48 protein-coding genes (1 of these 48 running past the window's edge) are annotated in these 57671 nt (G+C 66.9%); 24 read left to right on the top strand and 24 right to left on the bottom strand.

Features of this window, described 5'->3' with window-relative positions:
* A protein-coding gene (locus BLU38_RS00245; RefSeq protein WP_157683113.1) for a capsular polysaccharide synthesis protein crosses the window boundary here: on the top strand, positions 1-1556 show its 3' portion. Its footprint begins 229 nt before the window's first position; only the last 1556 of its 1785 coding nucleotides appear in the window; the start codon falls outside the window, past its left edge; its stop codon occupies positions 1554-1556.
* 17 nt (positions 1557-1573) lie between these two features.
* Here the strand turns inward: BLU38_RS00245 and BLU38_RS00240 are convergent, their stop codons facing one another.
* Both BLU38_RS00240 and BLU38_RS00235 read right to left on the bottom strand, forming a co-directional pair.
* Positions 1574-2437 (bottom strand): sulfotransferase family protein, encoded by an 864-nt coding sequence (locus BLU38_RS00240; protein WP_157683112.1) that lies wholly within the window; start codon positions 2435-2437, stop codon positions 1574-1576.
* Between the two features lie 166 nt (positions 2438-2603).
* Positions 2604-6239, bottom strand: a complete 3636-nt coding sequence (locus BLU38_RS00235; protein WP_091518022.1) for a bifunctional glycosyltransferase/CDP-glycerol:glycerophosphate glycerophosphotransferase — start codon at positions 6237-6239, stop codon at positions 2604-2606.
* 310 nt (positions 6240-6549) lie between these two features.
* On the opposite strand from BLU38_RS00235, the gene BLU38_RS00230 reads away from it, so the two are divergent.
* From BLU38_RS00230 to BLU38_RS00220, 3 genes are all read left to right on the top strand, one after another.
* Positions 6550-7911: a CDP-glycerol glycerophosphotransferase family protein gene (locus BLU38_RS00230; protein ID WP_157683110.1), complete on the top strand. Its 1362-nt coding sequence runs from the start codon at positions 6550-6552 to the stop codon at positions 7909-7911.
* Positions 7911-8732 (top strand): hypothetical protein, encoded by an 822-nt coding sequence (locus BLU38_RS00225; RefSeq protein WP_091518015.1) that lies wholly within the window; start codon positions 7911-7913, stop codon positions 8730-8732. Before BLU38_RS00230 ends, BLU38_RS00225 begins: the two co-directional genes overlap by 1 nt.
* Before the next feature lie 136 nt (positions 8733-8868).
* A complete protein-coding gene (locus BLU38_RS00220) occupies positions 8869-10002 on the top strand; it encodes a PrsW family intramembrane metalloprotease (RefSeq protein ID WP_157683109.1) in 1134 nt (377 codons plus the stop codon).
* Between the two features lie 89 nt (positions 10003-10091).
* Here BLU38_RS00220 and BLU38_RS00215 read toward each other — a convergent pair whose 3' ends face one another.
* The 3 genes from BLU38_RS00215 to BLU38_RS00205 all read right to left on the bottom strand — a co-directional run bounded on the left by BLU38_RS00215 (position 10092) and on the right by BLU38_RS00205 (position 16725).
* A complete protein-coding gene (locus tag BLU38_RS00215; protein ID WP_091518007.1) occupies positions 10092-12503 on the bottom strand; it encodes a glycoside hydrolase family 95 protein in 2412 nt (803 codons plus the stop codon).
* 63 nt (positions 12504-12566) lie between these two features.
* A complete protein-coding gene (locus tag BLU38_RS00210; RefSeq protein ID WP_091518003.1) occupies positions 12567-13598 on the bottom strand; it encodes an alcohol dehydrogenase catalytic domain-containing protein in 1032 nt (343 codons plus the stop codon).
* 76 nt (positions 13599-13674) lie between these two features.
* Complete coding sequence (locus BLU38_RS00205) at positions 13675-16725, bottom strand: alpha-mannosidase (protein ID WP_091517999.1); 3051 nt, start codon at positions 16723-16725, stop codon at positions 13675-13677.
* 282 nt (positions 16726-17007) lie between these two features.
* On the opposite strand from BLU38_RS00205, the gene BLU38_RS00200 reads away from it, so the two are divergent.
* From BLU38_RS00200 to BLU38_RS00190, 3 genes are all read left to right on the top strand, one after another.
* Positions 17008-18117, top strand: coding sequence for a ferrochelatase (locus tag BLU38_RS00200; protein ID WP_331715059.1), 1110 nt, complete (start codon positions 17008-17010; stop codon positions 18115-18117).
* A gap of 246 nt (positions 18118-18363) precedes the next feature.
* Positions 18364-18828 (top strand): NfeD family protein, encoded by a 465-nt coding sequence (locus tag BLU38_RS00195; RefSeq protein WP_091531485.1) that lies wholly within the window; start codon positions 18364-18366, stop codon positions 18826-18828.
* Positions 18816-19856 carry an SPFH domain-containing protein gene (locus BLU38_RS00190; RefSeq protein ID WP_091517993.1) on the top strand — a complete coding sequence of 347 codons (1041 nt, stop codon included), beginning with the start codon at positions 18816-18818 and terminating at the stop codon, positions 19854-19856. The genes BLU38_RS00195 and BLU38_RS00190 overlap by 13 nt, the downstream gene beginning before the upstream one ends.
* Positions 19857-19912: 56 nt before the next feature.
* Here the strand turns inward: BLU38_RS00190 and BLU38_RS00185 are convergent, their stop codons facing one another.
* Together BLU38_RS00185 and BLU38_RS00180 are read right to left on the bottom strand one after the other, a co-directional pair.
* The gene (locus tag BLU38_RS00185) at positions 19913-20887 is read right to left on the bottom strand and encodes a 3-hydroxyacyl-CoA dehydrogenase family protein (protein ID WP_091517989.1); all 975 of its coding nucleotides are present in this window, start codon (positions 20885-20887) and stop codon (positions 19913-19915) included.
* Between the two features lie 54 nt (positions 20888-20941).
* Positions 20942-22171, bottom strand: coding sequence for a glycerate kinase (locus BLU38_RS00180; protein ID WP_091517986.1), 1230 nt, complete (start codon positions 22169-22171; stop codon positions 20942-20944).
* A gap of 47 nt (positions 22172-22218) precedes the next feature.
* Between BLU38_RS00180 and BLU38_RS00175 the strand changes: the two genes are divergently transcribed.
* Both BLU38_RS00175 and BLU38_RS00170 read left to right on the top strand, forming a co-directional pair.
* Positions 22219-24324 carry a S9 family peptidase gene (locus BLU38_RS00175; protein ID WP_091517982.1) on the top strand — a complete coding sequence of 702 codons (2106 nt, stop codon included), beginning with the start codon at positions 22219-22221 and terminating at the stop codon, positions 24322-24324.
* 193 nt (positions 24325-24517) lie between these two features.
* Positions 24518-24817 carry a DUF4193 domain-containing protein gene (locus BLU38_RS00170; RefSeq protein WP_091517979.1) on the top strand — a complete coding sequence of 100 codons (300 nt, stop codon included), beginning with the start codon at positions 24518-24520 and terminating at the stop codon, positions 24815-24817.
* 118 nt (positions 24818-24935) lie between these two features.
* Here BLU38_RS00170 and BLU38_RS00165 read toward each other — a convergent pair whose 3' ends face one another.
* Together BLU38_RS00165 and BLU38_RS00160 are read right to left on the bottom strand one after the other, a co-directional pair.
* Complete coding sequence (locus tag BLU38_RS00165; protein ID WP_091517975.1) at positions 24936-25223, bottom strand: WhiB family transcriptional regulator; 288 nt, start codon at positions 25221-25223, stop codon at positions 24936-24938.
* Positions 25224-25428: 205 nt separating this feature from the next.
* Positions 25429-25944, bottom strand: a complete 516-nt coding sequence (locus BLU38_RS00160; RefSeq protein WP_091517970.1) for a nitroreductase/quinone reductase family protein — start codon at positions 25942-25944, stop codon at positions 25429-25431.
* Between the two features lie 107 nt (positions 25945-26051).
* On the opposite strand from BLU38_RS00160, the gene BLU38_RS00155 reads away from it, so the two are divergent.
* Positions 26052-26978, top strand: coding sequence for an NAD-dependent epimerase/dehydratase family protein (locus tag BLU38_RS00155; RefSeq protein WP_091517966.1), 927 nt, complete (start codon positions 26052-26054; stop codon positions 26976-26978).
* 58 nt (positions 26979-27036) lie between these two features.
* Positions 27037-27549, top strand: a complete 513-nt coding sequence (locus BLU38_RS00150; RefSeq protein WP_091517963.1) for a nucleoside deaminase — start codon at positions 27037-27039, stop codon at positions 27547-27549.
* Between the two features lie 18 nt (positions 27550-27567).
* On the opposite strand, the gene BLU38_RS00145 is transcribed toward BLU38_RS00150, so the two are convergent.
* Together BLU38_RS00145 and BLU38_RS00140 are read right to left on the bottom strand one after the other, a co-directional pair.
* The gene (locus BLU38_RS00145) at positions 27568-28209 is read right to left on the bottom strand and encodes a TetR/AcrR family transcriptional regulator (RefSeq protein ID WP_157683108.1); all 642 of its coding nucleotides are present in this window, start codon (positions 28207-28209) and stop codon (positions 27568-27570) included.
* A 53-nt stretch (positions 28210-28262) separates the two neighbouring features.
* Positions 28263-28556, bottom strand: coding sequence for a DUF4235 domain-containing protein (locus tag BLU38_RS00140; RefSeq protein WP_091517957.1), 294 nt, complete (start codon positions 28554-28556; stop codon positions 28263-28265).
* A gap of 273 nt (positions 28557-28829) precedes the next feature.
* On the opposite strand from BLU38_RS00140, the gene BLU38_RS00135 reads away from it, so the two are divergent.
* From BLU38_RS00135 to BLU38_RS00115, 5 genes are all read left to right on the top strand, one after another.
* Positions 28830-29375: a DUF3093 domain-containing protein gene (locus BLU38_RS00135; RefSeq protein ID WP_091517954.1), complete on the top strand. Its 546-nt coding sequence runs from the start codon at positions 28830-28832 to the stop codon at positions 29373-29375.
* 63 nt (positions 29376-29438) lie between these two features.
* Positions 29439-30014: a dUTP diphosphatase gene (gene dut / locus BLU38_RS00130; protein ID WP_091517951.1), complete on the top strand. Its 576-nt coding sequence runs from the start codon at positions 29439-29441 to the stop codon at positions 30012-30014.
* Positions 30011-30862 carry a DUF3710 domain-containing protein gene (locus BLU38_RS00125; RefSeq protein WP_091517948.1) on the top strand — a complete coding sequence of 284 codons (852 nt, stop codon included), beginning with the start codon at positions 30011-30013 and terminating at the stop codon, positions 30860-30862. Before dut ends, BLU38_RS00125 begins: the two co-directional genes overlap by 4 nt.
* A gap of 2 nt (positions 30863-30864) precedes the next feature.
* A complete protein-coding gene (locus tag BLU38_RS00120) occupies positions 30865-31269 on the top strand; it encodes an OB-fold nucleic acid binding domain-containing protein (RefSeq protein ID WP_091517945.1) in 405 nt (134 codons plus the stop codon).
* Between the two features lie 4 nt (positions 31270-31273).
* Entirely contained in the window at positions 31274-32002 is a 729-nt protein-coding gene (locus BLU38_RS00115; RefSeq protein WP_091517942.1) for a DUF3159 domain-containing protein, read from the top strand.
* 21 nt (positions 32003-32023) lie between these two features.
* Here the strand turns inward: BLU38_RS00115 and BLU38_RS00110 are convergent, their stop codons facing one another.
* Together BLU38_RS00110 and BLU38_RS00105 are read right to left on the bottom strand one after the other, a co-directional pair.
* A complete protein-coding gene (locus BLU38_RS00110) occupies positions 32024-32704 on the bottom strand; it encodes a potassium channel family protein (protein ID WP_091517939.1) in 681 nt (226 codons plus the stop codon).
* 69 nt (positions 32705-32773) lie between these two features.
* Complete coding sequence (locus tag BLU38_RS00105; RefSeq protein ID WP_197680138.1) at positions 32774-33421, bottom strand: potassium channel family protein; 648 nt, start codon at positions 33419-33421, stop codon at positions 32774-32776.
* 201 nt (positions 33422-33622) lie between these two features.
* Between BLU38_RS00105 and BLU38_RS00100 the strand changes: the two genes are divergently transcribed.
* The 4 genes from BLU38_RS00100 to acnA all read left to right on the top strand — a co-directional run bounded on the left by BLU38_RS00100 (position 33623) and on the right by acnA (position 40402).
* Entirely contained in the window at positions 33623-35614 is a 1992-nt protein-coding gene (locus BLU38_RS00100; protein ID WP_091517936.1) for an APC family permease, read from the top strand.
* On the top strand, positions 35611-37029 hold the full coding sequence (locus BLU38_RS00095) for a class I SAM-dependent RNA methyltransferase (RefSeq protein WP_091517932.1): 1419 nt from the start codon (positions 35611-35613) through the stop codon (positions 37027-37029). Before BLU38_RS00100 ends, BLU38_RS00095 begins: the two co-directional genes overlap by 4 nt.
* Positions 37030-37062: 33 nt before the next feature.
* Positions 37063-37377, top strand: coding sequence for a hypothetical protein (locus tag BLU38_RS00090; protein ID WP_091517928.1), 315 nt, complete (start codon positions 37063-37065; stop codon positions 37375-37377).
* A gap of 193 nt (positions 37378-37570) precedes the next feature.
* Positions 37571-40402, top strand: a complete 2832-nt coding sequence (acnA, locus tag BLU38_RS00085; protein ID WP_091517924.1) for an aconitate hydratase AcnA — start codon at positions 37571-37573, stop codon at positions 40400-40402.
* Between the two features lie 205 nt (positions 40403-40607).
* Here acnA and BLU38_RS00080 read toward each other — a convergent pair whose 3' ends face one another.
* Both BLU38_RS00080 and BLU38_RS00075 read right to left on the bottom strand, forming a co-directional pair.
* The gene (locus tag BLU38_RS00080; protein WP_091517920.1) at positions 40608-41699 is read right to left on the bottom strand and encodes an S-adenosylmethionine:tRNA ribosyltransferase-isomerase; all 1092 of its coding nucleotides are present in this window, start codon (positions 41697-41699) and stop codon (positions 40608-40610) included.
* The gene (locus tag BLU38_RS00075) at positions 41696-42394 is read right to left on the bottom strand and encodes an SDR family oxidoreductase (RefSeq protein ID WP_091517917.1); all 699 of its coding nucleotides are present in this window, start codon (positions 42392-42394) and stop codon (positions 41696-41698) included. Before BLU38_RS00075 ends, BLU38_RS00080 begins: the two co-directional genes overlap by 4 nt.
* A 346-nt stretch (positions 42395-42740) precedes the next feature.
* Here BLU38_RS00075 and BLU38_RS00070 point away from each other — a divergent pair, with 346 nt between their 5' ends.
* From BLU38_RS00070 to BLU38_RS00055, 4 genes are all read left to right on the top strand, one after another.
* Positions 42741-43991, top strand: coding sequence for a nucleoside permease (locus tag BLU38_RS00070; protein WP_091531478.1), 1251 nt, complete (start codon positions 42741-42743; stop codon positions 43989-43991).
* Between the two features lie 35 nt (positions 43992-44026).
* Complete coding sequence (cds1, locus tag BLU38_RS00065) at positions 44027-45106, top strand: L-cysteine desulfhydrase Cds1 (RefSeq protein WP_091517913.1); 1080 nt, start codon at positions 44027-44029, stop codon at positions 45104-45106.
* Entirely contained in the window at positions 45094-45534 is a 441-nt protein-coding gene (locus tag BLU38_RS00060) for an HAD family hydrolase (RefSeq protein ID WP_091517910.1), read from the top strand. The genes cds1 and BLU38_RS00060 overlap by 13 nt, the downstream gene beginning before the upstream one ends.
* A 165-nt stretch (positions 45535-45699) precedes the next feature.
* Positions 45700-45858 (top strand): hypothetical protein, encoded by a 159-nt coding sequence (locus tag BLU38_RS00055; RefSeq protein ID WP_157683107.1) that lies wholly within the window; start codon positions 45700-45702, stop codon positions 45856-45858.
* 95 nt (positions 45859-45953) lie between these two features.
* Here BLU38_RS00055 and BLU38_RS00050 read toward each other — a convergent pair whose 3' ends face one another.
* The 9 genes from BLU38_RS00050 to BLU38_RS00005 form a co-directional block, all read right to left on the bottom strand.
* Positions 45954-47015, bottom strand: a complete 1062-nt coding sequence (locus BLU38_RS00050; protein WP_091531474.1) for a Gfo/Idh/MocA family protein — start codon at positions 47013-47015, stop codon at positions 45954-45956.
* Positions 47016-47034: 19 nt separating this feature from the next.
* Positions 47035-47937 (bottom strand): sugar phosphate isomerase/epimerase family protein, encoded by a 903-nt coding sequence (locus BLU38_RS00045; protein ID WP_091517900.1) that lies wholly within the window; start codon positions 47935-47937, stop codon positions 47035-47037.
* On the bottom strand, positions 47934-49379 hold the full coding sequence (locus tag BLU38_RS00040) for an ROK family transcriptional regulator (RefSeq protein ID WP_172836031.1): 1446 nt from the start codon (positions 49377-49379) through the stop codon (positions 47934-47936). The genes BLU38_RS00045 and BLU38_RS00040 overlap by 4 nt, the downstream gene beginning before the upstream one ends.
* A gap of 201 nt (positions 49380-49580) precedes the next feature.
* Positions 49581-50012: an HIT family protein gene (locus tag BLU38_RS00035; protein ID WP_231920111.1), complete on the bottom strand. Its 432-nt coding sequence runs from the start codon at positions 50010-50012 to the stop codon at positions 49581-49583.
* 1192 nt (positions 50013-51204) lie between these two features.
* The gene (locus BLU38_RS00025) at positions 51205-53571 is read right to left on the bottom strand and encodes a hypothetical protein (RefSeq protein ID WP_157683106.1); all 2367 of its coding nucleotides are present in this window, start codon (positions 53569-53571) and stop codon (positions 51205-51207) included.
* 157 nt (positions 53572-53728) lie between these two features.
* On the bottom strand, positions 53729-54733 hold the full coding sequence (locus BLU38_RS00020) for a S1 family peptidase (RefSeq protein ID WP_231920110.1): 1005 nt from the start codon (positions 54731-54733) through the stop codon (positions 53729-53731).
* A gap of 197 nt (positions 54734-54930) precedes the next feature.
* A complete protein-coding gene (locus BLU38_RS00015) occupies positions 54931-55746 on the bottom strand; it encodes a class F sortase (protein ID WP_091517863.1) in 816 nt (271 codons plus the stop codon).
* On the bottom strand, positions 55743-56438 hold the full coding sequence (locus BLU38_RS00010; protein ID WP_157683104.1) for a sortase domain-containing protein: 696 nt from the start codon (positions 56436-56438) through the stop codon (positions 55743-55745). The genes BLU38_RS00015 and BLU38_RS00010 overlap by 4 nt, the downstream gene beginning before the upstream one ends.
* Positions 56435-57671 (bottom strand): hypothetical protein (locus BLU38_RS00005; protein WP_231920109.1); only part of this gene is annotated, 1237 nt, incomplete at its 5' end. The genes BLU38_RS00005 and BLU38_RS00010, both read right to left, overlap by 4 nt.

Below are 57671 nucleotides of genomic sequence, written 5' to 3'. Positions count from 1 at the left end.
TCTGTGGCATGACCGCGAACGGTGGTGCCGTCGGCTGGGATCGGTTCCAGTTGACTCAGACCGTCGGCGATATCGATTACTTCGATGGTGACGAATCGGACGACCGGTGGTACTCCTACCGATGGGCCGGCGAGCCCGGCGCCTCGGAGTCCGTTCGGACGATGATCGAACCGTCCAAGTCCTGGCCCGGGAGTGACAGTTGGGCCACCCCAGACCGCGCAGTGATTGCCGAGATCTTTGCACAGATCGTCGCTCGGGCGACCCATCTGGCCGTTGATGAGGCGATGGTCCTGGGGCAGTATCTGGATCAGGTGCGAGCCGGTGAGTACGCGGACCTGTCCGCGGCAGCGACGTTGTTGATCAGTGAGGCTGAACGGATGATCGCGACGCGGCGCGAAGCGGACGTCCGATCACCCGCGAGCAAGATCATCAGCAAGACGAACAATCAGCTTGTTCGCCTCCTGACCAAGCCGCATTCGCCGATTCTGGCCGAGCTCGTCGGCGGTCGCCTGTCCGATCAGGGTGCGTGGGCGGCGGCGGTCGACCCGCTGCGGGAGGCGGTTGACGGTGACGCCGGTTCCACGACCCGCTATCGACTGGCGTTCGCGCTGGAACGAACCGGTCAACGGGCGGAGATCGGCAAGCTGGTTCGATCGACGGCGGCGGCCGAGGCCGGCGCGCCGTTCGATGTCCGACGCGCGGCGGAGATCGATGTGAATCGGTTCGCCCCCCGACGGGAGGTCGGCGAATTCCTCGCCGAGCACCTGTCTGAGATCCGGTTGCGTGCCGATCACACCGCACGATCCGGTGCCGGAGGGCTCGGCGAATTCCCGATCTTCACCTACTGGGGGCAGGGCTACCACGATGCTCCGCCAGTTGTCCGGGCGTGCAGACGAGCCCTCGAACGCCACAACCCGCCCGATCAGCTGCATTTCATCGACGATGCGACATTGCCCTACTACGCCGACTTCCCCGATTCCCTGATGAGGGGGTCAGTGGGTCAGCGTGCGCTCTTCTCCGACGCGCTGCGGGTCGAGCTGCTGGCCCGGTACGGCGGGATCTGGGTCGATGCAACCTGTCTCACCACCGCGCCACTGACGGAGTCCGTGACCGAGTTGGCCGGCTCCGGCTTCTTCGCGTTCAACTATGTCGAGTCGCGGATCTCCAGCTGGTTCATGGTCAGCCGGCAGGGGTCTCGCATCGTTGCTCTGTTGCGCGCAGCGTTGCTGACCTGGTTCGAGCATCGGCAGGATCTGATCGACTACTACCTGATTCATCATCTGTTCGAGATGCTCTATCGTCTTGAGCCCGGATTCGCCGAGGAGTGGGACGGCGGGATCCGGCTGGGATCGCGGCCACCGCATGCGCTGCAGGTCATGATGTACGAGCCGCTCGACAGCAACGAGCTGGATCGGGTTCTGAGGTCATCGTTCATTCACAAGCTGACCCACAAGCTGAACCGGCAGCATCGGGACGGGTTCATCTCGTCCGACTCGTACTTGGCAGCTGTCATCCGCGGCGCCGGAGAATCCCCGGCTCGCAGTGAGCAACGGTGACATGCCGCGACGTGGACTCAATAGGAGTGCTTCCGCGCCATGACGGCGCTGATCGACTCATGGTCGAACGACTCGCCCAGCCAATCGTAGAGTCCTGTCAACACCGTGGGATCGGCGACATAGCTGTCATAGTGAACTCGATAGGCTGCCTCGCCCAGGTGCGCTGCCATGTCGTCCATTCGCGACTCGTACCGCTTGAGTTCGGCCCGCGGGTCGGGGGATGAACCCCACCACTTGCTGCGAGCCACGGCCTCGTGGGATCGCGTGTTGAAGACGAATCGAGCACCGGGAAACAAGTTGAGGAGGAAGTCGAGGTAGGACTCCCAGTCCTTGTGCCACCACCGGATCTCCTTGAAACCGACGACCCTGGTATGGGGGGCGGGACGCAGCATCCTGTCGATGACAGTGGCTCGGAGGTCGTCCATCGCGCGAGCATGGTCGTATCGATCGATGCCGTACCACGAACTGGTAGGGGTGAGCTCGTAGTCCCTGGTGTTCCGTTGGCGTTGAGCGTCCAGGGTCGAGTGGAACAGATAGAGATGGTGCAGGGCATCTCTGTTCTCTCCGTGGATGTCATAGCCGGGAATCGAGTTCAGGATGCCCTGCAGCAGGGTCGAGCCAGACCGCCCGTACGCGACGACGAACAGGTAGCCGAGATCGTGCTCGCTTGCCGGCGACGGCGTCTCGGCGCGCTGGTGCTGCAGCTCGTTGACCAGCGTTTGAGCTAGCGACAGGGCCGTCTCCAATCGGTGCGCCCCCGAGTCGTGCTCCGCAGCCGAGGCATCGACGACTTGCTGTTCGGGGTACCGCCGAGCTCCGGGACGCCCTTTCACAGCGAGCTGGCGGAGGGCGGACGAGAGTCGACGCTCGGGGCCGGGCAATGACACTCCTCAACGAGACCGGGGCTCTGCCATCAGAGCCCTTTGCGCCAAAACGATAGCGGGTGCATTGTTCCGTGACGGAAGGGACTCGAATCTGTACGTCGCAGAGCTTGCGGCGGCCGCCGCCGTGAGTAGAGCCCTACCGAGCGCCCGCGTGCGGGCTGTCTCAGCCGGAAACAGCCGGCCCCCAGATGGTGTCGACAACTCGGCGGGTCGCGTTGCCATCGTCTCGAGCTGTGAAGTCGGCGGCGAACCGTCGATAGCGCTCCCGGAAGGCCTCGGTCGTTCCCGGCAGGTCTCGTAGCGCTGCAATCAGATCGTCATTGGTCCGGCATAGGGGTCCGGGAGCGATCTTCTCGAAATCCAGATAGAACCCGCGCGTGACATTACGGTACTCGTCGATGTCGGGTGTCAGGAAGAGCATGGGTTTGCCGGTAACCGCATAGTCGAACATCACCGAGGAATAGTCGGTGATCAGGACATCGGATGCCAACAGAAGATCATTGATGTCCGGGTAACGGGTCACGTCCGTGACGCCCTCCGGGGCCGCGCTTGCTTGATGAGCCGTGTTGGCATGGCCACGGAGCAGGATGCTGGTCTGCTGACCGATCGCCTTGCGCATCTTCGCGAAGTCCAGGTGCGATACGAGCGCGTAGCCGGTGCTGACCGACACGTTGTCCCGCCACGTCGGTGCATACAGCACTACCGAGTTCTCGTCGGTGAGTCCCAGGTTCAAGCGAACCTGTTTGCGGCGCAGTTGGGCATCGGGCCCGGTCAACATGTCATTACGTGGGTAACCCTGAGTCACAACCGGCCCGGCGTAGCCGAATGCCCTTGGCAGCGTGGTGGCAGCGAAGTCGTTCTGGGCCAGGAGGGAATCCCAATAATGTGGCTCCCGGCGCATCAGTTGGCGATAGGACAGGGAGAGGTTCGCGCCGGGGACATCGTTTCCGATCTTCTTCAGCGGCGTACCGTGCCAGGTCTGGATGTAGGTTTGTCCCGGACGCTTGCGGTAATAGAATGGGAAGTTGCTGTTATTCACCAGATACCGTGCATTGTGCAAGACGTCCATCCACTCCTGGGTATGCACCAGGAGCGGCGTCGCTCCCTCTGGGACAGGCGTCGTCAGATCCGACACTGACCAGAAGAACTTCATCGTGGAGTTGCGGGAGAGCAATTCGTGATAGATCGCCAAGACGGAGTCGCCGACATTGCGCCCGTTGAAGCTCTCAAACAGAACGGCGTCGCGAAGTTCGGTGGTCAGCCCACCCCCGGCAGAGCTGGGAAGCCGATAATGCTCGTGCAATCGGCGCTGTGCCAGCCGGCCCCGTTCCGGTGTGGCGTACCGCGGCCGGAACCGTAGCCAGAGCCCGGCCGCCTTCTTCGTCCGGGTCATGGTGACACCGAACCGGCGACTGTCGGCGTCTGCGGGGAACCGGTGTTGGAGGCCGTCGGAGACCTTCAGCCACCGCTCCTGGCGGCGGCCGTCGAGCCAGACCGAGAGCCGCACACTGAATCCGTGCCTGGTGCTGGGGATGCGACCGTCGAGGTTGAACGGAAAGCGCACTGCGAAGCTCTCGGCAGAGCCGTCGAGCTTGATTTTGTCAGCCGCGATGATCTGGCTGTCGCCGACCATCCTGGCCTGCAGACCGCTAGCGCCCGGAGCGCCGATCCGCCCGGTGACCGTGACCGTCTCGTCCTCGACGCTGACGTCGTCTGCGACCGCCCACCAACGGTTCTGGGCGATGCGCAGCGTACCGGCCCGCGTCATCGTTGCGCGTAGCTGCCGGTGCTCTGGCGATGCCTGATGAAGCTGGTCGGCATTGCCGGGATATGTCAGGCGTCGTGGTTCCCGCTGTCCGCCGTGGGCGCGAATGGACCAAACATGCTCCACCGAGAGTTTGTCGCCGTCGACCAGCTCCGGCAACGAAACCGTGAAACGGACGTGGCCGCTCTTCTTGCCATCCACCTTCACCGGGCTGCCGGCGATCTCAACGGTCCGCCGCAGCGATCGGCAGGTCAGTCGCAGCGACCGAGCCTCGGCGTCGGCGACCGTGATCGTGACGCCGCGGGACCCGACGGTGAGCTCGGAGACCGGTGATTCGAGCTCGGTGGTGTGGCGAAGGGAGAAGAAGTTGTCGTCCTCGAACCCGGCCATCCAACGCACGTTGCCGTGGGCAGGTGCCACTGGACGCGTGCCGCCGATTCCCCGGATGTCGCAATCGCGCAACACGGCGGTCCGGCTGATCTTTCCTGCGGTGACCGTGATCTCGACCCGCCACGGGTCGGTGGCACCGATCGGCAGTTCGGTCGGGTCGATGTCAACGGCGAAGCCGCTCTCGGCGTGGCTGTTCCAGGAGTCCTTGGTCTCGAGGTCGAGTCGCTCGTCTCGTCGATTCCGAACCTTCAGCGGGACCCGTATTTCGTTCTCGGACACCAACTCCATCCTGGTCGTCATCACGTCGGGGTCATAGGCCAGATTGCTGAGGTAGGCGTGGCCCTCGACGCGCAAGAAGTGATCGTGCCACCAGACCGAGGTCGCCTTGGCCATCACCTTCACATCGGCATCGGCCAAGCGCAGCAAGGCGTCGTCCCGCTCGAGCTGCATCTCCTCCAGATAGCGTCGGCCGAGGTATGCGGCGCCGTCGCGGAGATCACCCGGGACGAACCAGCCATACTCTTCACGCTGCGTCACCGCTGTGATGGCGTCGTCGCGATTCCCGGCCAACACAGCTCGCGCGGGGATCCGATCGATGATCGGAACGAGTCGCCAGATGTCGGGCGTCATCCGACTGTTGAGGGCCCTCACGCCGTCTCTCAACTGCTGGAAGAACGCTTCATCTGTCCGCGGGATCTGCTCGAAGTAGGAGCGCAGGTCGAAGCCGATCGCCTTGGCCAACCACACGTCGTGGGTCTGCTTGCTGGCACCGTTGGAGATCACTTCCGATACCTGGTTCTTCACGATCAGTCGGTCGTGAAGGTCGGCCGGATCAGACTTCTGTTGGGTGATCGAGGTGCCGTCGCCGCGGAGGCGCCAGTAGTACACCGGTGCCGCCAGGACATCGAACGTGCCGGCGACGTAGGCCTTCGCCGTCGCTTCCTGGTCTTCGTACCGGATGTCCTCAGGGAACGCGCCGACGACGCGGTGGAAGAAGTCGGCGCGGAACAGCTTGTTCCAGGCAAAGACGTCCTTCAGGATCTCGGGGAATTCGTCGAGCGTGAGGCGCGGTCTGTCGACCGCGTGCACGTCCTTCACCCATCCTGAACTCCAGGTCCTCCCGTCGGCCATCCGGATCGGCGCTCCGACGGCAAAATCGGAACCTGTGCGGCCCAGTGACTCCACCATTCTGGCGATCGCATCCTGGGGGAGCGTGTCATCGGAATCGGCGAAACAGAGGTAGCGGCCGTGCGCGTCGGCGATGCCTGTGTTACGCGCCGCGCCCAGTCCGCGGTTCGGTTGCCGGATGATGCGGATCCGCGGGTCCCATCGGGTGTAGGACTTCGCGATCTCGTACGAGCCGTCCGGAGACCCGTCGTCGACGACGATGATCTCCAAATTGCGGTAGGTCTGTTCGATGACCGAGGTGAGGCATTCGTCGAGGTACTCCTCGACGTTGTAGATGGGGATGACGATGCTGACCAGCGCGCTCTGCTGCTCCGAACGCCGCGCCCGAGCTCGGCGGAGCGTTGCCCTCAACGCGGGATGGACGTGCTCGCGATACTTCCCGGCGAGGTGTCTGCGGACTGATGGCAACAACTGGCCCGGACTCCTTGAAGCTCGCGCGGTGATGCTACGTGTCACCGCTGATTTTCGTTGCGCTCGGCAGCCGATGGCTGCAGGGCCGACCCGCCACGATAACCCGGCTACGAGGTGCGGATCGACTCACGTGGAGTGCGGACCCGTGCCACCTGACGTAGATCGCCTGCACGACCCGGAGTTCGGTGGATAATACCGATCGTGATCGCGCCGAGGGGGTGGCGACTGTCCATCACAACCCAAAACGTGTGATCCTGGCATGAACTGTGGGCTAACTTTGGGTACGTCGGTTGTTTCGGTGTGCGGATCAAGCGCGCCCGGGGAGGCACGCGCAGCTCGCTGGAGGGGGTAGTACGTGGTCGACCGAGTATCGACGCCGGCGGCCGGCCGATCGGCTGCGACGTCGACGACCGAGCAGATCTCGGACCCGGAGACGGCGGTGACTCCTGCTTTCGGCCGCGGCGGTCACGACGCCCTTGAGCCTGCGCGTCGGGTCCGTAGATGGTGGAATCGTCGCCGTGCGCATCACCGCCTCGCTCGTTTGCCTGCCTACCGTCGGCACTCCCACCGCCAGTTCGATGTGTTGCTGCACTTCCCTGACCTACCGGTGAACCTCTACCAGGTGCGCCAGTGGTATGGGCCGCTGGAGTATCTGTCCAGGCAACGGTCGGTGGCGGTTCTGTGCTACGAGCCGGAGACGGCCGAGATTGTCCGTGCGGAGACGTCACTGCCGGTAGTGCTGATCCGTGGTGCGGCTGATCTGAACCACGTGCGGAAGGTACACCGGCCGAAAGTGATCCTGTATCCCAATCAGAATTACACCAACTTCGGCATCCTCGGTCTGAACAGTTGCCAGCATGCGTTCATCTGCCATGGCGAATCGGACAAGATCTACATGGCGTCGAATTGGATGAAGGTGTTCAACTACGATCTGGTCGCCGGTCCTGCGGCCAAGGACCGATTGCGACGGCGATTGTTCGACTATGACGTCGACGCCCGGACGATCGAGATCGGGCGTCCTCAGATCGATGTCGAGTACTCCGCGCCGATCATGCCGGACAGGCACCGCACGACGATCTTGTATGCCCCCACCTGGGAAGGGGGTCGCACGTCGATGCGCTATGGGTCGGTGGCAAGCCACGGCATCCCGATGGTTGAATCGTTGCTCGGTGATCCCAGCTTCCGGCTGATCTATCGCCCGCATCCGCGGACCGGAATCGCCGTCGCCGAGCACGGTGCATGCGACCTGAAGATCCGACAGATGATCGAAGCCGCCAATGCCGCGGATCCGCAGGCGGGGCATCTGATCGACAACACCGCCTTCGGGTGGCATCTGACCGGCGCGGACCTGATGATCACCGACGTCTCGGCGGTTGCTTACGATTGGCTGACCACCGCCAAACCGCTGGTCGTCACCCAGCCTGCGGAAGATTCGGCCGTCATCGACCCGACCACATTCCTGGCCGACCTGCCGCTGCTCAACGCCGATCAGGCGCACGACATCGTGGCGGTCGTGCGGCGTGCGTTGACCGATCCGGAACAGATCGCCAAGATGCGCAACTGGTCCGCCTACTACTACGGCGACACGACGCCGGGTGCCTCGCTGAATCGGTTTACGCAGGCCGTCGAACGGATGATCGCAGAGCGGGATGAGTGGGTACACCGCAAGCATCCGGTGCCGAAGGAACTGGCCCGGATCGGAAGGGTGGTCGCCTGATGGCCTCGGATCCCGCGCAGCTCATGCAGCGGACCCGACAACTGCACCGTGAGCCGATCAGCAACAGGCTTCGCCGTTGGACCGGGTATGTCCAGCGATATCGGCGCCTGCAACGCAATTTGCGTCATCAGCACGCGGTACTGCCCAACAGCAGGGCACGCGCAGCAGATCCCGCCAATCGCACCCACTTCCTGATCAATTTTCCAGGGTCGCCGAGCAGCATCGCCGGCTTGGTCGCCTGGCTCCCGGTGTTGGACCGCCTCAGCCGCGAAGCTCCGGTCGCGATCCTGGTCGGCGACGTGTCGGCGTACCGCGCGGTCCAGGCAGCCACCCGATTGCCGTGCTACTTCGGACGGATCGCGACCGAGGCGGAGTATGTCGCGCAACAGATGGAGACCAAAGTGATGGTCTACATCAACCAATCCAAGCTCAATCTGCGCGAGGGCGGGTTCCACGACATGTTCCACGTCTTCCTCGGCGCGCCGGGAAGCGAGCGGACGAAGTGGCTCAGCAATCGAATGCGACTGTACGACTACGTCCTCGCACCAGATGAGGAGTCCAAGGCTTGGCTGGGCTCCCGGCTGATGGGATTCGACGCGGAAGCTCGGGTCAGGGTCGTCGGTCGATCGCCCGAACCGGACGGGGCGATCGAGCAGTTGGAAGCACACTTCGGTGGCGACGTCGCCAGCGGCGGTGTCGACGTCGAGGCCTGCGTCGCCGAACTGCTCCGGATCCGCAACCGACGTGACGATGTCGTCAGGGCACGGGAGAACGAGTTGGCTGAGCAGGGGATCGTGCTCGTCAAGGGCGGTCAGGTCTGATCCGCAGCCATGGTCGGCTGCCGCCGATCCGGGACACGCCGATGGTGGTGCCGGATCAATCGACGGCGGCGAACGTAGCCCTGGAACGCCCGGACCGTGTGCCGCCGGCACCCGATCAGCCGGTAGCGTCGGCCGCGTGCCAGCACTGACTCCGAAATCCGTGATCGAGGGACGTTACCGCAACCGACCGACCGGTGGTCTGATCGCCGGGACGATCATCTGCGGCGTCTGCCTGTTGGTCGTGTTGGCCTACGACCTGCTCGGTGCCGGTCCGATCCACACGGTGGTCGGCATTCTGCTCGCCGTGCCGTCCGGGCTGATGGTGGTCGGACTGCTGTTGCTGATCGACCGGCTGGAACCCGAACCGCCGACCAAGATGCTGTTCGCCTTCCTCTGGGGTGCCGGGGTCGCCTGTCTGTTCGCGCTGGTGATCAACACGGCCGGCATCGCGTTGATCTTCACCCCGCAGTTCGGTCCGAAGGGCGGGATGATGGTCGGCGCGTCGATCGGTGCGCCGATCGTGGAGGAGACGCTGAAGGGCCTGGTGTTGCTGATCTTCCTGTGGCGCAGCCGCGACGAGATCGACGGCCCGACCGACGGCATCATCTATGCGGGCATGGTCGGCATCGGTTTCGCCGTCGTGGAGGACGTCAACTACTACCTGCAGGCGATGTCGACCTCGGGTGCGGCGCTGGCGTTCACCTTCGTGCTGCGTGGTCTGCTGTCGCCGCTGTGCCACCCGATCTTCACCTCGATGACCGGGCTGGGTATCACCTATGCGGCCAACCACCGTGGCGGTCGGGGAGTACTTGCGGTGCTGGCCGGCTGGGTCGGAGCGATGTTGCTGCACGCGACCTGGAACTTTTCCAGCAGCTTCGGATTCGGTGGGCTGGCCGTGGCCTACGGCATCCTGCTGGTGGTGATCGTGATCCTGATCGTGCTGCTGGTCCGGGATCGTCGTCGAGTCGTCGGGCTGATCCGGCGTTATCTACCGGCCTACCACGCGACCGGCAGCGTCACCCCGGCCGACGTCGCGATGCTGAGCACACTGCGGGAGCGGTCACAGGCTCGGCGGTGGGCGGCCGGCCGTTTCGGCAAGATCGGCAAGCGAGCGATGGCCGACTACCAACTCGCCGCTACCGAGCTGGCGTTGTTGCACTCCCACGCCGAGAGCCGGACCGTCGACCCCCGCCGCTACGCGTTCCGTCAGGACACGCTGGTGCGCCTGATGGTGGACGCGCACAACGTCTTCGCACCTCGCCGCGGCTAGGGTCGCGCGCCCGAACTCCGGGTGCGGGACACGAGAGCGTGTCGTGGACCTCGCTAGCGGGTTCCTGAGCGTGCCGAAGGGTCGAGAACTCAGCGGCCGGCCGGCGGCAGGTCCGGATCGCCCCACAGCTGTCCCGCTGCGAGGTCGAGTCGGCGATCAGCACGGCCGGGAACCCGGAGCAGGAATCGGTGATCACGATCGGCGGTTATCCGTAGTGTGCTGAGCCGGCCGGCCGACCACGCGAGGTCGACGGTCAGGCCGCCGCGCGCACGGACCCCGGTCAGCCGACCCTCCGGCCAGCCGACGGGCAGACACGGCAGCATCTCGACGACCGGTAGCCCGTCGATCCGGCCGTGGGATTGGATCAGCATCTCGATCACCCCGGCGGTCGCGCCGAAGTTGCCGTCGATCTGGAACGGCGGATGGGCACAGAACAGGTTGCGATAGACACCGCCGGCCTGGGCCACCGCCGGACCGGCGGCGGCGATCTCGTCCGACACCGGGCTGAGGAAGTGCCCCAGGCTCCGGGTAGCGGCGTCGGCGTCCCGCAGCCGCGCGTGCAGACAGAGCCGCCAGGCCAGCGACCAGCCGGTGGAGTAGTCGCCGCGGAGCCGGAGGGTTTCGGCCATCGCCGCCAGCAGGTCGGCCTGCGTCGGGTCGTAACCGGTGACAGCGTCGCCGGGGAAGAGGTCGTACAGGTGGGACTGATGACGGTGCTCCGGCTCCGCCTCGGGCAGATCGGCCAGCCACTCCGGGTAGCTGCCGCGCTCGGTCGGCCGGGGCAACGGCAACCGCTCCAGCGCCGTCGCGACGTCCGCCGCACGATCGGCGTCGACCGGGCGCCCATGCTCGGCCACGACCGCTGCCGCCTGTTGCCAGAACGCGAAGGTGTCCCGCAGTAGGGCGATGTCCATCGTGGAGGAGACGGTCACCGCGATCGGCTGCTCGGTGCCGTCCCGGTCACGGGCCAGATACTGATTCTCCGGTGAGGTGGACGGGGCGACACCCAGGGTCCCGTCGGGCAGCTGACACAGAGTCGCCAGGCCGAACGAGACTGCACCGTCCAGCAGCGGCCACGTACGATCGATCAGGAACGCGTCGTCGCCGGTGAACGCGTACTGCTCACGGAAATGCCGGAGCAGCCAGAAACCGGCCATCGGCCAGGATGCCCAACTGGGCTTGGCGGTTCCGTTGCCGACCGGCAGCGTGAAGCCCCAGACGTCGGTGTTGTGGTGGGCCGTCCAGCCGGGTCTGTCGTAGACCGAGGTCGCTGTCGCTGCACCGGTTGCCGCCGCCGTCTCGACGAGATCGAACAGCGGCTCGGCGCATTCGGCCAGATTGGCAACGGTGGCCGGCCAGTAGTTCATCTCGGTGTTGATGTTGACGGTGTAGTTGCTGTGCCACGGCGGCTGGATCCACGGGTTCCAGATGCCCTGCAGGTTGATCGCCCGACTGCCGGGTCGACTCGCACTGATCATCAGGTAGCGGCCGTAGTGGACCATCAGCGCCACCAGGCCGGGCGCGACGTCACCGGACCGGGCCCGTTCCAACAGCGTGTCGACGGTCGCGTCCTCCGCCGTTCCACCCAGCACCAGGTCGAATCGGTCGGACCAGGATCGGTATTCCTCGAGATGGGCGGCGCGGAGCTGATCATGATCGACCTGCAGCAGATCAGCAGCCCGACTGCCGGCAGCTTCGGTCAGCCGATCGATGTCGCCGTGCGGCGTCGTCCGCGGGTCGACGAAGTCGGTCTCGGTGGTCAGCGCGATCCGCAGCCGGGTGGCACCGGTGATGATCAGGGAATCGGCGTCGGTGCTGACAGTGCCGTCGGTGCGGACCGCTGCCACCACGACGGCGCTGACGCCGGGCCGGTCGTCGTACACCACGGTCTTGGTGCGGTGATCGCGCGCGGGGTAGACGTCGCTGGGCATCCGGGTGCTGACGACCACCCGGTCCTCGGTCACGGTCAGCCGGCTGTGGCCGTACTCCCGGTGGGCGGCCGTCAATCGCAGCCGGACGGTGTGGGCGGTGTCCCAGCGGTAGCTGCCGAGGATCGCGTTCGCCGGTGCACTGGCGAAGACCTCGGCCTCGGCGCCCTCGGCCTGCCAGCCGGCGACCGCGGTCCCGAGGTCCAGCTCGCGGGTGGTCAGCCGATGGTGGCCGTCCTCGTTGATGATCTCCAGATCGGCCAGCGGTTGGTAGGCCTGGGAGTGCCCGAACTGGACCTTCTTGATCTCGTCCTCCGCCTGCACCGGCTGTCCGTCGAGGAGAAGCCGGCGGGCCCGGGCCACGGCCGCTGCCGGCGACTGGTCGGTCGCCGGTTCACCCACGGTCGTCTGCGGGGATCCCGACCAGCAGGTGTCGTCATTCAGCTGCCAGCGATCATGGTCCGGCTGGCCGAAGATCATCGCGCCGAGCCGGCCGTTCCCGATCGGCAGCGCGTCGGTCCAGTAGCGAGCGGGTGTCCGGTAGCGCAGTCGCGGCGACGGTGCCGTTGGCATCGAGATTCTCCTTGTGGGGCTGAGAAGCGGGCTGAGGACGGGTCGTCCGGGCGAGAAGTGAATTCAGGGGACGGCCACGGTGATGCCGGCGCCGGTGCTCGGCTCGGCCATTGCGGTGAGGGCCCGGCCGGCACCGGCGAGATCGGTGACCTCACCGATCAGTCGGGCGGGGTCGACCCGGCCGGAGATGACGAGCTCGAGCAGCCCGGGATAGTCGGTTGCGGCGATGCCGTGTGACCCGTGCACCGACAGTTCCCAGGCGATCACCCGATCCATCGGCACCGGCGGTGTCGCGGATTCACCGAACAGCAGGCCGACCTGGACGTGGTGGCCACCTCGGCGCAGGCTGCGTACGGACTGGACCGCCGTGATCGCGGTGCCCGCACAATCCAGGCTGAGCTGCACACCGCCGAGGTCGTTGTTGATCTTGGCGACCGGATCGTCGGCCCGCGGATCGATGGTCAGCGTGGCACCGCAGTCGGCGGCGCGGTCCCGGGCGGCCGCCGATGGATCGACCGCCACCACCTCCAGTCCCAGCGCCGAGCCGATCATGACTGCGGAGAGACCAGCACCACCCGCGCCGTACACGGCGAGCCGGTCCCCAGGTCGGGTCGACGCATGCCCCGTCACCGCTCGATAGGCGGTTGCAAACCGGCAGCCGAGGGCTGCGGCGGTGACGAAATCAAGATCATCGGGTAGCCGGACCAGATTGAAATCGGCGGCCTGGATCGCCACCCGTTCGGCGAAGGAACCCCAATGAGTGAAGCCGGGCTGGGTCTGTCGGGCACAGACCTGCGGCGAACCGGCCCGGCAGTCCACGCACCGGCCGCAGCCGCAGACGAACGGTACGGTGACCCGGTCACCGGGTCGCCAGCTGTCGACCTGGCTGCCGACCTCGATGATCACGCCGGCCAGCTCATGACCACCGACGTGCGGGAGTCGGACCGGGTCATCTCCCTTCCAGGCGTGGAAATCCGACCGGCAGACACCGGTCGCCCGGACCTCGATCAGCACCCCGTCCGCCGGACAGCCGGGGTCCTGCACGTCGGTCACCACCGGTGCAGTGGCAACCGCTGTGTACACCAGTGCCCTCATCGCTCACCTCCGCCGCCCGACCTGTCAACGTCAGGGCCTGTTATAGCGCGTGCCGACGCCGACAGGTCGGCGAGGGTCAGCGGGAGAACCGTAGCGAGATGATCTTGAACGGACGGACGGCGATGGTCGCCGCCTTCGAGTCCGCCTCGACCAAGGCCGGCTTGGGCTCCTCCAACTCGGTCAACGGGCGCTCCAGCAGGTCGACCTCGGAGACCGAGCCGAAGTCGAACCCGGGGGTGACCGTCGCGCTGCCACGACCGCCGTACGGCTCGTACAACCGGACGATCACGTCGCCGGATCGGTCCTCGGCCAGCTTGATCGCCTCGACGATCGCCGGGCCGTCGACCGTGACGATCGCGGGCACCTGCGCCGCACCGGACTGGCGCCGCTCGGGCAGGTTGATCCGGTAGCCGGCGTCGACCGCCTCGGCGATCCCGGCACCGATCTCGAACCGGGCCTTGATCACGTGCTGATCCTGATCGGTCCGCGGGTCGGGGTAGCGCGGTCCGCGGAGCAACGACAACCGGACCACCGAATAGCTGCCGCCCTCCGGCGACGCGTGCCGGGAGACGTCGTGACCGTAGGTCGAGTCGTTGGCCAGCGCGGCGCCGAAGCCGGTCTCGCCGACCTGCACCCAGCGATGGGCACAGACCTCGAACCGCGCGGTGTCCCAGGAGGTGTTCTCGTGGGTCGGCCGGACCAGATGCCCGAACTGGGTCTCGTACGCCGCACTGTCGGCATGGACGTCGATCGGGAACGCCAGCTTGAGCAGCTTCTCCTGCTCGTGCCAGTCGATGGCGTTGGTGATCTCGACACCGGACTCACCGGGCCGCACCAGCAGCGTCTGATCCACCGACGAGCTACCGAACGTACGCCGCAACGTGACCTGCACCGAACCGTCGGCCAGCTGTTCGGCGGCCAGGCCTTCGGCCTCGGTCAGGTTGGTGACGGTGTGCTTGTAGAACTCGTCGATGTCCCAGGCGTCCCAGGCGTTCGGGAAGTCGGCGTGCAGTTGCAGCAGGTTGGCCGTCTGCCCGGCCGGCAGGGTCTCCCGACCGGTGGCCTTGTCGATCGCCGAGGTGATCAGACCATGATCATCGATCACCACGGTGATCTTGCTGTTCTCGATCGTGTAGCCGCCGCCGGCATCGGTCAGCGTCACCTTCTCCGCAGCCGCGACGTCGGCCGCCGGAGCCGCCGACAGCGCAGCCAGACCGCCGCGTCCGACCGGCGCGCCGTTGAAGACGGTCTCGCCGTCTCCGGATCCGAACTTCGTCACCAGTGCCTGCTGGGCCTGGTCGATGATCGCGTTCAGCTCGTCGAAGATCTTCAGGTAGTTCTCGCGGGCCTCGCGGTGCACCCAGGCGATCGCCGAACCGGGCAGGATGTCGTGGAACTGCTGCAGCAGCACCAGCTTCCAGATCCGGGTCAGATCCTCGTACGGGTAGGAGAATCCGGCGTGCAGTGCGGCCATCGCCGACCACTGCTCGGCCTCGCGGAGCAGGTGTTCGCTGCGCCGGTTGCCCTGCTTGGTCTTGGCCTGCGAGGTGTAGGTGCCGCGGTGGATCTCCAGGTACAGCTCGCCCTTCCAGACCGCCGGGTTGGGGTATTCGGCGCGGGCGTCGGCGAAGAAGTCCTTCGGCGACCGGACGATCACCTGGGCCGAACCCTCCAGATCCTTGGTCCGGCGGGCCCGCTGCAGCATCTCGCGGGTGGGGCCGCCGCCGCCGTCGCCCCAGCCGAACGGAGCCAGCGAATGCGAGGATGCGCCCTTGTCGCGGAAGTTGGTCACCGCGTGATCGAGTTCCCGGCCGGACAGATCGGCGTTGTAGGTGTCGACCGGCGGGAAGTGGGTGAACACCCGGGTGCCGTCGATGCCTTCCCAGTTGAAGGTGTGGTGCGGGAATTTGTTGACCCGGTTCCAGGAGATCTTCTGGGTCAGGAAGTTCTTCACCCCGGCCAGCTTGACGATCTGCGGCAGCGCACCGGAGTAGCCGAACGAGTCGGGTAGCCAGACCTCGTCACACAGGATGCCGAACTCGTCGTTGAAGAAGCCCTGACCGATGATCAACTGCCGGGCCATCGCCTCCGAGCCGACCATGTTGGTGTCGGACTCCACCCACATGCCGCCGACCGGGACGAACCGACCCTCGGCGACCGCGGCCTTGACCTTGTCATAGACCTCGGGGCGATGCTCCTTGATCCACTCGTACTGCTGAGCCGAGCTCATCGCGTACACGTGGTCGGGGTAGTTCTCCAGCAGGTTGACCTGGTTGGCGGTGGTCCGGGCCACCTTCCGTACGGTCTCCCGGACCGGCCACAGCCAGGCCGAGTCGATGTGTGCGTGCCCGGTCGCGGTCAGCTGATGGGCGCTGGCGTTGGCCGGCTTGGCGTAGACCGGCTTCAGCGACTCCCGGGCGGCCTCGGCGGTGCCGGGAATGTCGGCCAGCTCGATCAGGTCCAGCGCGTGATCGAGAGCGAGCAGGATCTCCCACTTGCGGGGTTCGCCGACCGGCAGCGCCTTGGCCAGTTGATCAAGGACATCGATGTCGGCGACGAGCTCCCAGACCTGCTCGTGGAAGACGTTCAGGTCGGCCCGGATCAGCTTGTAGATCGGGTCGGTCGGTGCGGTCAGCTTGTCGCCGAGTTCGGTCGGACGCCAGTCGCCGACCATCGGGTTGGCCGCGGCCTCGACGTAGAAGTCGATCTCCCGACCCTCGAGCTTGAGCCATTCGTTGAACGGGTTGATGCCCTTGATCACCGAGCCGTCCGGCCGGTAGACCAGACCCTCGGCCTGGAAGCCGGCGCCACCGTAGTTCCAGCCCAGGTTGATGACGATCTCGAGATCCTCGGGATTGACGTCGGCGGGAACGGTACCGGTGAAGTGCAGCCAGCTGGTGCCCCACGGCGGTCCCCAGGGCCGGCCGACCCCGAAGGTCTCGTAGTCGGGCCGGGTGTTGCCGTTGAGACCGAGCGCGACGGCCGGATCGACCGGTTCACCGGTCCCGCCCTCGACGTGCCAGGCCTCGACCGTCAGGTCGCTCAGCGGGGTGTGGACGGCCGGCGAGATCCGTTCCTTGAGGTTGCGACGGACGCGATTCTCGATCTCCGACTGACGGTCGTGCATCGATGCGACTCCTTGTAACGAGACTGTGGGGTGAAGAGAACCCCGAGGTGGTTTTGTCCCTCGAGTTGATTAATCCCGATCGGAAACAGTAGTCGATCCGAACCCCGGCCGTAACGCGGTTCCCAAGCCTTTGCCAACTTCGGAGCCAAATCTGACCCTGGGTGGCCGCGCCGACCACCAGGGTCCTGAGCCTGTCGAAGGACCGAGACAGATCCCGGTTGTCTACGACATTGTGTAGGACCTGATCGCGGCCGGTGCAGACGGATGTGTGAAGATTCGCCCGTGAGTCAAGAATCGATGGTGACGACGACGCCTGAGCTCGACCCGTACGACGCGCTCGTGCTGGTCTCCTTCGGTGGACCGGAGAAGCCCGAGGACGTGGTGCCGTTCCTGCGCAACGTGACGCGGGGCAGGGGCATCCCCGACGAACGGCTGGAAGAGGTCGGCGAACACTATTACTCCTTCGGCGGCAAGAGCCCGATCAATGACCAGTGCCGTGCCCTGTTGGCGGCACTGCGCAGCGAGTTGGACCGGCGGGGGATCGACACCCCGATCGGCTGGGGCAACCGCAACTGGGAGCCGTACTTGACCGACACCCTGACCAGCCTGGACCGCGCCGGACATCGGCGGGTGCTGGCGATCACCACCAGTGCCTACCCGTCCTACTCCTCGTGCCGTCAATATCGGGAGAACCTGTACGACGCCGCCCAGGACACCGCATTGCAGGTCGACCGGATCCGGCAGTACGCCACCCATCCCGGCTTCGTCACTGCCTCTGTCGATGCGACCAACGCCGCTCTTGATCAGCTGCGGGCCGCTGGTGCGGACGTCGACGGCACCCGGCTGATCTTCGTCACCCACTCGATCCCGACGGCCATGGAGGATGCGTCCCGACAGGCGACCCGAGGCTATGTCGGCTGGCACCGCGCAGTGGCCGACGAGGTGGCTCGGCAGGTCAGTGCCGAACGAGGCACCGACTACCGCTGGGATCTTGCCTACTGCTCACGATCCGGCCCGCCGACCCAGCCCTGGCTCGAGCCGGACGTCAATGATCATCTTGCGGCCTGCCGTGACGACGGCGTGGCATCGGTGGTGCTGGTCCCGATCGGCTTCATCTCCGACCACATGGAGGTGATCTACGACCTGGACACCGAGGCCGCGGCGACCGCGGAGAAGCTGGGGCTCGGCTTCGTCCGCGCCGCGACGGCCGGAACCCATCCGGCCTTCGTCGGCGCCCTGGTCGACCTGGCGCTGGAACGGGCGGCCGCTGCCCGCGGTGAGACACCGCAGCGCCCGGTCATCCCCGGCGCGGAAGTGGGTGCCGACGTCTGCGCCGCGGACTGCTGTCTCAACCTGCGTCAGCCGGATCGTCCGGCCCTCTGCCAACGCTGACCCTGCTGCCGGGGGATCCGCCGCCCGACTGCCACCGTCCAACCACAGTCGTCCAACCACGGTCGCACCGCTTCCGTACCTTCGCACCAGGTGTACGTGGTGCGAAGGTACGGAACTGGTGCGGCGGTGGGGCGGGCGCGCAATAGCGGGTGTTGGCTGGCGATCGGCCGCGGAGTAGCTTCGAGTTATCGGCGTTCGACGGGGAGCGCCCGTTCTCCGGGAACGCTGGGGCGAAAAGGTGTGCTGATGCAGGCCTGGCTGATCTGGTTGGCCGTCGCCGCCGGACTCGGATTCGTCGAGTTGGCCGCGATGACGCTGGACTTCGCCCTGTTGGCGGTCGCCGCACTGAGCGCCGCCGGGGTCGCCGCCCTCGGATTGGGAATCGGATTCCAGTTCCTCACCTTCTTCGTGGTGGCGGTGTTGTTGGCGCTGCTGGTCCGCCCGGTGGCCCGTCGGCACCTGCGCAACACACCGATGATCCGGTCCGGCACGGCTCGGCTGGTCGGCCGGACGGCGGTCACGCTGACCGTGGTCGGCCGGGACAGCGGCCGGGTGAAGCTGGAGGGCGAGGAGTGGACCGCCCGCCCGTACGAGGACGGTCTGGTGATCCCCGAGGGCACCACCGTCGACGTGTTCGCCATCGAGGGCGCGACCGCCCTCGTGCACCCTCGGGACGCGATGATTTCTTGGGAGACACCATGGCAGAGTTGATCGTCGGCATCGTGGCCGCACTGGTCGCCGTGCTGATCGTGCTGAGAACGGTCCGGATCGTCCCGCAGGCACGGGCCGGCAACGTGGAGCGATTCGGCCGCTACATCCGCACCCTCGAACCGGGCCTGAATCTGGTCATCCCGTTCATTGACCGGGTCCGCCCGCTGATCGATGTCCGCGAGCAGGTGGTGTCCTTCGAGCCGCGGTCGGTGATCACCGAGGACAACCTGAGCGTGCACATCGACACCGTGCTCTACTTCCAGGTCACCAATCCGCGCGACGCCGCCTACGAGATCGCCGACTACATCCAGGCGATCGAACAGTTGACCGTCACCACGCTGCGGAACGTGATCGGCAGTCTTGATCTTGAAAAGGTGCTGGTCTCCCGGGAACACATCAACTCCACGCTGCGCGGCGTCCTGGACGAGGCCTCGGGCAAGTGGGGGATCCGGGTCAATCGGGTCGAGCTGAAGTCGATCGATCCGCCGCCGTCGATCAAGGAGTCGATGGAGAAGCAGATGCGGGCCGACCGGGAGAAGCGGGCCGCGATCCTGAACGCCGAAGGTGTCCGACAGTCCCGGATCCTCACCGCAGAAGGGGATCGGCAGGCAGCGATCCTCACTGCAGAGGGCAACCGGCAGTCCGCGATCTTGAACGCCGAGGGCCAGGCCAAGGCGATCGATACCGTCTTCGAGGCCATTCACCGCAACGACCCGGATCCCAAGCTGCTGGCCTATCAGTATCTGCAGGTGCTGCCCGAGCTGGCCAAGGGCGACGGCAACACGTTCTGGGTGATTCCGAGTGAGGTCACCAGTGCGCTCACCCAGGTGTCGAAGGCGTTCGCCGAGAAGGGAACCGAGGAATCCCCGCAGAGCAAGGATTCCGGGCAATCGAAGAACCCCGAGCTGACAAAAGGCCCGGACCTGATGAAGGGCCCTGACATGACAAAGGGCCCTGAGCCCGTCGAAGGGCCGGTACCCGAGATCGAGTACCAGCCCTTCGACAAGCTCAGGGCCCAGAATCAGTAGGGCCCGGAATCAGTAGGGCCCGGAATCAGCAGACCTCAGTAAGACATCAGCAGATTTCAGTAAGACAGGGGAGCGGGCCCGAGCTCGTCCAGCAGCTTCTGCATCTTCACGTACGCCTTGTTCCGGTACGCGACGAGTTCGGGGGTTGCGTCGGACGGCACGTTGAGGAAGCCGGCGCCGGACTTGGTGCCGAGCTTGCCGGCCTCGACCAGGTCGGCCAGCAGCTTCGGGGTCTCGAACCGGTCCGGGAATCCGGCGTGCAGCGAGTCATAGCAGAACGCGTACACGTCCAGACCGGCCATGTCGGCGATCGCGAACGGACCGAAGAACGGCAACCGGAAGCCGAACGTGGTCCGGACGATGGTGTCGATGTCCTCGACCGTCGCCACGCCCTCGTCGACCAGCCGGGTGGCCTCCTCGAACAGCGTGTACTGCAGCCGGTTCAGCACGAAGCCGGTGACGTCCTTGATCCGCGCGGTCTCCTTGCCGGTGGACTGCACGACCTGCTCGGCCTTGCCGATGGTGTCCTCGGCGGTGCCGTCGTGCGGGATCACCTCGACTCCGGGGATGAACGGCGACGGGTTGGAAAAATGCACCCCGATGAACCGCTCCGGTCGATCGACGGCATCGGCCATCGCACCGATCGAGATCGTCGAGGTGTTGCTGGCGATGATGGCCTCCGGGCGGGCGGCGGCGCTGACCCGGGCCAGGATCTCCCGCTTCAGCTCCAGCTTCTCCGGTACGGCCTCCTCGATGAAGTCGGCGTCGGCGACGGCGGCCTCGATCGATTCGGCAGCGGTCAGATGCTCGTCGATGATCTTGGTCGAGCCGGCCTCGAACAGCTCGTCGGCGACGAACGCATCGGATTCGGAGAGCAGCCGCTGCCGACTCTTCTCCGCCACCTCCGCCGAGACGTCGGCCAGCACGACCTGGTGCCCGGCCAGCGCGAGCACCTGCGCGATGCCGCCACCCATGTAGCCGGATCCGACGATCGCGATCTTCAGGGGCGTATCTGTCTGGGTGATGGCCATCGAGGCTGTCCTTTCAGCGGAAAATATAGGATCTGCGGCTTCATTGTTGCAGGTTCAGAGCCGGGACGCGGCGCTGGCTCCCGCTTCGGACAGCCAGCGGGCGGGCTCGGCGATCGCCGCGTCGACCGAACCGGCCAGATCGGCCAGTCCCCAGGTGTGTACACCCTCCGGGTGCAGACCGATCTGGCCTGCGACGACGAAACGCTCGGTCGGGATCTCCGGACCCGCCCGGTCGAGCAGTTCGAAGACATGCCCGACCACCTTGCCGCCGAGCGAGGTCGCGTCGAACCGCCCTTCGCCGGTGATCACCACGTCGGCCGAACCGATGGCCCGGTCCAGTCCGGCCAACTCGGACAGGTACGCAGCGCCGGGCACGATCTCGGCGCCCAGCCCGCTGACCAGGCCGTAGCCCAGTCCACCGGCGGCACCCATCCCCGGCAGGTCGTGGCTGCCGCCGAGGGCGATCGCGAACTGCCGCAGAGCGCCGTCCAGCAAGCCGATCTGCGCTGCGTCGGCGCCCTTCTGCGGGCCGAAGACGGCCGCTGCACCGTGTTCGCCGAGCAGGGGTGCGTCCACGTCGCTGAGCATGATCAACTTCGCCGGCCGGCGAGCTGCGCCGCGTACCGTTGCCAGGCGTTGCAGACCGGCGCCGCCGTCGGGGATCGGAGCGCCGTCGGGGTCCAGCAGTTCGAGTCCGAGCGCAACCAGTGCCCCGGCGCCGCCGTCGGTGGTCGCCGATCCGCCCGCGCCGACGATGACGGTCGACATTCCCGCGTCCAGTGCGGCCCCGATCAGCTCGCCGAGTCCGCGGGTGGTCGACCCGACGGCGTCGGGTTCGGCCATCAACGGCAGCCCGGCGACCGCGGCCATCTCGATCACCGCGGTGTCACTGCCCAATTGCAACCAGGACGCCGCGACCGGGCGTCCGTCCGGTCCGGTCAGTCCGTCGACGACGTGTCGAACGCCATCGGGACGGGCTGCAGCGATCGCGTCGACCGTGCCCTCTCCGCCATCGGCGAGCGGGATCTGCTGCAGTTCGTCGGAGGGACGGACGCGGCGCCAGCCGGCGGCGATCGCTGTTGCCGCGTCGGCGGCGGACAGGCTGCCCTTGAACGAATCCGGTGCGACCAGGACCCGCAATGTGCTGCGTCCATGATCATCGGACCCGCCGTGATCATCAGCGCGGCGACGGGACGGAAGTTGATCATCGTTGTGATCTTCGCCGGTGGCCGACGGAGCCGTTTCGGGGATTTCGGGGAACACGTCCGATTGGTGCGAAGGCATGGCATAGTCTTGCGCGGCCGGTACGGATCGTCGACACGAGGTGGCAGATGACTGCGGACAGCACCGCTGACAAGACTCCCGATCCCGACGAGCTCCCGCTCGGCTCGCCCTGGGACGACCTGCGGGCCTACGTCGGTACGCCGCGACTGCAGTCGTTGCTGTTGTCCTCCGACGGTTCGACGCTGCTGGCGTCGGTGAGCGAACTGGACGACCAGCAGACCGGATACCGCACGAGTTGGTGGCGGGTCGATCCGGCCGCCGCCGGACCCGCTCGCCGGATGACCCGTTCGGTCGAGGGTGAATCGATCGCCGCCTTCACCCCGGACGGGTCGTTGATCTTCGGCTCCGGCCGGCCGACCCCGGCGGCGCGGACCGGCTACGGACCGAAGCCCGCGACCAAACCGAGCGACGACGACGGCGTCCTGTGGTTCCTGCCGGCCGGTGGCGGCGAGGCCCATCCGATCGCCCGCCGCAGCGGCGGCTGGCAGGACATCGCCACCGCGCGGCACGTCGGTCGGGCGGTCCTCGCCGCAGACTCCTTCCCCGGCGCCGAGACCGAGCAACAGGATCAGGACCTGCGCAAGCTGCGCAAGACCAAGAAGGTCTCCGCATTGCTGCACGAGGGTTACCCGGTGCGATTCTGGGACCATGATCTCGGTGGTTCCCAGACCCGGCTGTACGGCGCCGACCTGACCGTCACCGATGATCGTGGCGACCTGAGCGTCGAACTCGAGGCGGCGACCGTGTTGGCTCCCGACAGCGGTCGACGTCTGGGGGACATCGAGGCGGTCGCCGACGACGGCAGCTTCGCGGTTGCAACCTGGAAGACACCCAGACCGCGCGGCCGGGTGTCGATCGGGCTGATCGAGATCGATCTGTCGACCGGTGCCCGGAGCACGCTGGTCGAGCAGGACGGCGTCGAATTCTCCTCCGCGGTGATCAGTTCCGACGGTTCGCTGGTAGCGGCCGTCCGGGAGACCGCACCGACCGCGGAAGAGGCGCCGACCCTGCAGCTCTGGCTGATCGACCGGAGCAGCGGCGATGAGCGGGTGCTGGCAGCGGACTGGGATCGCTGGGCGACCCCGTACGCCTTCTCACCCGACGGATCGGTGCTGTACGTGGTCGCCGACGAGGACGGCCAGGCCCCGATCTTCGCCGTCGACGTGGCGGCGGGCCGGGCCCGCCGACTGACCGAGGACGGCGCGTTCGGCTCGCTGCTGCTGTCACCGGACGGCAGCACGTTGTACGCGCTCCGCAGTTCCTACACCGACCCGGGCAGCATCGTCTCCGTCGACGTCGCCAGTGGGCGGCTGACCGTGTTGCGCGGGCCGGTGGACTATCCGGAGCTGCCCGGATCACTGACCGAGGTCGAGACCACGGCCGCCGACGGAGCCCGGATCCGGGCCCATCTGGCGTTGCCCGCCGACGCCTCGGCCGCGCATCCTGCACCGCTCGCGTTGTGGATCCACGGCGGGCCGCTGGGTTCCTGGAACGCCTGGTCCTGGCGGTGGAACCCGTGGCTGTTGGTGTCCCAGGGCTATGCGGTGCTGCTGCCGGACCCGGCCTTGTCCACCGGCTACGGCCGGGACTTCATCCAGCGTGGCTGGGGCCGATGGGGCGCCGAGCCGTACACCGACCTGATGGCGATCACCGATGCCGCTGTCGACCGGGACGACATCGACGCCGACGACACCGTCGCGATGGGCGGCTCGTTCGGTGGGTACATGGCCAATTGGGTGGCCGGACACACCGACCGTTTCGCCGGGATCGTGACGCACGCCAGCCTGTGGAATCTGGCGGCGTTCCGTTACACCACCGACAGCGCGACGTTCTGGCTGCCGGAACTGACCGACGCGATGGTGCAGCAGAACTCGCCGCACCTGTTCGTCGATCGGATCCGGACGCCGATGCTGGTCATCCACGGCGACAAGGATTATCGGGTGCCGATCGCGGAGGGATTGGGGTTGTGGGCAGCTCTGGTCGAGCAGCACGACGGGCCGGCCGAGGAGTTGCCGCACAAGTTCCTGTACTTCCCCGACGAGAATCACTGGGTGCTGTCCCCGCAGCACGCGATCGTCTGGTACGAGACCGTGCGGTCCTTCCTGGAATCGGTGCGCACCGGCGGGAATTTTGTCCGTTCGCGCGTGTTGTAGGTGCACGATCAGGTGGGACTTGACTGGATGTGGTATGCATTGCGCTCGGACTTCTACTCCGACGGTGACCAGACAGCCGATCACTCAGCTGTTGAAGCAGGGCCGCAGAGGGACCGGCCGCCGACCAGGCGGACGGCACCGATGCGGATGAGAAGGCAAAACGAGCTCGGGCAGTAGCCCGGGAGGGAAGAAGATGGCGACTGATTACGACGCCCCGCGTAAGACCGAAGAGGACGTCAGCGAAGACAGCATCGAGGAACTCAAGAATCGGCGCAACGACAAGAACTCGGGCAAGGTCGACGAGGACGAGACCGAGGCGGCCGAATCGTTCGAGCTGCCCGGTGCGGACCTGTCGCACGAGGAGCTGACCGTACGGGTGCTCCCTCGGCAGGCCGACGAATTCACCTGCGCCAGCTGTTTCCTGGTGCGACACCGCAGCCAGCTGGCCGAGGAACGCAACGGCCAGATGTACTGCGTGGACTGCGCCGGCTGAGCCAGGCCGTCGATCGACGAGCAGCCGCATCGGACCGGCGTCGTCGCCCCCGCTGGGTGCGTGACGCCGGGATGATGCGACTGTCGTCGTCTTGAGCCGCAACGGCTCCGAGGTGCCGTCAGGCAGCTTGTTTGCGCGGCCGGCCGGGGCCGCGCTTGAACGGCCGGACGAGGCCGTTCACGATGACCTCGCCACCCCAGACACCCCAGGGCTCGCCCCGTTCCAGTGCCTCCTGCAGGCAGCGGCTGCGGATCGGGCAGCCGCTGCACAACTGCTTGGCCCTGGTCAGGTCCGCCGGTGATTCGGAGAACCAGAGCTCCAGATCGTGCACCCGGCAGGGAATCGGGGGATTCGTTCGGCCGGTGCGGGCGCGCCGTCCGGTCCCGGGGTCGACCGCGTTGATCATCTTTGGCACTCCTTGTTGATCATGAGATGCGGTAGGCGTGTTCGGCAAAGGGCCGCTGTCGGCTTCGACGCCACGGGCTAACGCGCCGCGAACGAGTCGATGTGCTCGTCGATCAACGGCTCGGGAACATCCGGTGGGACCGTGGACACGGCGCTGCTGTGCAGATCCCGGGAACGGACCAGCACGAGCCCGATCACCGAGGGATTCAGTGACTGCGCTCCGATCCTGCCGTCGCCGGCGCGTCCTCGAGTGCGATCCGGACCACGATCGGCTCACTGTTCAGCAGCCGGATGGAGGACCGCAGTGCCCGGGCGTCGAACCGACGCAGCCAGCCGTGGTGGGCGAGGATGTCGGCCAGTCGGCGTTCGGGATCATCGTCGGGTTGCACGGTGGCGAGGCCGCGATACCAGCGGCGGCCGATCTTGATCCGCACGGCTGGCTGCTGGATGAGGTTGCGGACGTAGTCGGCGGATCGGCCGCGGGCTGCGATCAGCCAGAACGTGCCGTCCACCAGGCCGTTGCCGACCGGGGTCTGGCGGGGCAGGCCGGACCGACGTCCGGTCGTCTCCACCATCGCGAACGCCGTGGGGGCGAGACCGGCTCGCAACAGTGACCGCATGCCCGACTTCACGATCCGGTCATCGACATACCGGGCGGTGCTGCGGAACAGGTCACCGGCCCGCTTCCGGATCGGTCTCCGGGCGGTCGACTGCTGGTTCATCGAGACTCCCCCTTGGGTCGGCGCACTGTGGCGGCAAGTAATTGCTTGCTTTCAGGATGGCCGGTTCCTAGAGTCGAAGGCAAGTCCTTACTTTCTGGGGAGAGCAGATGAAGATCTTGCTGGCCGGTGCCACCGGCGCGATCGGTCGCCGACTGTTGCCGGCGCTGGGGCGCGACAACCACGAGGTGATCGCGTTGACCCGCGACCCGTCGCGAGCGGCGGAGTTCCGCCGGTCCGGGGTGCAGGCCGTGGTGGCCGACGCCCTGGACCGTACGGAGTTGCTCCGGGCGACCGACGGGGTCGAGTTCGACGCCGTGATCCATCAACTGACGGCGCTGACCAAACCGCCGGTGCGGCACCGTGGGATGGCCGTCACCAATCTGCTGCGGACCGACGGCACCCGCCATCTGCTCGAGGTCGCCGAACGCGCCGGCGCCCGGCGGTTCGTCACCCAGAGCATCGTCTTCGGTTACGGCTACATCGACCACGGGTCGAGGAGCCTGACCGAGGACGCGCCGTTCGGCCGGCCGACCGGCGGTCCGACCGCGCCGCACATCGCGGCAATGGCGACCAACGAGGAGTTGGTCCTCGGCAGTTCGGCGCTCGAGGGGATCGCGCTGCGCTACGGGCTGTTCTACGGCGGTGACCCCGATCCGTTGCCCGACCTGCTGCGGGCCCGCAAGGTGCCGGTGACGTCCGGGCCGGACCGTCCACTTGCCTGGATCCACCTCGATGATGCGGTCACCGCTACTGTCGCGGCCCTCGATCGTGGGCGTCCCGGGCAGGCCTACAACATCGTCGACGACGTTCCGGCCTCCTGGCGGTCGGTGATCACCGCGGCGGCCGCGGCCCATCACGCCCCGTCGCCTCCGGTGCTGCCCGGTTTCCTGATCAAGCTGGCCGCGCCCTACGTCGCGGCGATGCTGAACGCCTCGCTGCGGGTGTCCAACGATCGTGCCGCAGAAGAGCTCGGCTGGCGGCCGAGCCATCCCGGCTTCACCGACGGCATCAGGGCGTCGGTCGTAGGAAGTTGATCATGGATCATGCTGGATTGATCATGGACGCCACCGGTGATCATGGAACAATGGCACGATGAGGACCGGCAACCGGGGCAGTCGTGAATTGAGTCCGGCGGATCATCAACACCTGCGGCGTTGCGTCGAGTTGGCGGAGGCGGCGCTGGCCGACGAGGACGGCCCGTTCGGCTCGGTGCTGGTCGCTGCCGACGGCACGATGCTCGCCGAGGATCGCAATCGCGAACACACCTCCGGCGATCCGACCGCACATCCTGAATTCGCACTGGCCCGGTGGGCGGCGCTCCGGCTGACGCCTCACCAGCGCCGCGGAGCCGTGGTCTACACCTCGGGGGAGCATTGTCCGATGTGCTCCGCGGCGCACGGCTGGGCCAGGATCGGCGGCATCGTCTACGCGGCGTCGGCGTCCCAACTCGCCGGCTGGCGGGCCGGTTCGGGCCTGCCGGCGGCACCGGTGGCGGTGCTGGCGGCCGACGACATCGCGCTCACTGTCGAGGTGATCGGCCCGGTGTCGCCCTACGACGAACAGATGCGGCTGCTGCATGCGCGGGCGGCCGGCGCGGAGCCATGATCATCATCGGCCGACGGCTCATCCGCCGCGCGGCGAAACGGCAGCGGTCGCCAACGTCACCACGGCGGCGATGAACCGTTCCCGGGAGACGCCGGTCGGATGCTCGCCGCCGAACAGATCCTCCAGCAGCCAGTAGTGCGCGGTGGCTGCCTGCAGCACCGTGGCGACGGCCTGCCAATCCTGATCATCGGCATGACCGCCGGGACGATTGCCGGCGTGATCACCGGCGGCTTGATCATCGGCGGCTCGGGATGCCGCTCCGGCCAGCAGGTGCGCGGTCTCCTGCTCGATCCGCTGCACCTCCTCGGTGCCGAATCGCCGGAGCAGCTCGGGAAACGCGGTCAGACCGCGGAAGGCCACCCGATTCAGATCCCGATCGTGTTTCATCCGATCGAATCCGCTGCGAACGGCGGCCGCCAACAGGGCGTCGAGTCGTTCCGGCTCTGCCGCGCTCCGGGGCGCGGGCGGGCCGGAGCCGAGCAGTCGATCCAGGCCGGCCGCCAGCAGCTCCTGCTTGGACCGGAAGTGTTTGTACAGACTGCCCGAACCGGGTGACAGCCCGGCGGCCTCCTCGATCTGGGCGATCGATGTCGCGGCGTAGCCCTGCTCGCCGAACAGCCGCATGCCCTCGGTGAGGATCCGTTCCCGTCGACTCTGCACCCGGCGACCTTAGCAAGCAAACGCTTGCCAAGTGTTCCCGGGTGGGACGCGGTTCAGACCTTCAGTTTGATCTTCGGGATCTTCGGCGCCTTGGTGCCCATGTCCTTGGCCCACCGGGTGGCGGCGAACCGGGTCACGGTGAATTGGGTCAGGCCGATGCCGACGCCGCTGGCCAGCGCCCAGATCGCGGCTTCGGTGAGGGGCGTGTCGGGGTCGGTCGCCGACGGCGGCTCCTTGCCGGTGGCGAACTTCCAGCCACGCTTGATCGCCTGCTGCGCGCCGATCGTGGTCACCGCGCCGAAGACGCCCATGTAGATCTGCCAGACCAGCTTCGATGACACCTTCATCGCCACTCCTCTTCCTCGGCGGGACCTACCTGGTGCGATGGTGCTCGGCGGATGCCGATGGATCCGACCCTACCGGCCGACGGTTCCGATCGGCGACGGTGGACCGGGTGCCGCGTGGAACCGTCAGCCGCTGCCGCGGCGGGACCGGAGCGCGGGATCGGAGCGGGCGGATCGAAGTGAGCGGTGCGATTCCGCCGACCGTCACGGGTCCCGTACGGTGGGGTCGTGCCTGAGCCTGTGCCGAGCCCGTCAGCGGGAGTTTCGAGTCCAGCCATGAAGCAGTCAGACCCGCGCGACCGGCGCGACGACGAGCCCGACCGGCGGGACAACAGGTCGGTCGGGGAGTACCACGAGCGGTTGTGGGTACCGGTCGGCTGGTGGCTGCTGGGCGGACTGTTCGCGCTCTCGATGCTGGTCGCCGTGTTGTTCTATCTCGGTCCGGTCGCCGCGGTCGTCACCTTCGTGCTGCTGATGGCCGCGATCGCCGCGATCTTCCTGCGGTACGGCGGGGCGGCGATCCGGGTCACCGACGATCGGCTCTGGGTGGGGCAGGCCAACATCGAGTGGCGCTACGTCGCCGCCGTCGAGGCACACGACGAGGCCAGGACCCGGCTGCGGCGCGGTCCGCGGGCCGACGCGCGGGCCTTCATGACGCTGCGTCCGTACCTGAACACCGCCGTCGAGGTGACCTTGGACGACCCGGAGGATCCGACCCCGTACTGGCTGATCAACTCGCGGTCGCCGCAGCGACTTGCGGCCGCGATCCAGGCCCGGATCAACCGACCGGATGCCACCCCCGGCGCTACGCTGGAGGGGTGAGCACCGATGGAAACTCACGACGACGGACAGGCTGTCGAAACGAGTGTCGAAACAGGCGATGAGATGCCAGATCAGGTCGATGTGTTGATCACTCGGACCCGACCGAGCTCGACAGATCGTGACCCGGCCGATCCCGACCCCGACGATCTCGAACTTCCCGGCTATGCACGACCCGATGATGCCGGCGCCGACCTGCGGTTGACCGAGGACACCGTGCTGCGGCCCGGCGAACGCAAACTGGTCGGCACCGGCGTGGCGATCGCGTTGCCGCCGGGCTACGTCGGACTGGTGCACCCGCGGTCCGGTCTGGCCGCCCGGCACGGGCTCACCGTGGTGAACGCTCCGGGCACCGTCGACGCCGGCTACCGCGGCGAGATCAAGGTCTGTCTGCTGAACACCGACCGGGACGCCACGATCACGCTGACCCGGGGCGATCGGATCGCTCAACTGGTCGTTCAGAGGGTGAGTCGAGTCAACTTCGTTTCGGTGTCACAATTGCCCGGGTCCATCCGCGGATCGGATGGCCACGGTTCGACCGGCGGGATGCCCGTCGGGTCGACGACGAGTCGCCCGGCCGACGCCGGACCCGACCCCCACCAGGGTGCCGCGAGCACCGAACAGCAGGAGCACAGTTCATGATCTTCCGGTCACGTCCGCGCGGTGACGAGGGTCTGGCGGCTGCCGCCGGCCGGGATCCCGGCGAGAACGACCTGGACACCGCGTCCGGACCGCCGCCCGGCGACAACGCCGGCACCTCCGGCGCAACGACGGACTTCGCCGAGTCGACCCAACCCGAGGTCGGAGGGCCCGACGACGGCGCCATCGACCTGGACGAGCTGGATGCCGGCGAATGGCGCGAGCTCGGACCGTACGACATCGGTGAGGTCGACGCCGAGGCGTTGGAGGAACCGGATCCGGACCAACCGCGGATCGACCTGGGCAGCATCGTGTTGGCCGGCACCGACGGCATGGAGCTGCGGCTCCAGGTCGACGAGAACAGCCAGCAGATCGTCTCGGCGATGATGATCCGCGCAGACTCCGCGCTCGAGGTCGGCGCCTTCGCCGCACCGCGCAGCGGTGGCCTGTGGGCTGAGGTCCGCGACGAACTGGTCCAGGCCGCGGAGAGCGCGGGCGGTTCGGCCAACCTGGTCCCCGGCCCGTACGGGGTGGAGCTGCGCCGGGTGCTGCCGGTGCAGACCCCGGACGGCCAACAGGGCTATCAGCCGACCCGGATGTGGGTCGCCGAGGGCCCGCGCTGGATGCTCCGCGGCATCATTTACGGTCAGGCCGCCCTGGAGGACGGCATCGAGACCCCTGTGGCGGAGATCCTGGAGGCGTTCCGTCAGATCGTCGTCCGACGCGGCGACGAAGCCATGGCACCGGGAGACCTGCTCCCGCTGTCCCTACCCGAAGACCTCGCACCACAACCTGGAACGGCCCAGGACGCGGCGGGAGCCGCAGCGGCCGAAACCGACACTGGAGTATGACGATGAGCCCGCATCCGCAGGCACGAGTCTCCACCGACGATCCGCGACGGGGAGGTCTGTTCCGCCGCGCGCTGCGCCGACTTGCTTCCTCCAACGAGGAGTTGGAGGCCGAGGATCGGCAACGCATCGTGCGCGAAGCAGGTGCCACCCCGATCAGCTCCTGCGCCGACCGCCAGGTCGTCGACCTGTGCGGCGATGTCAGCGCCGTCACCATCAACCCGCACGGTGGCAAGCCGGCGATGGAGGTGGAGCTGCGTGACGGCTCCGGCACCGTCGCCCTGGTCTGGCTCGGCCGACGTCGGATCCCCGGCATCGAAGCCGGCCGGGCGATCAAGGTCACCGGCCGGATCAGCTGTACCGAGGACGGCCGGCGCGTGATGTTCAACCCGCGCTACGAGCTGCGCTGACCGCGTGAGCGAGGACGCCACCGAAGGACCCCGTCCGCGCCGGTACCCGGCGACCGAGGCCGAACAGCGTCCGGAGCTGCAGGACTACCGCTACGTCGAGGAGTACGTCCGCGCCGAGCTGCTGCACACTCTCGGCGGGGTGCGCGGCATGCTCGAGGGCGCGGCACCGTTCGTCGGGTTCACCATCGCCTGGATGATCAGCAGCAGGCTCGGCCTCAGCCTGATCGTGGCGCTGGCCTGCGCGGCCGTGCTGGCACTGGTCCGGCTGCTGCAACGGCAGTCACTGCGCTACGTCGCCCAGGCCGTCGTCCCGACCGCGATCGCCGCCATCGTCGCGGCCCGCACCGGCCGGGCCGAGGACGCCTTCCTGCCGGGCATCCTCTACAACGGGCTGCTGGCACTGGTGTCGGTGCTCAGCATCGTCGTCCGCCGCCCGGTCGTCGGCTTCATCCTCGGGGCCGCGATGGGCGACCCGACCGGGTGGGCCCGACACCGCAGCCTGATCCGGATGATGGCGAAACTGACCGCCGTACTGGCCGTGCCGTACGTGTTGCGGTTCGTCATCCAGCTGCCGCTCTACCTGGCCGGCCAGGTGGTCTGGCTGGGGGTGGCCAAGATCGTTCTGGGCTGGCCGTTGCTGGGGCTGGCGCTGCTGGTGATCGGCTACCTGCTGTCCCGCGGCCGGACGCCGATCGAGATCATCGAGGACGACGACCGCGCAGGCGACACCTGAGACGGCAACGATCGACGCAGGTCACCGTCGCGGCGCGTTGCTGTCCCGCGGCGACAGCATCCTCGCCAGTTCGTCCTCGTAGTCCTCGGTGGCGACGAACAGCAACTCGTCGCCGGCCTCCAGCGAACCGTCCGGATCGGGTGCCTGGGCGTGTCCGTCGCGGATGATCGCGACCAGCACCACGTCGCCCGGCCAGGTCAGATCACCGACCCGCTCACCGACGCTCGGGCTCTGCGGCGGCAGCGTCAGCTCGACCAGGCTGGCCTCGCCGGCGCGGAAGGTCAGCAACCGGACCAGGTCGCCGACCGACACCGCTTCCTCGACCAACGCCGACATCAGCCGTGGCGTGGACACCGCGTGATCGACACCCCAGTCGGAGTTGAACAGCCACTCGTTCTTCGGGTGATTCACCCGGGCGACCGTGCGCGGCACGCTGAACTCGGTCTTGGCCAGCAACGAGGTGACCAGGTTGACCTTGTCGTCACCGGTCGCGGCGATAGCGACATCGCAGGTGTCGATGCCGGCCTCTTCCAGGGTGGACAGCTCGCAGGCGTCGGCCAGCAGCCACTCGGCCTCGGGCAGACTGTCGGCCTTGATCGCCCGCGGATCGCGGTCGATCAACAGCACCTCATGGCCGTTCTCCACCAGCTCTGCTGCGATCGAACGGCCGACGTTGCCGGCCCCGGCGATGGAGACTCGCATCTGATCTTTCCCGTTCTCTGAGCTGTGCGCGTTTCGTTCAATCGTTGGTCTGTCGGCCGATCGGATCGGCTACTCGGGGGCCGGCGGGGCGCTGAGGATCGCCTCGACCGCAGCCAGCCGGTCGTTCTCGACGGCGACGTAGAGCAGATCGCCGTCCTGGAAGACGGTGCTGTCCTTCGGCACCATCCCGGTCCCGATCCGGAAGATGAACGGGATCCGGGTCTGGGCTGCCTGTTCGATCCGGTCCACCCGGCTGCCGACCCAACCCTGATGGACGTGCACCTCCATCAACCGGACCGAACCGGACGGGTCGCGCCACTGCGGCTCCGAACCGGCCGGCAGCAGTCGGCGCATCACCTGGTCGGCGGTCCATCGGACGGTGGCGACGGTCGGGATCCCGAGCCGCTCGTAGACCTCGGCCCGGCCGGGATCGTAGATCCGCGCCACCACGTTGTGCACCTCGAAGGTCTCCCGGACCACGCGGGCGGCGATGATGTTGGAGTTGTCGCCACTGGAGACTGCCGCGAACGCGTCGGCATCCTTGATCCCGGACTCCAACAGCACCTCACGGTCGAAGCCGACACCCTTCACGGTCTGTCCGGTGAAGTCCGGACCGAGGCGGCGGAACGCGTCGGTGTTGACGTCGATCACCGCGACGGTGTGGCCGCGCTTCTCCAGGATCCGGGCCAGGGTGGAGCCCACCCGGCCGCAGCCCATGATGACGATGTGCACTGCTCGGTCTCCTCGGTCCCACTGAGTGGGTGGTGTTGAACCCACCTGGTCGATGCTCGCTGCATCGATCGCGTTGCGGTTCATCCTGATCCACTGCAACCGTAACGGCAAACCCCCATCTCGGGTTTGTGTCGGTCGGTCGTCAAATGCGGGCAACAGCCTGTTGGGGGCATAGAGTTTCCGGACGTGAATATCGCGGATGTGGGCAAGCGACTGCTGATCGGTCGCAAGCTGCGCAGTACGCAGCTGGGCGAGACCCTGCTGCCGAAACGGATCGCCCTGCCCGTCTTCGCCTCCGACGCGATGAGCTCGGTCGCCTACGCACCGGACGAGATCCTGATCACCCTGTCGCTGGCCGGGCTGGCAGGTTACGCGTACTCCTGGAAGATCGCGATCCTGGTCGCGCTGGTGATGATCATCGTTGTCGCGTCCTACCGGCAGAACGTGCGCGCCTATCCGTCCGGCGGCGGCGACTACGAGGTGGCGACCACCAATCTCGGCCCCAATGCCGGGCTGACGGTGGCGTCGGCGTTGCTGGTCGACTACGTGCTGACCGTCGCGGTGTCGGTGTCCTCGGGCATCCAGAACGCCGAGGCCGTTTTTCCTTTCCTCAAGGGACACGAAGCTTTTGCTGCAACCCTTGTCGTGTTGTTACTGACAGCTATGAATCTGCGCGGGGTCAGGGAATCGGGGACACTGTTCGCGATCCCGACCTACTGTTTCATCGGCGGCGTGCTGATCATGATCGTGACCGGTCTGGTCCGGATCCTGGTGCTCGGAAATGATCTTCAGGTCGAGACCGCCAAATACGGCGTCCAGGGGGACAGCCGGTTCACCGGACTGACCGGGCTGGCGTTTGTGGTGTTGATGGCGCGGACGTTCTCCTCCGGGTCGGCGGCACTGACCGGTGTGGAGGCGATCTCAAACGGCGTACCGGCCTTCCGCAAGCCGAAGAGCAAGAACGCGGCGACAACGCTGGCGATGCTGGCCACGATCGCGGTCGCGATGATGATCGGCGTCATCTCGCTGGCCAACCTGACCGGTCTGCATCTGGTCGACAAGCCGTTCAGTCACTACACGTTGAACGGCCGGATCGTCGACATCAATGCCGACACCGCCATCGGTCAGCTGGCCCGGGTGATCTTCAGCGGCTTCCCGCCGGCGTTCTACTTCGTCCTCGGCGCCACCATGCTGATCCTGTTCCTGGCCGCCAACACGGCGTTCAACGGATTCCCCGTGCTCGGGTCGATCCTGGGCCGGGACGGCTACCTGCCGAGGCAGCTGCACACCCGCGGTGACCGGCTGGCCTTCAGCAACGGCATCCTGTTGCTGGCGGTCGGTGCGATCGTGCTGATCCTGGCCTTCGACGCCAGCGTGACCGCACTGATCCAGCTCTACGTGGTCGGGGTGTTCGTCTCCTTCACCACCAGCCAGACCGGCATGATCATCCACTGGACCCGGTTGCTGAAGACCGAGACCGACCGCAAGCGGCGGCTGCGGATGATCCGCGCTCGAGTGATCAACAGCGTCGGCGCGGTCTGCACCGGCACGGTGCTGATCATCGTGCTGATCTCCAAGTTCGTCCAGGGTGCCTACATCGCGATCATCGCGATGGTGGTGTTGTTCGGTCTGATGAAGCTGATCCGGCGGCACTACGACGCCGTCGCCGACGAGACCACCATCGACCCGGACGAAGATCGGATGCTGCCCAGCCGGGTGCGCGCGATCGTGCTGGTCTCCAAGCTGCACAAGCCGACGCTGCGGGCGCTGGCGTTCGCCAAGGCGTCCCGGCCGAGCACCCTGGAGGCGATCACCGTCGACGTCGATCCGGAGGACACCGAACGACTGGTCCAGCAGTGGGAGGACGCCGGCATTCCGGTGCCGCTGAAGGTGGTGGCCTCGCCGTACCGGGAGATCACCAACCCCGCCCTGGAATTCGTCAAGAACGTCCGCCGGGAGAGCCCGCGCGACGTCGTCACCGTGTACATCCCCGAATACGTCGTCGGCCACTGGTGGGAGCAGGCGCTGCACAACCAGAGTGCGCTGCGGCTGAAGGCACGGCTGCTGTTCACGCCCGGCGTGATGGTCACCTCGGTGCCGTACCACCTGCAGTCCTCCAGCGCGGCCAACAGCAGGATGGAGCGCGAGGCCCGACGCCGCACCCGAGTCCGCCGATGACCGAGATCCCTGAGCCCGTCGGAAAGGTCCCTGAACCTGTCGAAGGTCAGGTCCCTGAGCCTGTCGAAGGGCACCCGGACCCGACCCCCGAGCCCGGCACCGTGGTCGGCCCGGTCACCGTCGGCCCGATCGCGCACGGCGGGCACTGCGTCGCCCGTCACCAGGGCCGGGTGATCTTCACCCGACACGCGCTGCCCGGCGAGCGGGTGATGATCACCTTGACCGACACCAGCCAGCGCAGCTTCTGGCGCGGCGACGCGACCGCTGTGATCGAGCCGTCGCCCGACCGGATCACGCCGGCGTGCGAAATCTCCGGCCCCGGCCTCTGCGGCGGCTGCGACTTCCAGCACGTCGACCCGGGCGCCCAACGGCGGTTGAAGGCCGACGTGCTGGCCGAGCAACTGCAGCGGCTCGCTGGACTGGACCTGCGGGTGACGGTCGAGGAGGTCCCGTTGGACGGGGCTGATCATGGCAACGGGGCTGATCATGGTCCGGGTGCCGACCACTCCGCCCTCGGCTGGCGGACCAGAATGCGTTACCAGCTTGATGATCGCGGCCGTCCGGGTCTGCGCGCGCATCGTTCCCATCAGGTGATCGCGCTGCCGGCGGCGGGTTGCCGGATCGCCCAGCCAATGATCGCCCACCCGGTCGCACCGGTTCCCGCGGCCGATCTCTCGCAGGTCGACGGCACCGGCGTCGAGGTGATCGGGGTCGCTGCCGCTGACGGCGTGCACTGGCCGACGGGACCGGACACCATCACCGAGCATGCCGTCGGCCGGGACTGGCTGGTGGCCGGTGACGGCTTCTGGCAGGTCCATCCGGCAGCGGCCGACCTACTGGTCCGGACCGTGGTTGACGGACTCGACCCGCAGCCGGGGGAGACCGCGTTCGATCTGTACTGCGGCGTCGGCCCGTTCGTTGGCGGCCTGCTGGCAGCCGGTTGCCGGGTGATCGGCGTCGAGGGCAGTCGGACGGCGATCCAGCTGGCCCGCCGCAATCTCGCCGATGCCGGTGACCGGGTCCAGTTCGTCGCCGATCGCGTCGATCGGGCGTTGGCCAGACAGCCCGAGGGGCAACGGAGGAGTGGCGATCGCCCGAACCGACGGTCCGGACGTCGGCGCGACCGGCGGCAGGGGCCACGCCCGCTGCCGACCCGGACCGATCTGGTCGTCCTCGATCCGCCTCGCAGCGGAGCCGGCCGAGCGGTGGTCGAGCAGATCGTCGCCCGTCGACCGCGTGCCATCGGTTACGTCGCCTGCGATCCGGCTGCCCTGGCCCGCGACCTGGGTTACTTCGCCGCCCGCGGCTACCGGCTGGAGCGGCTGCGTGCCTTCGATCTGTTCCCGATGACCCATCATCTGGAGTGCGTGGCGATCCTGCACGGCGACGGTGAGCCCACTTCCCGCGATACTTGACCTGTGACCCAGGACCCCAGGAACCACAATCCCGTGAGCCCGCATCTCGTCAACAGCAACGGCACACAGCCGCTGTCGCCGCAGGACTACAGCCGCGGCCTGATGTACCGGGCCATGGCCGGCGGCGCGATCCTGGTGATCGGCATCGTGCCGCTGGTGCTGGCCGGTGGCGACGGGATGTGGTCCTGGTTCGCCGAACCGCTCATCGGCGATCTCAGCCGAGCCATCGGCTGGCTCATCCTGATGGCCGCGATCGAGGCCACCCTGATCGTCTCCTACGTGCTGCGCAGCGCGCCGCGAGTGCGAGCCTGGAACCAGCAACACGGCAGCACCTGCAGCACCACCTGACCCCACGGACCCGGCCACCGATCACATCCGCACCAGCTGCGTACCTTCGCACCCCGTACACCTGGTGCGAAGGTACGGAACTGGTGCGAAGGTGGAGGTTCGCGGTCGGTCGGTGCGCCGCGACCGGCTGCGGAAGGGTGCGGTCGGCGTGATATCTTGATGTCGAGAGAGTTTCAACGACGACGGAGTGAGCATGAACAGCGAAGCCCCTGAAGCCGGCCCGAGCGTGAACAGCTTCGGCGCCCAGGACACCCTCGAAGTGGGGGAGAAGTCGTACCAGATCTTCCGGTTGGACAAGGTGCCGGGAGCCGACAAGCTGCCGTACAGCCTGAAGGTGTTGCTGGAGAATCTGCTCCGCACCGAGGACGGCGCGAACATCACCGCCGACGACATCCGGGCGCTGGCCGACTGGGACGCCGATGCCCAACCCGGCAACGAGATCCAGTTCACTCCGGCCCGCGTCGTGATGCAGGACTTCACCGGCGTGCCGGCCATTGTTGATCTTGCGACGATGCGCGAGGCGTTCGGCGACCTGGGCGGCGATCCGGACAAGATCAATCCGCTGTCGCCGGCCGAGCTGGTCATCGACCACTCGGTGATCGCCGATGTCTTCGGCACCGCCGACGCCTTCACCCGTAACGTCGAGATCGAGTACGGTCGCAACAAGGAGCGCTACCAGTTCCTGCGCTGGGGCCAGGGCGCCTTCAACGACTTCAAGGTCGTCCCGCCGGGCACCGGCATCGTGCACCAGGTCAACATCGAGCACCTCGCCCGAGTGATCTTCCCGCGCGACATCGACGGCCAGACCTACGCCTACCCCGACACGCTGGTCGGCACCGACAGCCACACCACCATGGTCAACGGCCTCGGCGTCGTCGGCTGGGGCGTCGGCGGGATCGAGGCCGAGGCCGCGATGCTCGGCCAGCCGGTCTCGATGCTCGTACCCCGGGTTGTCGGCTTCAAGCTCACCGGCGAACTCCCGGAGGGGGCCACCGCCACCGACCTGGTGCTGACCATCACCGAGCAACTGCGTAAGCACGGCGCCGTCGGCAAGTTCGTCGAGTTCTACGGATCGGGCGTTGCCGCCGTGCCGGTTGCCAACCGCGCCACCATCGGCAACATGAGCCCGGAGTACGGCTCCACCATCGCGATCTTCCCGATCGACGACAAGACCATCGACTACCTCAAGCTGACCGGCCGCAGCGAGGAGCAGATCGCTCTGGTCGAGGCCTACGCCAAGCAGCAGGGCCTGTGGCACGACGAGACCAAGGAGGCCAAGTACTCCGAGTATCTCGAGCTCGACCTGTCCACCGTGGTGCCCAGCATCGCCGGCCCGAAGCGGCCCCAGGACCGGGTCGCGGTCTCCGAGGCCAAGGAGTCGTTCCGCGGTGCGCTGACCGCCTACGTCGACGAGGGCGAAGAGGCGGTCAGTGGTGCCTATGACGAGGCGCTGGAGGAGTCCTTCCCGGCCTCCGATGCCCCCGCCGCCCACGACGAGGTGCACGGGCAGACGGAGGGCCGGGACTACCTGTCCTGTGTGCCCGCCGACGGCAAGCGGCGCAGCGATCCGATCGAGGTGACGCTGTCCGACGGCAGCAGGTTCACCCTGGACCACGGCGCCGTCGCGATCGCCGCGATCACGTCCTGCACCAACACCTCCAACCCGAGTGTGATGATCGGTGCCGCTCTGGTGGCCAAGAAGGCCGTGGAGAAGGGCCTCACCCGCAAGCCGTGGGTGAAGACCACGCTGGCGCCGGGTTCCAAGGTGGTCAGTGACTACTACGAGCGGTCGGGGCTCACGCCGTACCTGGACAAGCTCGGCTTCAACCTGGTCGGCTACGGCTGCACCACCTGCATCGGCAACTCGGGACCGCTGATTCCCGAGGTCAGCGACGCGGTCAACGAGAAGGACCTTGCCGTCGTCTCGGTGCTGTCGGGCAACCGCAACTTCGAGGGCCGGATCAACCCCGACGTCAAGATGAACTACCTGGCCAGCCCGCCGCTGGTGGTCGCCTACGCGCTGGCCGGCTCGATGGACATCGACATCACCACCGATCCGCTGGGCAACGACGAGTCCGGCAATCCCGTGTACCTGAAGGACATCTGGCCGACCGAGGCAGAGATCGACGAGATCGTCTCCGGGTCGATCGGCGCGGAGATGTTCACCGAGAGCTATGCCGACGTGTTCGCCGGTGATCAACAGTGGCAGTCGCTGCCGACCCCGGAGGGCCGGACCTTCGCCTGGGACGAGCAGTCCACCTATGTCCGCAAGCCGACCTACTTCGACGGCATGCCGACCGAGCCGCAGCCGGTGACCGACATCGAGGGCGCTCGGGTGCTGCTCAAGCTGGGTGACTCGGTGACCACCGACCACATCAGCCCGGCGGGTTCGATCAAGGCCGACAGCCCGGCCGGAAAGTACCTGACCGAGCACGGCATCGAGCGGCGGGACTTCAACTCCTACGGTTCCCGGCGTGGCAACCACGAGGTGATGATCCGCGGCACCTTCGCCAACATCCGGCTCCGCAATCAGTTGGCGCCGGGCACCGAGGGCGGCTTCACCCGCGACTTCAACCAGGCCGACGGCCCGGTCACCACGGTGTACGACGCCTCCCAGGCCTACCAGCAGGCGGGCACGCCGCTGGTCATCCTGGCCGGCAAGGAGTACGGCTCGGGTTCGTCCCGGGACTGGGCGGCCAAGGGCACCGCGCTGCTCGGCGTCCGGGCCGTGATCGCCGAGTCCTACGAGCGGATCCACCGGTCCAACCTGATCGGGATGGGTGTGCTGCCCCTGCAGTTCGCCGAGGGCCAGAACGCCGAGAGCCTCGGGCTGACCGGCGAGGAGACCTTCGCGATCAGCGGCGTCACCGCTCTGAACGATGGTTCGACCCCGGCCACCGTGCAGGTCACCGCCGGTGATCAGACCTTCGACGCCGTCGTCCGGATCGACACCCCCGGCGAGGCCGACTACTACCGGCACGGCGGCATCATGCAGTACGTCCTGCGTTCCTTGCTCGCCAAGTAACGGTTCGAGCCCTCCGCGTGTCAAAGGGCTGGCAACTTCGGCCGCGATGCCGGGGTGGGGATTTCGGCCCTCTGGCTGAGCTCCCGCCCAGCATCGCGGCCGGGTTGCGTTTGCGGTCGGGGCGCGCTGGTCCTACCGGCCGCGACGCAACGCCCGCCACACCCGGAACTCAGCCAGAGGGCCGAAATCCCCGGTTGGGTGGGCGTCAACCCGTCCGGCGGTCGGGTAGCAGCAGGGCGGAGTCGCCGAACTCGTGCCAGAGGTAGCCGGTGGCCGCCGCGGCGTCGTAGGCGCGTTGCGTCAACTCCGCGCCGGCGACGGCCTCGACCAACAGCAGGTGCGACGCTTGCGGGTCGTGCCAGCCCGAGATGAGCCCGTCGATCAGCCTCGGCGGCTCGGCGACAGTGATCACCCGGTCGGTCCACCCGGACCGCGGTACGGCCACGGAGCCGGCGCCGGTCTCCTCGACAGCCGACTCGACGGCCCGTGCGGCGGTCGTGCCGACGGCAACGACTCGGTGACCGGCATCTCGGGCAGTATTGATGGCTCGCGCCGTGACGGAGGGCACCGTGAACTGCTCGGGCAACGGTGCCTCCCCGGCCTCCTGGGAGGAGACGGCAGTGTGCAGCGTGATCGGCGTGATGCCGACCCCACCGGCGACCAGACGCGTGACGAGCTCGGGGGTGAACGGCCGCGACGCGCTCGGCATCTCGGCGCTGCCGGGTCGGAGACCGAAGACCGTCTGGTACGCCGAGAGCGGATAGCGCCGGTCGAGATAGCCGTACGCGATCGGCCGCCCCACCCGGTCGAGCAGGTCCAGCAGCGGTGCGTGACCTTCGTACGCAGCACGCCACAGCCTCGTGCCCCGCCCGGTGGGCGAGGAGCCCGGCGCCGGGTACGGCGCGACCAGCTCGAGGACACCATCGTCACCGTCGAGGACGACCTCGGTACCAACGGCGGCATCGAGGATCGCTCGCGCGGCGTCGGGCGCCGTACGCAGCTCGACGGCCCAGTCATGGTCGCCGAGTCGGCTCGCGACGTGAAGGACTACGGGGTCCTCGCCGATCCGGGCGTCGCACTCGGCGGCGATGGTTGCCGAGTCGTTGACCACCAGCAGGTCGCCAGGGTCGAGCTGCGCAGGTAGGTCGTGGAACCGGGCATGCGTGATCGAGGAGTCGCGGGCGATGAGCATCCGAACCTCGTCGCGGCGCAGCCCGCGCTCCTCGGCGGGTCTGGGTGCGGTCGCCGCCGCGGGTGCGGGGAAGACCGTCGTCGGGGTCAGCGTCAGCAAGCTCATGCGGTGCGCTCCGTCCTTGCGGACAGGTCCGCGGCGCGGTAGCGGCCGCTCGCCGGACGGTCCCGGAGCAGGCGCAAAAACGTCGGGACGACGGTCTCTGGCTCGGGCCGGTCGGAGATGTCCTCGCCGGGGAAGGCATCCTGATGCATTCGGGTGCGCATGTCGCCGGGGTCGAACGCATACCACCGCAGATCGGGCTGCTCGGCCGCCAAGGTCAGCGTGAGGTGATCCAGGGCGGCCTTCGTCGCGGCGTAGCCGCCCCAGGTCTCGTAGTGCTCGACGGCTGCGTCGGAGGAGATGTTGACGACGGCCGCGCCGTCGGTCAGGTGCGGCGCGAGCGCCCGGATCAGGGCAAGCGGGCCGCCGACGTTGGTCTTCCAGAGCGCCTCGAAGACGTCGGGGTCCAGGTCGAGAACGCGGGGCAGCGGCGAGCGGCCGAGAGTGCTCGCGTTGTTGACCAGCAGATCGACCGGGCCGTCCTGCGCGGCCGCACGGACCAAGGCGTCACGATGAGAGGCGTCGGTGACGTCGCCGGCGACCGGAGTGATCGTGCCCGGGCTCACCGGCGCAGCGGCAGCGGCGAGTGCCTGTTGGTCACGACCGGTGATGTAGACCTGCCAGCCCTCGCGGGCCAATGCGGTGCTGAGGGCATGGCCGAAGCCGGCGGACCCTCCGGTGATGACGGCGCGTGGCATGGCTCTCCTGGTGACTCGTTCTCGACGGGTGAGAAGAGCGTGCAACTTCAAGTTCAGTTGAAGTCAAGCGGACGGTGCTCCGTGGACCTACCGGATGGGTACGGCTTGTTCTCGGCTAGTAACCAGTCGAGCCCGGAGCAGGTCGTGTGCGGACCGAAGCCCACACGGTCCTGTGAGTTCGTCGAAGCGGTGGTACAAGGCGGAGCTGGGTGCATTCCGTTGCTGGGCCCTTCCGCAGGCTCAGGGCCGACTGATCCTGGCCGTTGCGCTGCGTCGGAGCCGTACGAGCCTGTCCTATGATCTTGACCTACAGGTCCACGCAGCGTTGGGTGGCACAGGAGGCCTCATGAGTGAGAACGTCCAAGCGCAGGTGAAGATCGCACCACCGATCCGGATCAAGCTGTCGGTGATGATGTTCCTGGAATTCTTCGTCTGGGGTGGCTGGTTCGTCACACTGGGCACCTATCTGGCACAGAATCTGGAAGCGTCAGGGAGCCAGATCTCGTTGGCGTTCCTGACCCAGTCACTGGGTGCGATCATCGCGCCGTTCATCGTCGGTCGGATCGCTGATCGGTTCGTGTCCGCGCAGAAGTTGATGGGTGTGCTGCATCTGGCCGGCGGTGTGCTGCTGTTGATCGCCTCCCGCGCCGACAGCTTCGGCGGCTTCTTCCCGCTGATCTTGATCAACATGATCTTGTTCATGCCGACCCTGGCATTGGCCAATGCGGTGGCGTTCCGTCAGTTGCAGGATCCGGGTCGGCAGTTCGCCAACATCCGGGTGTTCGGCACCATCGGCTGGATCATCGCCGGCCTGCTGATCGGCTGGCTCGGGTGGGAACAGTCCCACAACCTGCAGTTGACCCTGGTGATGGCCGGCATTGCAGCGCTGATCCTCGGGGTCTACAGCTTCTTCCTGCCGCCGACGCCACCGGAGCCGTCCGACCGATCGGGCTGGCGCGAGATCCTCGGGCTCGACGCACTGAGCCTGCTGAAGAACCGGGCGTACCTGGTCTTCTTCTGCTCCTCGATCGCGATCTGCATCCCACTGGCGTTCTACTACAACTTCACCAACCTCTATCTGAACGAGATCGGCGTCAAGTCCGCTGCCGCGGTCCAGACCCTCGGGCAGGTCTCCGAGGTCGGCTTCCTGCTGGCGATGCCGTTGTTGATCAAGAAACTGGGCTTCAAGAAGACACTGGCGGTCGGGATGGCTGCCTGGGCGCTGCGCTACATCTGTTTCGGATTCGGTGACACCGGTGCGTTGTTCTTCCTGATCGTCATCGGGCTGCTGTTGCACGGGGTGTGCTACGACTTCTTCTTCGTTGCCGGGCAGGTCTACACCGACCGGTTCGCGGGACCCGGGCTGCGGAGCTCGGCGCAGGGGATGATCTCGCTGGCCACCTACGGTGTCGGACTGCTGATCGGGTCACTGATCTCCGGTCCGATCGTCGATTCCTTCGCCACCGGCGGCGGTCACTCCTGGCTCGGCATCTGGCTGATCCCGGCAGCCATCGCCGCGGTCGTCCTGATCGGTTTCTACGCCCTGTTCCGTGAGGATGCCACCACCCGGGCCAAGGCCACCGAGACCGCCCGCTGATCGACCGGGACCGCATCGCTGGGTAGGGTCGGAGTGTGGTCGAGACGAGTGCGGAAGCCCGCTGGGTGCGAAACGCGATCCGGTTGCTGGAAGCGGACGCGAATCGGAGCGCGGACACTCACCTGCACGTCTTCCCGCTGCCCGCGACATGGGGGATCGACCTCTATCTGAAGGACGAGTCGGTGCATCCGACCGGGTCGCTGAAGCATCGGCTGGCGCGCTCGTTGATCTTGTACGGGCTGGTCAACGGACGGATCGGTCCCGACACCGGTCTGGTGGAGGCGTCCAGCGGATCGACCGCGGTCTCGGAGGCCTACTTCGCGCGGATGCTCGGTCTGCCGTTCACTGCGGTGATGCCGAAGAGCACCAGCGAAGAGAAGATCGCGATGATCGAGTTCTACGGCGGCCGCTGTCACTACGTCGATCGGCCGGCGGAGATGTACGACGAGGCGGCCCGTCTGGCCAGCGACTGCGGCGGCCACTACCTTGATCAATTCAGTGATGCCGAGCGGGCCACGGACTGGCGCGGCAACAACAACATCGCCGAGTCGGTCTTCACCCAGCTGTCGGCCGAACGCTATCCGGTGCCGACCTGGATCGTGGTCGGTGCAGGCACCGGTGGCACCAGCGCCACCTTCGGCCGCTACGTGCGCTATCGACGCCATGACACCAGGATCGCGGTGGTGGACCCGGAGAACTCGGCCTTCTTCGGCGGCTGGCAGACCGGCGCCGCCGACTACGCCACCGGGATGCCGTCCCGGATCGAGGGGATCGGCAGACCGCGGGTCGAGCCGTCCTTCGTCCCGGGCGTGATCGACGAGATGCTGCAGATCCCCGATGCCGGCTCGCTGGCCGCGATCCGGCTGCTCCGCTCACGGACCCGTCATTGGGCCGGCGGATCGACCGGCACCAACCTGTACGGCGCCTTCCAGTTGATCGCCCGGATGATCACCGACGGCCAGCAGGGCAGCGTGGTGACGCTGATCTGCGACGGCGGCGAGCGCTACGCCGACACCTACTACAACGACGACTGGGTCGCGTCCAAGGGGCTCGACCTGCAGCCGCACCTGGACCGGATGGAGCAGTTCCTCGCAACCGGCGCATGGGCCGACTGATCGTGGGGTCGCGCCCGGAGTGGATCTTCTTCGACGTCGATCAGACGCTGTGCGACTTCGACGCGATGATGCGCCGTGCGCTCTCGGGGTCGATCGCCGAGATGGAACGCCGTTGGCCGACACTCACCGGGCGCTACCGCCCCGAGGATCTGGAGGCCGTTCGCAACACGATCGCGGCGACCTACGGCGATCGTCCGGTGCCGCTGGTGCAGGTCCGTCGGGCGATGTTCGCCGAAGTACTGGCCGACCTGGCTGATGCGGCAGCGATCGATCAGATCACCGATCATTATCTGGCGATCCGGTTCGCCGACCCGGTGTTGTTCCCCGACGTCATCCCGGTGCTGGAGGCATTGCAGTCCGAACTCCGACTGGGCGTGATCACCAACGGCAACTCCAAGGCTGCACTAAGCGCGATATATCAAGCTTGAGCACGTTCCCGCGACCCGGGAACGTGCCTAAGCTCGATATATCATCCGGGTTTCGCCCGTAGGACTCCGGGCCGATGGCCGGAGGGCTGGGGTCGCAGGGGAGTGCGGCGGGATGGTGTCCGTGGCCAGACGATTCTGTCGGTGTCGCGGGGCACTCTGGTTGACATGGACATCACGCAGATTCTCATCACCGTCGTCGCGGTCGTCGGCATCATCGTCGTGTGCGTGCTCGCCATCGTGCCGACCGTGATGAATATTCCGCGGCCGGATCGAGTCGACCAGCCGCGGCCAAAGCACAAGAGCGACGTGCACCTGGCGGCCTGACATCTCAGGTTGATCGCTGCGCTTCGACGGGCTCAGGGATCTTCGACAGGCTCAGGTGCGGTGTGGATCCTGAGCCTGTCGAAGGACCGGGCGGATCAGACGAGAGTGATCTCCTTGCCGGCTTCGGCGGAGCTGTAGATCCCGTCCAGGATCTTCATGATCTCAACGCCGTGCCAGGCCGGGGCGACACTCTCGACGCGGCCGAGGCTGGCGTCGACGAAGTTGGCGATCTCGTTGCGGAAGGCAGGTCCGCCCTCGAAGGTGCCCGAGGAGATCTGCGGCGCGATGTTGATCACCGTGTCGTTCTTCTCGGTAGCGATCTCCAGGTTCGGCTCCAACGCGGCACCGCCCTTGTCACCGTAGACCGACACGTCGATGCTGTCCTTGACCGCGTGCAGCGAGTAGGAGGCGTCGACCAGCAGCGAGGCGCCGTTCTCGAAGCGCACCACGGCGTTGGCCATGTCCTCGACGCTGTTCTTGTCGGGGTCGTAGTCCGACACCTTGTAGCGCGGGTAAGTGGTGATGTTGGCCCGATTGCCCAGCCGGTTGTAGGTGTGGCCACTGACCGCGGTCGCGCGCGGTGAGCCCATCAGATACCAGCACAGGTCGATCACGTGCACGCCGATGTCCAGCAACGGGCCACCGCCCGCGATCTCCTTGTCGGCGAACCAGCCGCCCGGGTTGCCCATCCGCCGGATGCAGCTGGCCTTGGCGTAGTAGACCTCGCCGAGGTCGCCGGCGTCGATGAACGACTTCAGCACCTGGCAGTTGGCGGAGTGGCGACGGACGAAGCCGACCTGGACGATCCGGTCGCTGGCCTCGACGACCTTCTGCAGTTCCAGCGCCTCGTCGTAGGTCCGGCTGATCGGCTTCTCCACCAGCACATGCTTGCCGGCCTGCACCGCGGCGATCGCCCAGGATGCGTGGCTGTTATTCCAGGTGCAGATGCTGACACCGTCGACGCCCTGGTCGGACAGCAGCTCGTGCGGGTCGCCGTAGGCGCGCGGCGCGTCGTACTTGTCGGCGACCGTCTTGGCGCGTTCCAGGTTCATGTCGCTGACGGCGACGAGTTCGACGTCCGGATTTGCTGCGTACGCGGCGAGGTGGGCCTGGGCAATGGTGCCGGTGCCGATGACGCCGATGCGGAATTTGCTCATGATCATTTCTCCGTTCGGGTCAGGCCTGGGCGATCAGGCGCTTGGCGTTGGCGATACCACGGGCGCAGCCGAGCAGGCAGTCCTCGTGGCCTTCGAACTCGATGGAGGCGAATCCGCTGTAGTCGGACTCCTTGATCGAGCGGGCGACGGACCACAGGTCGATGTCCCCGTTGCCGACGACCGCGCCGCGCAGGTACTTGCCACCGCGACTGCGGAACCAACCCTCGCCCGGATCACGGTCGGCGGGCCGGATGTAGAAGTCCTTGAAGTGCACGATCATCGCGTATGGCAGATTCTGCGGGACCGAGACCGTCGGATCCTCGTCCACACAGACGAAGTTGCCGACGTCCAGGGTGGTCTTGAAGTTCGGTTCGTCGACGGCGTGAATGATCCGGCGGACCCGATCAGCGGCCTGGACGAAGAAGCCGTGATTCTCCAGGCTGGTGGTGATGCCCTTGCCGGCGGCGTACTGTGCGATCTCCTTGGCCGCGCCGACGATGTTCGGCAACGCCTCCTCGAAGAGGGGAGTGTCGTCGCCCTGCAGGCCGGAATGAGCCACGACGTCGTGACGCATCAGCTTGATGCCGAGCTGCTCGGCAAGATCAAGATAGGCCTTGACCCGCTTGACCTCGGCCTCGATCTCGGCCGGATCGGAGGTGAAGAAGTTTGCCCCGATCGCGATGTTCGACAAGATCACGCCGGCCTGATCGGCCTTCTTGGCGATGCTGTCGACGTATCCGGGGTCGGAATCGAGACTGGGGATCGGGCCGTCGGTGCCGTTGCTTCCGACCACCGCGAGCTCGAGATGCTCGCCTTCGCTGTCGGCGACCCAGTCGATGACGTCGGGCAGCGTCATCTCCCCGGTGCTCAGCTTGGAGTGGAAGCTGTAGGAACTGAAGCCGAAAGTGATCTTGTCCGTCATGTCCTGTTCTCTTGATCGGGAGTCGGTTTGGATTCGGTACGGAGCCGGGTCCACGGTGCGGGGACGCCGGCAATACCGAAGATGTCGGTCGAGCTCTGCTCGAAAGTGTGCCCGAGGGCGCCGATGACGACACCGTCGGAGGTCAGCTGGGCCAGGGACAGCTCAGGCTTGTCGTCGCCGGTCAACAGGTGGTTGATGTGTCGGCGCAGGGGATCGAGGAGTGCCTCGCCGGCGCGCGAGAGACCGCCACCGATGATCAGACGCTCCGGATCGATCGCCAACAACAGCGGGGCGATCTTGGGTGCGATCTCGGCGCAGAACAAGGAGATCTCCGACTGCGCGTCATGGTTGCCGGCCGCGGCTCGTCGGAACACTTCCTCGGCCTGATCTCCGGTCGACCAGCGGAGCTCGCCGCGCTGTGAGGTCTCGGTCCATCGCATCCCGCGTTGGGTCCCCAGCTCACCGGCCAACCGATGGCTGCCCTGCAGGATCTTGCCGTCGATCACCACCGACACCGAGATCCGATTGCCGATCTGGACGTAGATCAGGCTCTCGATGTTGTCGCCGAAGTGATGTTCGGCGAGCGCGGCGAGCTTGATGTCGTTCTCGATGCTGACGGCACAGCCGAGTCGCTCCGCGAGCTGGCCCTTCAGATCGATCCCGACCCATTCGGGAACCGTCAGACTCTGGGTGATCCGGTCCTGATGATCAAGAACGCCCGGCACGGCCAGTCCGACAGCTGCGAGTTGGGGGACCAACCGCTCGGGCGACTCCTCCGCCGAGGTGTCGTGGCCGTCGCCGGCTGCGATGTCATCGTCTCCGGTACCGCCGGTGTCGCCGGCCTCGTGACGATCTTGGTCCACGGGTCCGGCATGACGCCCGGCCGGGCCGACGTGGCGGGCACCGTACGGGTCGTCGCCGTGCTCGCCCCGTTCGCGATCATCGGCCCGGTCGCCCTCATCGGCCTGCTCGGGCCGATCGCGATGGGCATGATCATCGTCGACGTCGTCGGCGGCCAGTTGTTCCTGGGTCCGGGCGACGGCATTGCGTACGGTTCGGACGATCGCGTCGATCCGGTCGGGGCACTCCTCAGGTGCACTGGGCACCACCGAGCGCGCCAGCACCGTTCCGGCAGCATCGGAGATCGTGCAGCGGATGCTGCGCGCACCGACGTCGACCCCTGCCACCAGGGTCGCGGCCGGTTCGAACACGAATCGACGGGCGGGCCGGCCGGGAGCGTTGGCCTCGGAGCGGGTCGAAGGTTGGACGGTGCCGTGCGCGACCAACTCGGCGAGGACCGCGTCGACGGTCGGACGGGACAGCCCCGTGTGCAGGGCCAGTTCGCCGACGGTCATCGGGACGCCGGTGTCGCGGAGACTGAGCAGGCAATCGCGCGCGTTCGCCTGCCGAACGGCTGCCGCGGCGCGATCGGCACCCGACATGGCTCGCCTCCGATGTGATCTTCGTTGGCCCGTCCGACTACTCGGGGACGTCCCCTCGAACGGAGTTTTTGAAACTGGGTTTATGAATTGTGACATGGCTACCTTCGTCCTCACTCGGGCGGGTCGTCAAGACCCCGTCCGATCTACGGTCACCGCGTGGTGGCCGGGCGAGCGGGAGATGTGCGAAGGCGGCTTCGGTGATCAGGCATCGGTCAGATCGAGGTCGGCCAGCGCCGAGGTGATCAGCTGCCCGTACTCGGCGGCCTCTCCATCGGCGTAGCGGGTGCGCGGCCAGAAGAAGCCACGCAGCCCGTCGCCCTTGGAACGAGGCACGACGTGCATGTGCAGGTGCGGTATCGACTGACTGATGATCGTGTTGATCGCAGTGAAGCTGCCTTGGGCTCCGAGGGCGGTGATGAACGCCCGCGAAAGCCGCTGCCCCAGCCCGAGCATCGGCTGCATCAGCTCGCCCGGAAGGGAAAGCAGATCGTCGATATGACGGACGGGGGCGATCAGCACATGCCCCTTGAACACCGGACGATGATCAAGGAACGCGATCAGATCGTCGTCACGATGGACGATCTCGGCGTCAAGATCACCGGCGACGATGCGGCAGATCACGTCAACACTCACAGCGTTGATGCTAGCCGTCGGGGTCATCGTCACCTCCGGTGCTCGGGGTCGGTTCAAGGGGCATGTGCTGATCTTCGGGGGATCCGATCTGCACCATCGGGGGAAGGCACAGGTCGGACCGTGATGTGTGGCTCGGTCAGGGAAGTCCGGATCTCGTTCCCTTCGCCGCCCGACCAGGAACGGATCGACCGACGTCGGGGGCGCGAGGTGCCCGGAGCCTGGTGAACGGGACGATCCGGGAGGGTGGGCCGTTCGGGCCGGGGGAGCCGGCAGTAGGTCGGGCGTCTCGATCGGAAGTCCACACCGCGACCGCGGAGCCGTCAGCCGACGCGGCAACTTCCTGTGGCGGCTGACAGTCCGCGGTGTCGACGAATGTCGGGATGGTGCCGGCGGCAGAGTGGCGGACAATCCTGGTGATCACCAGACCGGGGCTGGTGGTGCTGATCGGAGGGCGGTCGGTTCCGGGGGAGGGCGTCGGGGTGACCTCGGCGTCCGGGGCGGCGGCGTGCCGGGGGACGGGATCGGCCGCGTGCCGTGGCGTCGACGAGGACCGCGGAGAGCCCTCGCTGCCGGCAGGGGCGGCCCGGCGCGGTCCCTCGCCGCCGGCTCGGGGAGCCGATTTCGGCGTTTTCGGATTCGGCCGGCGTTTCGCCGGTTCGCCGGGTCTTTCCGGCGATGGGCGCGGGGTCGCGACGGAATCCGACGTCGAGCCCGCCACGGGAAGCCGGTGACCGGAATCATTGCGCCGGCGACGATCGAGATCGTGGTCGGAACGTTCTCGGTGACGATGTTCGAGAATCTCGTCGATACCGATCGTCGTACTGATCTCGGAGGTATTCACGAGGTCAGTGGTGAATGCCGTCGGGTGTCCGTTGCGTTGTCGCCGCATTGTGTGGAAGTGCGATCTGCCGGCCCGGGATTCGTGATCGTACGCGGTCGCGCCCGCTGGCAGGGCAGAATTGCCCAGGGCGCGAATTGCCCAGTTGTCCATGGTGCTTCTCCGATGAAGGAATGGGTGAATTCACCGTGGGGCCGTGATCAGTCTCGAGATGTGTCGTCAAGACGCACCGAGGATCAGATCACCGATGGTGTCGTCGCTGAATTCGCTACTGGTGCGATGATGCGACGAGGCCCTTGTCCAGCCACTGCGTCACGGACGCAAAACTGGTGGTGGAGTCTCTCGGAGAAGAATTCAGTCGGGCGAGAAGCCGGGGTCGAATGTCGACGAAGGTGTCGCGTCTTCGTCGTCCCCATCATGGGGGACGAGACCCGGGAGATCAGAGTGGCCGGGCCACGACGCCGCAGCAGCCGGCTGGGCGCCCCCGGTGCCATTGCTGCCGGCGGCTGACCCGGATCCCGTCCCGTTACCGGCCGGGGCCGTGTCCGGACGGTGCGGCACGTCGACGGCCAAGGCGTCGGCCCCGACCGCGGTCCGGACCTCGCCAGGGGCGTCGGGCGTGACACCGGCGATCCGCTCCGGGACCTGGAGATCGGTCAAGGACAGCGTGCTGCGGGGCGCTCCGGACAGGTCGGCCGGTCCGCTGTCGGCGACGGGCTCGGTGGTCCGAATGCCGTCGACCGTGAGGGCTGATGTCGGCGGACCCAGTCGTTGGAAGCCGGCGGTCGCCACGATCGACCGCGGGGCCGGTGCGATGCGGGTCGGGACCTTCACGATCTGATCGGTCGTGGGAGGCTGCAGAATCGGGAACTGCAGGCCGGGTAGCGGGTCGCCGCCGGAGGGTCCTGAAATGATCGGCGGCGGCAACACGGGGGACAGCGGCTGCAACACCTGATCCCCGGTGGCGTCGATCACGGCACTGACTCCGTCACCGAGCACACCGACCGCGTCGGTCGCCGGCTTCAGGCTCGCCGACACCTGACCGAGACCACCGGCGACGTCGCGGCTCAGCAGGCCGACGGTGTCGGAGACGCCGTCAAGGCCACTGCCGAGGTCGTCGACGATCTGCCGCGGTACGGGGACGCCGACAGCGCTCCGCACCACGCCGCCGGCAGTTGCAACGGTCTCGGCGACCGGCTCGGTCAGCGCCGGTAGCGCCGCATCGACCGAGTCGGTCGGAGCCTGTCTCAATGGTGTCGTCACGGAATCGACGACGTCGCGGACCGGAACTACCGGATCGGCCGCTTGGACCGCGGAATCGGCGATCCCGGTCACCGGATCGGTGACCTGCGATGACGTGTCCCCGACCTGATCGACAATCGGTCGCAGCTCGGATGGGGTGAGCTGGGAAACAGTGTCGAAGACCTGCGGCACCAGCTGCGACGGCTCCGCGGCCGAGGACACGAGGTCGGTACCGGTCCGCACCAGTGTGGTGGTCGGCCGCGACGTTCCGGTGGACTCCACCAGGTCGGCTGCCGGCGCCAGCACGGCGTCGTCGACGACCTCCCCGACGGTGACCGTCTCGGGCGTGACATCGGTATCCGATGGAACGACTTCGGCTAGCTCGGACGCGTCAGTGTCGGTCTTCCGGCCGGACTCGGCCGATGTGTCATCGGCCGGGTCGGATGCGTTCGTTTCCGGGGCTGCTACATCGGTGAGGGACTCGGGGTGGGACGATTTCTTGATCTTGTCCCGTGCCGGGTGGCCGCTCGTGGAGCTGTCCCTGCCGGCTTGATCGTCCGGGGTGGACGCGGCGTCGTCACTCCCGGTTGCTTGCTCGACGACCGCGGACAGTTCACCGACAACTCCGGCGGCCTCGCCGTCGTCGTCGGTGATCCTGTCGGAGTTGATCTTGTCGGACTCGTCTGTCGAGTCGTCGTTGTTGATCTTGACCGAGCTGACCACGTCCTCGGCTGCCCGGACGGCGTCGATGCCCGCGTGATCCTGATCGGGACTGTCGGAGCCGGGATTGTCGGAGTCGGCGTTATCGGACTCAACGTTGTCGGACGCGGCGTTGTCGGATTCAACGTTGTCGGAATCGGTGCTGCCCGTCGCGTTGTCGTCCTGAGGCGTGGACGCCTTGGTGTTCTCGCCCTCGGTGTCGCCGTCCCCCGAGTCGCCCGCGTCGTCGTCAGCCATCTCGTCGGAGTCGGCCTGATCGCTGGCTCCAGCGTCGGAGCCGGCACCGTTGTCGCCGACCGCCGAGTCGGCGTGCTGTGATTCGACTGCCTCGGCCTGGTCCGTGTCGGAGCCATCATCTACCGGTGCGGAGTCCGACGTGCCGTCCTGTTCGGTGCTCGTCGTACTGTTCGCTTCGGTATCGTCGGAGTCGTCAGACGAGACCGGGTCGTCCCCGGAGCCGGCGTTTCCGGACGAGTCCGGCGTGGATCCACCGGATTGGCCGAAGAGTTGCTTCGTCGTCTCGTCCAGGTGTGACGACAGTCGCTTGGTCACTCGGTCCGAGGTGCCGCCCAGCGCGTCGACAGGCTCGGTCGAACGCTGTGAGTGCTTGCTGTGCGCAGGGCCGGGATCGTCGTCGCTCGGCGCCGCCTGAGCGGTCGTGGTGGCAAGCGCCAGGCCCAACCCGGCGGCAAGCACGGTGAGAGCCAGGATCCGCATCCAGGCATGCCACCGCGGCGCAGCGGTTGGCTCATTCGTCAACGGCTGCTGCGTTTCTGGGCCGAGATGCACAGCGTCGATGGGCATAGGCTACTGTCCAGTAGGTCAACTGGTAAAGCCGGCGGCTGCGTCATTTCACCAAATGAACTGTCCGGCTCCGGGCGGTTCCCCGCGCCGGCGCCGAGCAGATCGCCGTCGGTCAGTCCGTGGACTTGTACGGATAGGTCAACAATTTTGCGTCCAGCGCTTTCAGGGCTGGTCGGATGGGCTGATAAAAGCTCACATTTGGTTGCCCAACGCGGCTTCCACAGATTTCCCGCCCATTACCGGTGGTGTAGAACTGTGCACCGCTGATCAATCCGACCGCCGAACTTCCGTCCATGACGGCACCGCCACTGTCACCGGGTTCAACACAGGCACTGAATCGTACGAGGTCGTACACGATGTTGCCGCCGCCGTAATTGACGGTCTGACCGTAGGCCTGGATCGTCCCGCAGGTCCAGCCACTCCTACTGCTGCTCTTGCAAACCTCCGACCCGACCGCGGGCTGGGCGGTTCCCAGCACCGCACGGGCCTTCCCATCGTATTTGTTGACGGCAGGCTCTGGTGTCCAGACAGACGTATCGGTGCGTACGGCGCCGAAATCGGAATTCGGATACCGGGAAACCGATGGCGATCCGACGAACGTTCCTCGATAGGCCGCGGACGAACCGTTGAGGCAATGGCCTGCTGTCAGGAAGATCTGACGATTCTGGGAATCGGTGGCGTTGAAGCCAACCGAGCATTCGAGGGTGTTGTTCAGGCTGATGTTGTCACTGTTGTACAGCGAACGACCAGCGGGCCGGATGCTGCTCTCGACCGTCTCGACCTGTACCGCGTCACCCAGTGAGCGTGCGTGTCGAAGGAACGACCGCGTCACGGCGTCGTCGCTGTCGGCCGATGCCACCAGCAGCCGATTCGCGACGACGTCGATGTGCCACTCCTGGACCTGCCCGGCGCCACGTGCCTTGGCGTACTTGTCCAAGGACGCACGTGCCCGGCGGAGTTCCTGCAGCGAGTGATCGACGACGCGGACGGTGACGCCGCCGGATCGGACCGCGGTCTGGCGTCCGGCTGCGGTGGTGGTGACGACCGGCGTGCCGTTGTCGTCGATGTAACCGCCGCCGGTGCGAGCGGGGCCGAGTCTCTCGACTGCTCGGTCCAACGCGGGGTTGCTCTTCGACGTCGGGACGGTGGTGATCTGATGGTCTCGGCGGACCGGTTGATCTGCGTGTGCGAGCGCAGCGGTGCCGACCGACAGAACGGCCGACAGCAGCGTCGCGGTGAGGGCGAGCGTCTTCCTCGCCCGAGGTCGTGGATAAGTCATGGAACTTCCTCGATATCGGGTCCCCGAGGTTCAGTTCACTGCTGTGCGTGCTTGATCGAGACGAGATCGGCGAACGCGATGGTGTTGGCCTGATATCCACCGGCCCCACGATCGTAGGTTCCGCCGCAGGTGATCAGGCGAAGCTCCGGATGATCGGTGTCGCCGTAGACCTTCTGGGTTGGGAAGTCGTCCTTGGCGAACGTCTCGACCCGTTTGATGGAGAAGACGGCGGTGCTGCCGTCGGAGCGCTTGACACTGACCTTGTCACCGGCGTCGAGCTGGGCCATTCGCGCGAAGACGGCCGGACCGTCCGGCGAATCGACGTGGCCGATCAGGACCGACGGGCCAGTGGCGCCAGGGATGGGGGATTTGGTGTACCAGCCGACATCGTCGGCCCTGTCGTACGGGGGAACCTCCACCGTCCTGTCGGCAGCGAGGCCGAGCTTCATGACCGAGGTCTTCACACCGATCCGGGGGATCGTGATGTCGACCGGATCGGCGGCCCGCCGAGAAGCACCGGCGACCGGCTTGCTCGTCGGATCGTCGTCGGCCGGTGTCGGATCGGCCGGCGGCTTCGGATCCGCCGTGGCCGCCGACGGCGCACCGCCGGCGAGGGGCCGACTCTCGACCCCCGCCCCACGTTGTTCGGAGACCGACCGCGCGGCCATCCCGATCATGATCAATCCGAGAGCCACCAGGACGACGATGATCCCGGTCAGGACCAGCCGCCGACCGGCCCAGGGTTGGCCCCGGTCGCCGACAGACTCCTGACCGTGTCGTCCAGAGGAACGGACCTCTGTCCCGGCGGGTGTCTTGTCCCGCCGGGCTCGGGTGGCGTGCTCGGATGTCATTGCGACGAACCGTCCGGCTCGATCAGGTGGGCGAAGACGACCACATTGCCCGGTGGGTCCTTCGGTTTGAGGGTGCCACCGCACGTGATCAATCTCAGCTCAGCCCGAGGCTTGCTCTGGCCGTACACCTCATCGCTGTCGAAATCCTTCTCGGTATAGGACTTCACACGGTCTACCGCGAAGACGGCATCGGTTCCGTCCGCCCGACTGATGGTGATGTGATCACCCTTGTCGAGCTTCTTCAGGTGGACGAAGACGCCCGGAACCTTCGCAGACTTCCGGATGTAGCCGATCACCGTCGAGATCCCGAGTTCCCCGGGAGTCGCTGATTGCTCGTACCAGCCCGGTTCGGCCGGCTTCTTGGGAAGGACGACGTACTTGGACTGCTTCTTGCCGAGCGGGTCCAGATCGGTGTCGACCTTCATACTGGGGATCTTGATCGACTTCGGTTTCGAAGCCGTCAAGCTGAGCGGAGCAGCCGCAGACGGTGTCGGCGTTTCCGATGGGCTGGGGCTGGCCGAAGTCGGCGCCGTCGGACTCGGCTCGGCTCCGGGGGAGCCGGCCTGGTCCTGGCCGAAACCGGCCAACGCCCTGCCCAGGAAAAGCACGGCGACGACGGCGAGGACCAGCAGCACGATGAAGCGCTGCCGGCCAACGCCGAACGTCGACCGTCTGCGTGAACGAGAGTTCACCGCCGACCTCCGTCGGACGAGGAACCCGCGTTGTCGGCGGTACGCCGCCGCTGCGCGGCGAACAGGCCGCCGGCAGAGACGAGGGCGAGGAGACCGCCGGCGAGCAGCCACATCGGATCCGGGTACCGATCGCTCGGCCCATATCCGGCATGAACGCTGCCCTGCGGAACCGCACCCACCTGGCCGTACCCGGACTGGGTACCACCGGTTGCGTACTGCCCTTCGGTTCCGGTGGAGTTGTCGCCACCGGTGCCGTACTGACCGCCGATACCGCTCTCGGTCCCGGAGCCGTTGGCTCCCGCGGTCGAGGAACCGTTGTCGGTGCCACCGGTGTTGGAACCGGAGGTACCTTCCGACGCCTCACCTGCAGTGAAGTAGGCGGAGGTCGTCGACTGGACAGCTTCGTCAGTGGATGCGTTCGTCCCACCGACGCCGAGTCCGAATACGTAGCCGCCGGCCTCGACCGGGGCTTCGATCGTGCCTGCACAAGTGGTGGTTGCGCCACTGTCCAGGGTGGTGTCGTTGCACTTCAGTTCGGTGTCGCCGGCCTGGCCGCGGACATCAGTCACAGGGTCATCGCCCGTGTTGGTGGCCGAAACCTCGAGGTCGAACGAATCACCTGGCTTGACCTGCGGGCCCGGTTGCGAACCTGCAGTGCTGCCGTTGATCACCGGAGCGCCCACCTCGATGGTGCTCCCACCCTGATCGGAGTCGCTCGGCTGGTCAGAGCCGTCCGAGCTTCCGGTCTGGTCGGTATCACCCGAGTTGCTCGGCTGATCGGAATCATCCGAAGTGCTCGGCTGATCGGAATCACTGTCGGACGAGTTCCCCTGCGGGGAGTCGCCTTGCGACGCCTTGCCTGCGGTGAAGTAGGCGGAGGTCGTCGACTGAACGGGGTCATCGGTGGATGCATTCGTCCCACCGACGCCAACGCCGAACGAGTAGCCGCCGGCCTCGACCGGGGCGTCGATCGTGCCTGCACAAGTGGTGGTTGCGCCACTGTCCAGGGTGGTGTCGTTGCACTTCAGTTCGGTGTCGCCGGCCTGGCCGCGGACATCGGACACGGGGTCATCGCCCGTGTTGGTGGCCGAAACCTCGAGGTCGAACGAATCACCTGGCTTGACCTGCGGACCCGGCTGCGAGTCCGCCGACTCTCCGTTGATCTCCGGGGTTCCTACCTCAAGGGTGCTTGCACCTTGCTGGTCGGAGTCACCCGGCTGGTCGGAGTCACCC

The organism is Microlunatus soli, from assembly GCF_900105385.1.
GTDB classification, from domain to species: Bacteria; Actinomycetota; Actinomycetes; order Propionibacteriales; family Propionibacteriaceae; genus Microlunatus; species Microlunatus soli.
This window is presented reverse-complemented; position numbering and strand designations above follow the sequence as displayed.

Bases quoted from the DNA above. Each gene is read 5' to 3' on its own strand.
- BLU38_RS00225 (WP_091518015.1), top strand. From the start codon at position 7,911: ATGGCCTCGGATCCCGCGCAGCTCATGCAGCGGACCCGACAACTGCAC.
- BLU38_RS00215 (WP_091518007.1), bottom strand. From the start codon at position 12,503: ATGCCAACGGCACCGTCGCCGCGACTGCGCTACCGGACACCCGCTCGC.
- BLU38_RS00210 (WP_091518003.1), bottom strand. From the start codon at position 13,598: ATGAGGGCACTGGTGTACACAGCGGTTGCCACTGCACCGGTGGTGACC.
- BLU38_RS00205 (WP_091517999.1), bottom strand. From the start codon at position 16,725: ATGCACGACCGTCAGTCGGAGATCGAGAATCGCGTCCGTCGCAACCTC.
- BLU38_RS00195 (WP_091531485.1), top strand. From the start codon at position 18,364: ATGCAGGCCTGGCTGATCTGGTTGGCCGTCGCCGCCGGACTCGGATTC.
- BLU38_RS00190 (WP_091517993.1), top strand. From the start codon at position 18,816: ATGGCAGAGTTGATCGTCGGCATCGTGGCCGCACTGGTCGCCGTGCTG.
- BLU38_RS00185 (WP_091517989.1), bottom strand. From the start codon at position 20,887: ATGGCCATCACCCAGACAGATACGCCCCTGAAGATCGCGATCGTCGGA.
- BLU38_RS00180 (WP_091517986.1), bottom strand. From the start codon at position 22,171: ATGCCTTCGCACCAATCGGACGTGTTCCCCGAAATCCCCGAAACGGCT.
- BLU38_RS00175 (WP_091517982.1), top strand. From the start codon at position 22,219: ATGACTGCGGACAGCACCGCTGACAAGACTCCCGATCCCGACGAGCTC.
- BLU38_RS00170 (WP_091517979.1), top strand. From the start codon at position 24,518: ATGGCGACTGATTACGACGCCCCGCGTAAGACCGAAGAGGACGTCAGC.
- BLU38_RS00165 (WP_091517975.1), bottom strand. From the start codon at position 25,223: ATGATCAACGCGGTCGACCCCGGGACCGGACGGCGCGCCCGCACCGGC.
- BLU38_RS00160 (WP_091517970.1), bottom strand. From the start codon at position 25,944: ATGAACCAGCAGTCGACCGCCCGGAGACCGATCCGGAAGCGGGCCGGT.
- BLU38_RS00155 (WP_091517966.1), top strand. From the start codon at position 26,052: ATGAAGATCTTGCTGGCCGGTGCCACCGGCGCGATCGGTCGCCGACTG.
- BLU38_RS00150 (WP_091517963.1), top strand. From the start codon at position 27,037: ATGAGGACCGGCAACCGGGGCAGTCGTGAATTGAGTCCGGCGGATCAT.
- BLU38_RS00140 (WP_091517957.1), bottom strand. From the start codon at position 28,556: ATGAAGGTGTCATCGAAGCTGGTCTGGCAGATCTACATGGGCGTCTTC.
- BLU38_RS00135 (WP_091517954.1), top strand. From the start codon at position 28,830: ATGAAGCAGTCAGACCCGCGCGACCGGCGCGACGACGAGCCCGACCGG.
- dut (WP_091517951.1), top strand. From the start codon at position 29,439: ATGCCAGATCAGGTCGATGTGTTGATCACTCGGACCCGACCGAGCTCG.
- BLU38_RS00125 (WP_091517948.1), top strand. From the start codon at position 30,011: ATGATCTTCCGGTCACGTCCGCGCGGTGACGAGGGTCTGGCGGCTGCC.
- BLU38_RS00120 (WP_091517945.1), top strand. From the start codon at position 30,865: ATGAGCCCGCATCCGCAGGCACGAGTCTCCACCGACGATCCGCGACGG.
- BLU38_RS00110 (WP_091517939.1), bottom strand. From the start codon at position 32,704: ATGCGAGTCTCCATCGCCGGGGCCGGCAACGTCGGCCGTTCGATCGCA.
- BLU38_RS00105 (WP_197680138.1), bottom strand. From the start codon at position 33,421: ATGGGCTGCGGCCGGGTGGGCTCCACCCTGGCCCGGATCCTGGAGAAG.
- BLU38_RS00095 (WP_091517932.1), top strand. From the start codon at position 35,611: ATGACCGAGATCCCTGAGCCCGTCGGAAAGGTCCCTGAACCTGTCGAA.
- acnA (WP_091517924.1), top strand. From the start codon at position 37,571: ATGAACAGCGAAGCCCCTGAAGCCGGCCCGAGCGTGAACAGCTTCGGC.
- BLU38_RS00080 (WP_091517920.1), bottom strand. From the start codon at position 41,699: ATGAGCTTGCTGACGCTGACCCCGACGACGGTCTTCCCCGCACCCGCG.
- BLU38_RS00075 (WP_091517917.1), bottom strand. From the start codon at position 42,394: ATGCCACGCGCCGTCATCACCGGAGGGTCCGCCGGCTTCGGCCATGCC.
- BLU38_RS00070 (WP_091531478.1), top strand. From the start codon at position 42,741: ATGAGTGAGAACGTCCAAGCGCAGGTGAAGATCGCACCACCGATCCGG.
- BLU38_RS00060 (WP_091517910.1), top strand. From the start codon at position 45,094: ATGGGCCGACTGATCGTGGGGTCGCGCCCGGAGTGGATCTTCTTCGAC.
- BLU38_RS00055 (WP_157683107.1), top strand. From the start codon at position 45,700: ATGGACATCACGCAGATTCTCATCACCGTCGTCGCGGTCGTCGGCATC.
- BLU38_RS00050 (WP_091531474.1), bottom strand. From the start codon at position 47,015: ATGAGCAAATTCCGCATCGGCGTCATCGGCACCGGCACCATTGCCCAG.
- BLU38_RS00045 (WP_091517900.1), bottom strand. From the start codon at position 47,937: ATGACGGACAAGATCACTTTCGGCTTCAGTTCCTACAGCTTCCACTCC.
- BLU38_RS00040 (WP_172836031.1), bottom strand. From the start codon at position 49,379: ATGTCGGGTGCCGATCGCGCCGCGGCAGCCGTTCGGCAGGCGAACGCG.
- BLU38_RS00015 (WP_091517863.1), bottom strand. From the start codon at position 55,746: ATGACATCCGAGCACGCCACCCGAGCCCGGCGGGACAAGACACCCGCC.